Genomic DNA, 57,671 nt, shown 5'->3' with positions numbered 1-57,671 from the left:
CCGGCGACGGCCGCCGGGTGAACGGATCACGTGTGGTCCTTGGCGGTGTGGCTGGCCGACCCCGCAAGGTTCGTGCAGCGCAAGCAGGTCACCGCCGATTCATTTTGGTCTTCACAGGGCGCAGCGTGAAACAAGGAACGGCCCTGTGACTTCACTCTGCCGCCCTGCCGGCCGGCACTTCGCCTTGTGTTCTCTCCGCGCGCCGCTATGAGGCGTGAGACAAACACGGTGCGGAGGGAGTAGACATGCGGGCGCTGATCGCGCTGGTCGTCGCGTGCGCGGCGATCGGGTGTCACCACGACAAGTACGACGTGCGCCGTCCGAAGGTGGAGGAGTACTACGACCCACCGAACGAGCCGCGGTACAACGAGCCCGATAAGGCTACGTACCGGCCACCGCCCGCGCAGAAGAAGGAAGAGAACCTGCGCGACCGCAACAAGGGCGGCCCCGGCGGCGGCCCCGGCGGGTTCTAATACATGTACCCGCAATGGGTATCGCTTTGCTTGACGAGCCGCGACCGCGAGGGAGCGGGGACGTGGCACCGCGAGGGAGCGGTCGCGGCTCGTCAAGCACACACTACCGCCGGGCACGTATGTAAGGACGTTGCCGCCCGTGCCGGTTTGATGGGCGCACGGACGGGGCGGTTGTGGCCCGTGCGCCGGCGGTAGCGGGCCGGTGGCCCGCCTCGCCTTCCCATTTTCACAGAACTCCCACAACACAAACGCTCCGAGACCGATCTCTTACTGATGTCCCCGGGTCGCCGCCGGGGGCGCAGTGGAGTCTCTCGTGTCACGCACCCAGATTGCCCTCGTTGCCTTGGCGGCGTTCTCGCTACCGGCGCTGGCCGGGCCGACCAACCCGTTCTCGCGTAAGCCCCGGCTCGACGAGGCGAAAGCCCACGCGCTGGTTGAAACGCTCAAAAGTGATCGCGACGAGAAGAAGAGAAAAGCCGCGGCCGACGAACTCGGGCGCGCGGACCCGCGGCTCAGTCCCGATGTGGCGCCGGCCCTCGTGCGCGCGCTCCGCAACGACGAATCGGCGTCGGTGCGGGTGGAAGCGGCTGCGTCGCTCCGCGAATTAGGCGAAGTGTACCCGCAAGCGGCGGTCGCACTGAGCGAGGCGGCCGAAGGTGATTCCTCGCCGCTGGTGCGGTTGGCCGCACAGCGGACCCTGTGGGAATACCACCTGAGCGGCTACCGGGCGGCCAAGGGGGGCGACGGGCTGCCGGCGCAAACCGTCGAGCCGCCGATCGCGAGCCCGGCGGGACCGCGCCAGGCGGTCGCTCTGATCCCCGCGCCGCCGGTTCCCGCGGTTCCGGCACGGCTCCCCCCGATCGCCACCACCGCAACGCTCCAATTGCCGGCGGTGGTGTCGCAACCGGTGGGGATGCGGCCGCCCGCGACGCAACCGTTGCCCCCGTCCGGCCCGCGACTGCTCTGGCCGAACGTGTTGCCCGGAGCGCGGGCGGCCGTTCGCTCGATGTTCACCCCCGCCGCGCCGACACCCGCCCCGCCGGCCGCACCAACGGCGGCCCCGCCTTCGGTATCGAACCTGACCAGCGAGCCGCCGGTTGCAAAGAACCCGCCGCGTGTCGCGATAGCCCCTTCTCGGCCCGCACCGGCTCCCGAGCCGCCGCAACAGGTGCCTGTCGCGGTTCCGGATTACGTGCCGACGCTGCCGCCGTTCCGCCCGGACCTGCCCGGAGTGGTGACGCCGCCGTGGGCCACTCCGCTGCCGGTGCCGAAGACCGGCCCGCAACCGAAGTAGCGCGGCTCGGAAGAGCGGCGTGCCATCTGCCGGTATGGACGGGCCGCCCGCTCCGCGCCGCACCGGCGAACCGACGGATTCAAATCTGACGGGGCGTGGGGCGTGGATCAGGTGATCCGCCCCACGCCCCCGCCCATTAAGACACGCTCGGAAACCGTTGGCGAAGGTGTTGCACTGGTGCGCGGTGCTGGCGACTCGGTGTGTTGCGTGCAACTATAGATTGGTTGCGGGGTGGCATCGGTACGGGGCGCCGACTGGACATTCGCTGCCGATGGACTGGTCACGAACGGGCGATTCGCTGGGTCGGAACTACCACCGAATCACACGCTAAAACTCGGTTACAGTCGCTGGGGCGAGCCGAACCTAGTTCCAGATGTGCCCGGATCGCTCGCCGTAACATTCATTCGGCAAGGCACTTGGAGCGGAATCGGTCGAGGCGAACGGTTACACTGCCCCGGCAGAAGATTGGCACCGGTTACGTTATTTGGGGTGGAGTGAGCTTCCGGAACTACCACACGAGCGAAAATGCCCGAAACGCTCGCCACTGAACCAACGACGATTCGGCGAACGGAGAGATCGTTCCCCGCTACAGGCGTTCGGGCGGGTGGGCGTCTTCGGTGCCTTTCTGCTTGTGCGAGCGACCTCGGGCGCGATAATGGCCCGCACCCACCTTCCGGAGGCGCATTCATGTCGCGCACCCTGTCACGTCGCTCGCTGCTCAAAACGTCGGCCGTCGCCGCAACCGCGCTCGCGGCGCCGAACTACATCCGCGCCCGCAACGCCAACGAGAAGCTCAACGTCGCGATCATCGGCGCCGGCGGGCGCGGCGCCGCCAACCTCAACGGCGTGGCGTCCGAGAACATCGTGGCACTCTGCGACGTGAGCACCCCGGCGGTCGAGAAGGCCGCGGAGAAGCACACGTCCGCCCGCAAGTTCACCGACTTCCGCAAGGTGTTCGAGCGCGCGAAAGAGTTCGACGCGGTCGTGGTCAGCACCTGCGAACACACGCACGCGTTCGCCACGCTGCTCGCCCTTCAGCACGGGAAGCACGTGTACTGCGAGAAGCCGCTGACGCACAACATCTGGGAGGCCCGCGTCATCCGTGAGGCGGCGGCGAAGACCAAGCTCGCTACCCAGATGGGGACACAGATCCACGCCGAGGACAACTACCGCCGCGTGGTCGAGCTGGTCCAAACGGGGGCCGTCGGCCCGGTGCGCGAGGTTCACGTGTGGGTCGGCCGCGCGTGGGGGCTGCAATCGGCCGAGGAGGCGAAGGCGAACAAGGACATCCTGTTCGTCACCGAGCGGCCGAAGGACGAGGTGAAGCCCCCCGCGGACCTCGATTGGGAACTGTGGCTCGGGCCGGCGCCGGCCCGTCCGTTCAACCCCGTGTACGTGCCGGGGCCGAAGTGGTACCGGTGGTGGGACTTCGGCAACGGCACGATGTCCGACCTCGGCTCGCACTGGAACGACCTGCCGTTCTGGGCGCTGAAGCTGAAAGCGCCGACCGCGGTCGCGGCGAACGGCCCGAAACCGCACCCCGAACTCGCACCGGCGTCGATGCAGGCCGTGTACGAGTTCCCGGCCCGCGGAGACATGCCCGCGGTCACGATGACGTGGCACCAGGGCAGCTTCAAGCCGCCGCAGTGGACCGAAAAGAAGATCCCGCAGTGGGGCAGCGGGGTGCTGTTCGTCGGCGACAACGGGATGCTGCTGTCGGACTACTCGAAGTACCTGTTGTTGCCCGAAAAGCGGTTCGCCGATTTCGTGCGGCCGAAGCCGTTCATCGAGAAGTCGAAGGGCCATTACGCGGAGTGGATTCACGCGTGCAAGACCGGCGCGCCGACCACCTGCAACTTCGAGTACGCGGGGTGGCTGACGGAATCGAACCACCTGGGCAACGTCGCGTTCCGGGTCGGCAAGCGGTTGGAGTGGGACGCCGAGAAGATGAAGGCGACGAACTGCCCCGACGCGGACCCGTTCATCCGCCGCGAGTACCGCAAGGGCTGGCAGCTCGTGTGACCGCCGGCGCGACGCAGAGATGGAACCCGGCGGGGGACCGGCTTCTAACCCAGTCGCCCGCCACGCGTACACGTGATCCGGCCGCACGCGGCGCGCCGGCACCGTAGTGGGGGCAGTGGCGGCTGGTCGCTACCCCCTTCGCTGGCCGCACGCTGGCACCGGGCTGACGATTCGCGGGTCGGTCGCTACCCGCGAATCGCGCCCAAAAGCCTTGTGGATGGTGGCTGTTGTCTCACTCGCCGCACGCACCGAACCGGGAGCGGGCATGTCACTTCAGCTTCAGGGTGCTGGACGGGAGGCACACCCCGTCCTTGCACGCGTTGATGGACACTCGCACCTCGATCTCGCCGTCGCCCGCCGGGAAGCGGCCCTTGATGGTCGTTGCGCCTTCGTAGATCGCATATGCGCCGACGACCTTGTCCGCAATCTCTTTGCCCTTGGGGTATTCGATCTTCGCGTCCACCTTCTTCCCGCCCACGAACACCGTGACCTCGGTGCGCGATTCGGCGAGCGTGTCCGCCCCGGCCGGGTTCGCGTACAGGTGCCACGGCGCCTCCACCGTCAGGGCCACCGCGAACTCCCGCACGCCGCCCTTCGCCGGCTCCAGCGTGAGCTTGCCCGTCACCACGTCTTCCGACTTCCGCGGCTTCTTCGCTTTCGGCTCTTCCTTGGGCGCGGGCTTGTCCGGCTCGCCCGCCGCGTCCAGCAGTTCGTCCAGCGTGCGCAGCATCAGGGGCATTGAGGTGGGGGCGGTGCGCAGCGCGAACGAGAACGCCTTTACGGTACGGATGCCGCGGTCGCGGTAACCTTCGTCTTTTGTCTTGGTCCCCAGTCGCAAAAGGTTCCGTGCCATCTGTGAGTTACCGGACGGCTGCACGCCGTCGTAGCTGTCCTTCGCGCGGGCGAACAACTTCTCGCCGTCGGCCGCGGTGAAGTAGAACCCGCCGTTCACGGGGTCCGCATAATGTTTCACCGCCAGATCGGTCAGCCCCTTTGCGGCGTCGAGCCACTTCGGTTCGCCCGTCGCGTCGTGCAGGTTCAGCAACCCGTGGATCAGGTAGGCGTAATCGTCGAGGAACGCCGCCCCCTTCGGCGCCGGCTTGCCGCCGGGGGCCGCCGCGTACATGCGGTACAAGCGACCGTCCTTGTCGCGCAGCTTCGTGAGCAAGAAGTCGGCGGCGTCCGCGGCGGCGCGCACGTATGCCGGCTCCTTGAAGACGCCGCCGGCCCTGGCGTAGCCCGCGATCATCTGACCGTTCCAGGCGGTAATGACTTTTGTGTCGAGGAACGGCCGCTCGCGCTTCGCGCGGTGGTCGAACAGCTTCTTTTTGAGCGGTTCCAGTTTCGTCAGCAGCGCGTCCTCGGTGAGTTTCAGTTCTTTCGCGATCTCCGCCAGCGGCTTCGGCAGCCGGAGGATGTGGAACTTGTCCTCGAAGTTGGGCGCGGTCACGCCGTACACGGCCTTCACAATCGCGGTGTCGGCGTCGGTGCCGAGTACCTTCGCGACTTCGTCCGCGGTCCAGACGTAGAACTCGCCTTCTTTGTCGTTGCTGTCGGCGTCGAGTGCGGAATAGAAGCCTTTCTCGGGCGCGGTCATCTCGCGCCGGACGAATTCGAGCGTTTCGGCCACCACCCGCTTGTACTCGGGCCGCGGGGCGAGGGCGTAGGCTTCGCTATACAACTCGACCAGTTGGGCGTTGTCGTAGAGCATCTTCTCGAAGTGCGGGACGGTCCAGGTGCGCTCGGTGCTGTACCGGTGAAACCCGCCGCCGAGGTGGTCGTAAATGCCGCCTTCGAGTATCTTCGCGAGGGTGTTGTGCGTCAGCTTCGCGAGCCGCTCGTTCCCGGGCTTCTTGGTCTGCGTGAGGACGAACCCCCACACCGGCGGGCGCGGGAACTTGGTACCCTTGTAGTCGCGCTTCTTGCTCCCGGTGCCGCCGTGTTCGGGGTCGATGTCGAAGGCGTCCAACCCGTCACTCACCAAGTCGCGTTTGAGCGGGACGAGCGCGATCGCCCTGCTGTTCGCGTCGAGGGCTTCGACGGTCGCTTTGGCCACGCGGTCGGCCTGCTTCTCAAGGTCCGCCCGGTCCTTGTCGAACTCCATGACCTTGTTCAGAACCGTTTTGAACCCGGGAACGGTGTCGTCCCCGATCTTTCGGTCGTCGGGGGGAAAGTAGGTCGCGCCGAAGATCGGTTTGCCGTCCGGGGTGAGGAACATGTTGAGCGGCCAACCGCCCTGCTCGCCGGTGGTGTTGAGGGCGGTCATGTAGATGTCGTCGACGTCCGGGCGCTCCTCGCGGTCCACTTTGATGCACACAAAGTTCGCGTTGAGGATTTTGGCGACATCCGCGCGCGAGAACGACTCGCGCTCCATGACGTGGCACCAGTGGCACGCACTGTACCCGATGCTCAGGAAGATGAGCTTCTTCTCTTTCTTCGCCCGCTCGAACGCCTCCGGCCCCCACGGATACCAGTCCACGGGGTTGTGGGCGTGCTGGAGCAGGTACGGGCTGCTCTCCTTCGCGAGCCGGTTGGGCTTCCCTTTCTCTTTCGGCTTCTCCTGGCCTTTGGGTTGGGCGACCGCGTCCGGGGTGACGGTCGGCAGCGCGCACGCGGTCGACAACAGCAACGCGAGAAGGGTGAGGCGCATGCGCGAACTCCGAGAAGAACAGCCCGACGGGCCAGCAGAGCTTTAAAGCGACCGGCTGATACGGTTCAAGCGGTGGGGAGCGGCCAGCGGTCGCCGGTGTTCGCCCCTTGGGGCACGGGCGTGTTCATGAAGTACGCCCACACGTCGCCGCGGCCGTCGATTTCGATCCGCTCGCGCACGAACGGGCCGGGCACGCCTTCAAAGTCGTCCAGTTCGGCGAGGCAGCAGTCACTGACCGCGAACAGCTCGCCTCGAACCGCGAGCCCCTGGAGTTCGTCGCACACCAACCCGGGGTACGGGCCGAGATCGATCACGCGGTATCGGGGTGCTGTGGTCGCGGGGCCGAGAAACGGCTGGTCCGCGAGTAAGTGGTGGTTGCGCTCGCCGCGCTTGAGGGTGCCGTACACGAAGAGCGTTGCCGCGGCGTCCATATGGGAACCTCGTGTAACAGCGATCCTCGGGGGCGGGGGCGTGCGGGTGACGGCGGGGCAAGGGGCGAGCGCCGCGGTAAGCCCGGCGGTACCTTTCGTATGGCGATCTTACAATCCGGCGCTTTTGTTGTCCCGGGCGCAGGGGTTGCGAAGAATGGTCCGCCCGGAATACATCCGGTACGGAGGCCGATCATGTCCGCGACACGAACGCTTCTCGCTCCGGTCGTCGCGCTGGCCGTTTCCCTCGGCGGTGCCGCGACCGCGAACCCCACAGACAACCCCTGCGCGCCCGCCGCGCCCCACGATACGCCCCTTTCCGGTACGGTCCGGACGCTCCCGGTGCTCTCAGTGTCGCTGGCCGTCGGCAGCACCGGGCGAGAGTCGAAGCGGGCCGTTTACTCGCCCCCGCCCGGGTGGTACGTCCGCAGCCACCGGGTTCAGGTGGCCAGCCGTTACGGCACCGTGACTTACGCGGTGAGCACCGTCCCGGCCGGGTTCGACTGGCGCACCGACGAGCAGTCCGCGTCCGCCGGGAAGTCGAGCACAACCGGGGCCGTCAGCGCTTACAAGATCTCGGGGGGCGGGCAACTCGCCACCGTCCGCGACCTCAACGCCGCCGACCACCAAACGGTTGCGACGAGTCACCACGTTCTGGTGATCGACGTGACCGCGCGAGGGGCGGGCTTCCTTCAGAGTGGCAGCGGGATCGATCTGACGGTGATGGCTGAGATGGTGTACCTGGGGCGGTAATCGAAATGCAAGATTGACAATGGATGGGCACGATTTTCAATCGTGCTTGTGTTGTGTGAAATGGCCGGAAGCTTGTTCGCTCCGGCCGTTGATTTCAAGCGAGCTTAAATAACGCCTGGTGCCAGTGTACTGTTGCTCGGTTGCCCGCGAGTTGGGCCGGACGTTCCCGGGTTGAAAAACACCGGGGTTTGGTTCGACGTGTAGCTCGGCGGCGAGAACGCCCCGGAGTTGAAGAACACCGGGCCGCCCGCTTGGAGCCCCTGAGTGGCACCCGGTGCGATCAACCCCTGTTGGCTCGCAAGACCGGTGCCCGCGAGCCCGGCGCCGGCGAACCCGGCCGTTCCCGCGGTGGGGCGAGCCGCTCCCGTGAACGCACTCGATCCGAGCCATGAGTTGCCGAAGAACCCGAACCCCTGGAACCCGTTCAGACTGTCCAGCGTGGTCAGGCCGTTGGTCAGCGAGAACGCCGAGATCGACGCCGCGGAGTTTTGCCCCACGGACGAGCTTAGCACGTCGAGTATGCCGTCACCGTTGACGTCGGCCAAACCGAGTCGCACGTCGGTCGGGTTACTGAACCCGGTTTGGAACGTGGCCCCCGGGACGAGTGCCGTGCCGCCGAACGAGAACGGGTCCAGAGTGAACGTGCTGAACTGCGACGCCCCGCTGATCGGGGCAACGAACAGTTGCCCGTTGTTCCCGCCGGCGACCGACACGCCGCCCAGGTAGCCCGGGTACGGGAACGACTGCGAAACCGGGTTCACGAGCGTCGCGGGGCCGATCTCGCCGATGCTGAACGCGTTCGAGTACAGCCGGATGTCCGACTGCGTGGTGCCGGCGCCGGACGCGGTCACGAGCATCGGGGAGGTGTTCGGGGCCCGGCTCAGCGTGGTCACCCGGATCTCACCCAGGAACCCGGGGTATGCGAAGAAACTGGTTCGCAGGGCGGGGTTATTGCCCGCGAACGATCCGTTGTTGTTGAAGTCGAACACTTTGACGTGTCCGCTCGCTCCGGCCCCGGCGGACGTGGCCACCTCGGCGAACCCGTCGCCGTTGAAGTCGCCGGCCGCGACGAACACGCCGCCCGCGAACCCCGGCGCCTGGCTGGCGCCGGGGACGTTCGAGTAGGCGTAAAAGTCCGAGATCAGGACGGCCTGGGATGAGAACCGGGCTGCGCGACCGTCGTAGATCCGGATCCGCGAGCCGCTCCCGGCCCCCGGGCCTTCAGCGGTGATGATGTCGGCGACGCCATCGGCGTTCACGTCGCCGCTAGCGGATCGTACTTCGATCGAGAGGTTGTCGAACGGATCGAATACCCCGCCGCCGAACGCGTTAGGTGTAAAAGTCGCCGGCACGCTCCGGTCTTCGAGCGATTCGGCGTTCAGTTTCGAAGGGCGTGGCGTATGGCGAACCGCCGGGCCGTGTGAGGCCCGCGGCCGAGAGGACCAAATCATGGTTGAATCTCACGGGTGTCGAGGGCGAATCGCCCAAGGCAGGGCGGTTAGGGGTTTTGCAAGTGCCGTTCCAAAGATCCGGTCCGCGGACCGCGGGAATCGTTTGCCCGAAGTCCCCTCACGCCGGTACACTGCGCGGCACCCCACCGTCACTTAATCGGTGCCCGCCGATGAACGAATCCGTTAACCGCCGCACCGTCCTCCGTGCCGGTTCCGTGGCCGCTCTTGGCGCCTCGTTGACAGGCCACGCCGGGGCGCAGCAACCCCGGCGGCCGCTGATCGAAGCCTACGCGATGCCCCAGAGCTACGCCGCCGGTGAGGACGTGAAGGTGCGCCTGTCGTGTCAGGGCGATTCGTACTGGTACAAGGTGTTCCGGCTCGGTGCGACGAAGGAAGAGGTCGCGAGCGGCATGGTCGAGAATCCTCGCCCGTACGACATCCCGAAGGACGCGTCCGCGCGCGGGTGCCGCTGGCCGGTGGGGCTCACGATCCACACCACCAATTGGAGCAGCGGCTACTACGCCGTCACGTTCGGTAGCACGAAGGGGCCGAACGTCGATCTCGCGGACGCGTTCTTCGTGCTCCGCCCGCGGCGCCCGGGGCGTGACACGAACATACTCATCCAACTCGCGACCAACACCTATAACGCGTACACGAACTGGGCCGGGTACAGCCTGTACGCGTACCACGGGCGGCACAAGGTTCAGGGGCGCCGCGTCTCCTTCGACCGGCCGCAGTTTTCGCAATTCCCGCGCTGGGAAGAGCCGTTCGTCCGGTGGGCCGAGAAGTCCGGGTACGCGCTCGACTACTGCACAAACCTCGACCTCCAGTTTCACCCCGAGATCCTGAAACACTACAAGCTCGTGCTGAGCGTCGGGCACGACGAGTACTGGTCCGCGCCGATGCGCGACGCCGTGGAGAAGTACATCGAGAACGGCGGGAACGTCGCGTTCTTCAGTGGGAACACCTGCTGTTGGCAGGTGCGCACCGAAGAGGAGGGGCGTGCGCTGGCGTGCTGGAAGCAGTCGTTCGGCGACGACCCCGTGTACAAGAGCAGCGACCACAAAACGCTCACCTCGCTCTGGAGTCATTACCTCGTGAACCGCCCCGAGAACACGCTGACCGGGGTGGGGTTCCTGTGGGGCGGGTACCACCGCAGCCACGAGCAGTTCATGGACGGCAGCGGCGCGTTCACCGCGCACCGACCCGAGCACTGGCTGTTCGCGGGAACGAATCTGAAGCGCGGCGACGCGTTCGGCGCGAAGCTGCCAGGTTACAAGGTGGTGGGGTACGAGTGCGACGGGTGCGAACTCGTCTGGAAGGACGGGGTGCCGTTCCCGACGCACGCCGACGGCACCCCGAAGGGCTTCGAGGTGCTCGCGACCGCCCCGGCCCGCTGGCACCCCGACGATTGCGAGTGGTACGAGCGGTGGCAGAAGGGGCGAACCGGGAACGCGGTGATGGGCACCTACACCCGCGGCGGGACCGTGGTGACCGTGGGCACCACGGACTGGGCGTTCGGCCTGCGCGGGAACGATCCGAACGTCGTTCGCATCACGAAGAACGTTCTGGACAGGCTCGGGAAGTAATTGGCGCGCCAGCGGGTTGTCCGCCTGTTTGTAAGCGCGGACAACCCACTGGCGAACCGACAGACGGCTGGATTCAGGCGTTCTCCGATACCACCAGCTTTACACCCGAAACGTAATCCTTCACCTTCTCGCGGTACTCCACCATGTGCGGGGCGTCCGTGTGCGCGTAGAGCGCTTCGACGCTCTCCCACTTCTCGACCACCGTGACCACGTTGTCGTGCGGGCCGTCCTGCACTTTCATCGTGGTCGGCACGTCGACGGTCGCCTGGTACTCGATGCAGCCGGCTTCCGCGCGGACCAGCGGCGTGACCCAGCGGAACACGTCCAGGAACGGCTTCCGCACGCCGGGCTTCAGGGTGATCGTCGCGATAACGTGAATCATGCGCTCGCTCTCGTTGTGGCCCGGCGAATCACGCGGCGTCGAACAGCGCGGGCTGCGTCCAGGTCGGCTCCGCCGGCTCGGGCACGGCCGCGAGCAGGTCGGGGCCGTCCGCCGTCGTCGCGTTCACCTGATCGCCGACCGCGTACCGCTCCATGCGCTCGACCGGGTACGGTCCGAGTAATGGTAGGAGTTTGGACGGCCGCGATTCGCGCGGATCGAGCCACGCGCCGAAATGCTCCCCGCTCAGGATCGCGGGCATCCGGTCGCGGAACGGCTTCACGAGGTCGTTGGCCGGCACGGTCAGGATCGCGAACGTCTCCACCACCCCGTTCGGCCCTTTCCAGCGGTCCCACACGCCGGCGTACACGAGCGTTCCGCCCCCGGCCTTGCGGAAGTAATAGGGGTGCTTCCGTTTGCGGACCGTTTTCCACTCGAAGAAGCCGTCGGCCGGGACCAGGCACCGGCGCCAGCGGAACGGGTCGTGGAACGCGGGCTTGCCGGGGGCCGTCTCGGCGCGGGCGTTGACGAACCCGGTGTGCTTCGGGTTCGTGTTCCAGAACGGCACGAGGCCCCACCGCAGTTCCGTCACCTCGCACCGGCCGTTGGTCGTGCGGACGACGGGAACGAGGGCCGACGGGCCGACGTTGTACCCGGTCCGTGCCGCCGGGTTCGGCGGGCTCATGTCGTAGGCGAGGCCGAACAGGTCGGCGACTTCCGCTCCGGTTGTAGCGGCTGTAATGCGTGCGCACATATCGAGGGGTCTCACGACGTTGTGGTGGAAAGGAGTATACCATCACGCGCAATGACACCCCGATGTCAGTGGCGAGAGTCAGCCCCTCAGTTCCTTCATCGTGATCGGCTTCTTCTGGTACACCGCCTCGCGCACCAGCAGGCACGCGAGCACCGCGTCGCGGCCGTGCTCGACCGTCGCCACCGGCGCCTTGCGGGTCCGCACGCTGTCGGCGAACGCTTCGAGGCCCAGGCGGGTGTTGTTGATCGCGCCCTTCGCGCTGTGCCCCACCTTGTCCGGCAGGTTCAGCTCCTTGCGGTACGCGATCACCCCGGTGTTGAAGTCGATCCCGGCCTTGACGCCGTTGAGCCGCGTGTACTCGTCGTTGAACTCCTTCGTGAACTTCCCGTTCTGGCCCGGCGCGACCCAGGAGTGCAGGATGTTCACGATCACCCCGTTCTCGTACTCGACTACCGCCGAGTAGTAGTCGTGAACGTCGCGGTCCGGCTGGAACGCCTTGAACAGCCCCGCCCGCCCCATGCCCATCGCCCGCACCGGGAGCCCCCTGCACGCCCAGTTGATGACGTCCCAGTTGTGGCACGCCTGCTCCACCATCCAGTCGCCGCTGCGGGCCTTCTTGCCGAACCAGTCGCCCAGCGGCCCCCACGAGTTCGACCACATCACGCGGCCCTCCACCAGCGCCCCGAGTTCGCCCTCGTGGATCAGCTTCATCGGCTCGATGAACCGCGGGTCGGCGCGGCGCTGGAACCCGATCTGGACGACCTGCTTGCTCGCGCCCGTGGCTTTCACCACCCGGTCGCAGTCCTGCGGGGTGAGGCACATCGGCTTCTCGCCGTACAGGTCCTTCTCCGCCCCGATGGCGTCGAGGTAACAGGCCGCGTGCAGGTCGCACGGGAGCGCCGACACCACCGCCTGCACGTCCTTCATTTCGAGCAGCTTCTTCCAGTCCTCGACCAGCGTCGGCGCCTTCTGGCCGGCGCCGGTGACGAGCGCGGAGGCGCGCTTCGCGTGTTCGTCCTTGAGGTCGCACACCGCGACCACCGTGCCGAGTTTCGCGTCCAGGAAGTTGCGGAGCAGGGCCGTCCCGCGGCTGCCCACTCCGATGAAGCCGACGCGCAAGGCGGCGCCGTCGGCCGCGGAGAGGCGGGCGGCTGTGGCGGTGGTGACGGCGGTCGATGCGAGGAAGGTCCGGCGGTTCGGGTTCGACATGGGGCACCTGGGGAAGAGGGTCGAAGCGCACCCAGAGTAACACCCGGTATCGCACAGGTGTTGCGCTTTCCGGTTGCCTTTGGACCGCAGCAAATCGACAATCCAGAGGAGAACCACGGCCGCTCCCACCGGAGGGCCGTGGCCCGTCCCCCCAATCGGAGCTTCTCCCGCGATGAACGTTCGCACGCTGCTGCTGGTGTCCGCCGGCGCGCTGACCGCGCTGGGCGCGGTCGGTGCCCTTCAGAAGGAGTACAAGAGCGGGGTCGTGTGGCCGGAACCGGCGGTCGTCACGCCCGGTAAGAACCCCGGCGACGCCCCGTCCGACGCCACCGTCCTGTTCGACGGCAAAGACCTGTCGAAATGGCAGGGGGGTGAGAAGTGGGAGATCCGGGACGGTTACGCCATTGTGAAGGGCGGCGAAATTACCACGAAGGACGCGTTCGGCGACTACCAGTTGCACGTCGAGTTCGCCACCCCCGAGGAGGTGAAGGGCAGCGGGCAGGGCCGCGGCAACAGCGGCGTGTTCCTCGCGAACCGGTACGAGGTCCAGGTGCTCGACTCGTTCGACAACAAGACGTACTTCGACGGCCAGTGCGCGAGCCTGTACAAGCAGACCCCGCCGATGGTGAACGTGTGCCGCAAGCCGGGCGAGTGGCAGACCTACGACATCGTCTTCACCGCGCCGCGGTTCGATGAACAGGCGAAAGAGGTGAAGGTGCTGAAGCCCGGTTACGTCACGCTGATCCATAACGGCGTGGTGGTGCAGAACCACTTCGAGCTTCAGGGGAACACCTACTACGACCGCCCCGCGAGCTACCAGAAGCACCCGCTGAAGCAGCCGATCCGCTTGCAGAACCACGGCAACCCGGTGAAGTTCCGCAACATCTGGATTCGCGAGATCAAGCCGCTCGAAGGCAAGAAGCCCGAGGGCAAGTGACCGGGCGGCACCGACGCGGTGAGCCCTCGCCGCGTCGGGCGCACGAAGCGTTCGGCACATCCGGCACTTTCGCACCCTATTTCCCGCATTCGGACTTCCGGAAGTTTTCTCGGCGCCGAGTATCGCACACGGCGCCGGATTTTGTTGGTAACGCGGTGCTGGGTGGGCTAAGATTTCTAGCTGTAAGTGATATCTGGATAAGATATTGCAACTTGTGAACCGGTTGGCGCTGGGACCGGCCCCCGGGATTATGGGGCGCGATTCGGTGGTAGCGGTGCCCCAGCGAATGACCCGTCGGATGGCAGCGAATGTCCAGTCCGTGACCAGTCGAGCGCGATCAGTCGCTAATGTCACCCCCGTTACAGCGGCCCGCCCGAACCGGGACGGCACAGCCGAATCTGACGCCGGCACTTGGCAGAAACGGCCCTTCGCACCGGTCAGCGGGACGGGCCGCGTTCTATTCTCGTGTGTGTGCAACACCTGATTCCTCGACGCCACTGTTGAGTTGTTTTCGCGCCTTTCGGGGCGCCGACTCACGAGGTTCGTTATGTCCTCGCCCGCGCCCCCCCCTACTTCCCGATGGCAGCAGGTGCCGTTTGCGGTCGCACTCGTGGGTGTGGGGTTCGTGATCGTGTGGCAGGGGTTCGGGCTGGCCGGTTTCGGCACGGACCTGCACCCCGCGCGAGTCGGGATTGCTCTGGTTCCGCTGTTCCTGTGTGCGATGCTCGTGGCACAACCGGACTTGGGGGGCGCCGTCCGCCTGATCGCGGCGGTGGTAGGCCTGTGCGCCGCCGGGTACGCGTGGTGGGACGTGCGGCCGTCCGGGTTCAAAAGCGCGATGGCGCTGGGGGAAGCCGTTCGCACACGCGACTGGTACAAGCAGCGGTTCGCGATCGCAACGGCGGAAGAGGCTGAAAAGTCGGAAGGGCTGCGCGGCGTTCGGCCGCTCCTCGAGCAGTACCCGTCGCTCTGCAAGGGGATGACCGCGGAGTACGACCGCTGGGGCGACGCGGTGGCCGACGACATCGTCTCGCGCTACAACGCGCTGCCGCGGGACGACTTCAAAGGCGCGGAGGCTCTGATTAATCCGGCGAAAACGCTGGCGGCGGTGCGCCCCGTCGTCGGGAGCCGGCTCGACGCCGCGCGACTGGCGTGGCGGGCCGACGCGGTGCGCGTGCGGGTGAACGAGTTGTCCGCCGCTCGGCCCGGCGACTGGGAGGCGTTCAACCGCTCGGCGTTCGCCCGGCGCACGCTGGCCGAGGCCGTCCCCGACGCACGCGACGTGCTGCTGCGCGCCGAGACCGAATGGGTCAACTCGTCCGTTGAACTGCTCGTCGCGCGTGCCCTCGTACCGAAGGCCGGCGGGGGCACGACGCGCGAGTTCTTGAAGCGGTCCGACTGGGAGGTGCTCGCGCTCAAGTCACTCGACCCCACCACCGGACGGTTCCTGAAGGCGCGCGGGCGGCTGTTCCGGGCGGCCCACGACAGCGCCACGCGAGAGGCGTTCGCCCACTTCGAGGCCGGGCGCTACGATCGCGCGTTCGGGGTGGCCGTCGCGCACGCGGTCGACTGGACCGGGACCGCGGAACTGCTCGGCGAGCCCGAGCGGAAGGCGGTCCTCGAGTTCCGGGCGACCCACGAGTTCTTTGCCGCGCTCGCGGCGAAAGCCGAACCGCGGCTCGAGGTGGCCCCGCCGCCGCGTTCAAGGGCCAGCACCGAACCGCGGCTCGAAGTGGCCCCGCTGCCACGTCGGCCCGGCGGTGCCGAATCGCGGTTCGAGATCGCGCCGCAACCGCGCCCACGTGCTGGCGCCGAACTGCGGTTCGAGGTCGCTCCGCGACCACGGTCAAGTCGCAGCGCCGAGCCGCGGCTTGAGGTGGCCCCGCCGCCACGTCGGCCCGGCGGTGCCGAACTGCGACTCGAGATTGCGCCGCCGCCACGCCGGCCCGGTGCCGGCGCGGAGCTACGCCTTGAGTCCGCTCCGCCGCCCCGGCCGTCTGGTGCCGCCGAACCGCGACTCGAGGTTGCCCCGCTACCACGGTCCAACGTGAGCGCCGCGCCGCGGCCTGAGACCGCGCCGCCGCCGCGCCCCGGTGTCGAACAACCGCGCCGGCCCGATGCGGACGCCGAACCGCGGTACGAAGTCGCCCCGCCGCCGCGGCCTAAGCCGTGAGGAACTGGCTCATGCGCCGGAGATCGCTGCTTCCGCTCGCCGCGCTCGCGAGCGTTCTGCTGATCAACGCGCCGGGGTGGGCGCCCCCAGCACCGCGCCTGTCGGCGCAACCACCCGCACCGCGTCCGCCGGTTACAACCCCGCGTCCGCCCGTCGCGGCGCCGAATTCGGCCGGTGTGGCTGCGCTGGTCGCGGCGGCCCGGCAACGCAACGCGGCCGAAGCCGCGGCGTTGTTGCGCCAACAAGGCGCCACGGCGCTGAGCCGCGTACACCGGGCCACGTTGCTGAACGTCATCACCCACGACACCCTGCACCAGAAGCAGACTGTCCCTCTCGCGGAGTTGCGCCGGTTGCGCGCGGACTGGGTCGCACTCGGTCCCGGCTCGGGCCTTGATCCGATCGTGGCGATGCAACTCGAGGCCGCAGAGGCCGGCGCCGAGCGGTTGTTCCTCGCGGACGGGCTCGAACTGATCGCCGCCGGGCGGTTCGCCGAGGCTTTCGCCAGATTCGAGCCGCTCGAACTGCCCCGCTACCTGCCCGTATCCGCGGTGCGGGCTCTGCCCGAACTGCGGGAGGCGCTCCGGCGCGTCGCCCCGTTCGCTCAATCGCAGGCGGCCCTGCGCGCCGGGGACGCCGACGCGGCGGTTCGAGCGCTGAGCAAACTGCCGAACGAGCACAAGCCGCTCACCGTTGCCAACGCCGACGAGGCGCGGCTCCCGCTGGTGCTCGCGCGGGCGACATTCGGAGATGGGGGGACCGGGGCCGAACTGAGCTTCGTCCGCCGACTGTTGGCGGACGTGGAAAAGCACCACGGGGCCACGCTGGCGCGTCAGCTTCGCACCGAACTGGCCGCGCGGTTGTTTCTCGCCGGCCGCGCGGCCGATGCGACGGCACTTGTGGGCGACGGGGTCGATCCGGCGCACGCCTCGCAGGTGCTGGCCGACCTGCGCGCCGCGACGCTCGGGCGCGACGAGTTGAAGAACCCGCAAATCGCGGCGGTCATTGCGGCCGATCGCACGCAACCCCCGGCGTATTCCGCCATCATCCTGCCACCGGACCGGCTGGCGCAGTGGCGGCCGGCGGTTCCCAACCCCGGGAACAAAATCGTCGATGTGGCTGAAGCCGCCGCACGGGAGAAGGTCACGACCGCCCTCAATGCGGAAGTCACCGCGGGCACCGCGCGGGTGCGTGCCGCGGCCGAGCGCATCCGCGAAGCACTGGCGACCGAGGCCGCGCCCCGGAAGGCGTTTCTGGACAAGATCGAGGTGGCTCGCGGGAAGCCGTTCGTGACGCCCGCGGAGCGCGAACTCGCCCTCGTTGCCGGAACGAGGGGGCACACAGTGGCCGAGGCCGTTGGTGTGCTCGCGGCGGAACCGGACCGACCGGCCGCGGCGGTCCGGTTGCTCGCCGTGGTTCCGGCGTTCGTTCACGCCGGGGAGTTCGCGGCGGCGGTGGAACGGTCCGGCCGCGCGCCGGCGGCGTTCGCGGCTTACCCCGCTGCGGGAGACAAGTTGCCCCCGGCGTGCGACCGCTCCCGGGTTCGCGAGGCGGTTCACGCCGCCCTGCACGCGCAGGCCGGGCATACCGTGTCGGGGCGCGAGCCCCCGCCGTTCGCCCGTTCGGAGTTCGAGGCCGGGTTGCGCGACCGCCTCAAGCTGCCGCCGGGCGAGACCCCGAGCGCAGCCGAGTGCGTGCAGGGGTTGCTCGACGTGTGCCGCGACGGGGCTGCCGAGTACGCGCAGCTACTGGAGGCGTTCGGCGACCTGAACCAGGCGATTCCGGACATCGAGCGCGGGGTGTACGACCGAGCGAACGCCACACGCAAAGAGCTCGAGACGGCGCTGAAGTTGCGCCGGCTGTCGGTGCTGGCCGACAAGAAGCGGTGCGAGATCGGTTTGGCGGTGGGCTGTCAGTTGCTGAGCGCCTACGGTCCGGACGCCGCTCCGGCGCGTGACTGGCTCCGTGCGCAGAGCGAGGGAACCGGGACGCCGTGGGGCGCGAGCGCCGCAGACGCGCTGGAAAAGATTGGCGCGAAGTAAGTGGTGTTCGTCTGGGACCGCGGACGTCCCGTCCGCTGCTCCGAGAATGGTATCGCTCGGCGGAACCTCCGCATCACGAAACGATGCGCGTGCCAGCGGGTTCCGCTGGTAATTTTAAGTTGGTTCGGCGTGGCCGGGCCGGGGCGCGACGGAGTGGTGTTTGCCTGGGACCGCGGACGTCCCGTCCGCTGCTCCGAGAATGGTATCGCTCGGCGGAACCTCCGCATCACGAAACGATGCGCCTGCCAGCGGACGAGACGTCCGCGGTCCCAGGGAAACAACGCCCACATGCGTCAGCGGGCGGGTGACACGCCGTCTCTGCTTTCTCTGTGACTCGCGTTTTAATCTCTGCTTTCTTTGTGTGTGTCTCTGTGGTGAGTCCTTCTTTCGGAGCGCTTGTTTGGCGCGGCCAACTCCGCCGGGGCCTCGTTCATCCGGCCGTTTATCCGGTGATCGCTTGCGCTACATCTCCTCTCCCGAAATCGTCCGGTAAGTGGCCTTCACCGCCCACCCGACCTCGCCCGCGATGCCCGGGTGAGCCGTGACGTATCCAAGGATCAGACCCTCGAAATCTTCCTCCGTCCACTCATGGGTCTTGAGCCGCAGAACGTAAACCTTCGCCGTGACGCGGTGCAGGATCTCGTTCACCCACTTCATCCGATCGACCTTCTCGGTGTCGCTGATCCGTTCGTCGGACCAGATGCCCCGTACCGCAACGGTCAGGTTGTGGGCCAGTACCTCGTAGTAGTGCAGCCGCTGTTCCTCAGTGAGTTCCCCCATCTGCTTTGCGAACTGCATGGCCAAGCCCTTGTTCACCGGTTTCTTTCAGCCCTCACGCGCCGCGGGTGCCGGTGGGGCGCTCGCCGGTGATGAGCCGCGCCGTGCGGTTGCGGGTCACGTAGTTCCAGAACCACTGGAACAGCACCAGCATCCGGTTCTCGAAGCGAGCCAGGTACATGATGTGGATGAACAGCCACGCCAGCCACGCTAACAGGCCGCTGAACCGGAACCCCATGCTCTCCGCGACCGCCTGCCCGCGGCCGATCGTGGCCATCGTGCCCTTGTCGAAGTAGCGGAACGGTCCCTTCGGGGTTTCGCCCTTGAGGCGCCGCACGATCACCCCCGCGACGTATTCGCCCTGTTGCGTCGCCACGGGCGCCACCCCCGGCAGCGGCTTGCCGTTAGCGCCGGGCAGGCTGGCCATGTCGCCGATCACGAAGATGTCGGGGCGGTTGCCCACCGTGCAGTCGGGGTTCACGGGCACGTGCCCCCCGCGCCCCACCGTGACCCCGCCGATCGCGTCCGCCAGCACCTGGCCCAGCGGGGACGCCTTCACCCCCGCGGCCCACACCACCGTTTCCGTGTCGATGCGGACCGGCGCGGCGGCCTTATCGTCCGGCTGCACGAGGACGTAGTGCGGCTCGATCGCGTTGACGTGCGCGTCCAGCATCACCTCGATGCCCATCCCCTGGAGCGCCTTGAGCGCCTTCGCGCTGAGCCTCTCGTGGAACGCGCCCAGCACCTTCGGCTGCCCCTCGATGAGCACGATGCGGGAGGTCGCCGGGTCCACGCTCCGGAAGTCGGCGCGGAGCGTGTGCTTGGCCAGCTCGCTGATCGCGCCGGCCATCTCCACCCCGGTCGGCCCGCCGCCCACCACCACGAACGTCAGTTGCCGGGCGCGCTCCTTGGGGTCGGTGGCGCGCTCGGCCCGCTCGAACGCGGACAGCACCCGGCGCCGGACCTCGGTCGCGTCCTCAATGGTCTTCAGCCCCGGGGCGCGCTCGGCCCAGTCGGTCTTGCCGAAGTAATGGTGCGTCGAGCCGGTCGCGACGATGAGCGTGTCGAACGGGACGCGGGTGCCGTCCTTCAGCAGCACCGCCTTCGCCGGGACGTCGAAGCCGGTCACCTCGCCGAGCAGCACGTGCGTGTTCTTCTGCCGCTTCAGGATCGACCGCAGCGGGGACGCGATGTTGGCCGGCGACAGCGCCCCGGTCGCCACCTGGTACAGCAGCGGCTGGAACAGGTGGAAGTTGCGGCGGTCGATCAGCGTCACCTCGGTCGGCGTCTTGTTCAGCGCCTGGGCCGCGACCAGCCCCCCGAACCCGCCGCCGATGATCACCACCTTGTGCGCCGTCGTGCCGTCCGACATGTGCCGCCTCCGCGCGTGTCAATGAGGTGACATTCTACGAACGTGCGCCGGCCAGTAGGGCAGAAGGCACAGCGCCAGCGCCGCCGGCGCAACCCACCAGTACGCATGAAGTGCGCCCGGGGTCGCGAACGTCATCACCGTGATAACCGCCTGCCCCGCGACGAACACCACCGCCCCCGTGCGGCGCCCGGTGCGGACGAGGCGGGCCAGCGCCCACGCCACCGGCACCAGCAGCACCGGCAGGTCGAAGATCCACCCGCCGTAGGGCGTGGTGAGCACGGACACCGCGACCACGAGCGGCAGCTCGTGCCCCCAATCCCACGCGGCCCCCTGCCGGAGCCGGCGGGCGAGCAGCGCCGCACACGCGACCGCGCACGGCACGAACTGCACCCAGAAGCTCTCGCGCGCGAGCCACACGCGGAGCCAGTACGCCGGCACGGGGAGCGCGTACCCGGACAGCGGAATCGTTTCCGGCCGCGGGTTCCGAGCCGCCGTGACGAACTGTTCCAGAACGTCCGGGTTCGGCACCAGCGCCACCACCAGCGCCGCGGCCACGGCCCCGGTCCCGGCCGCGAGGGCGCGCCGGCCGCGGCGGGAGAGCGCGTCGGCGATGAGGAGCACGCCGAACGCCGCGAGCAGGTGCGGCTTCAGCGCGGTCAGCGCCGCGCACGCGCCGGCGGCCAGTGGCCGGTCGCGCCGCACGAAGTGCAGGAACCCGGCCAGCCCGAGCAGCATGAACCCGGTGTTCTGCCCGTAGGTCACGACCCACCAGGTGCCCACGAACGGCAGCGCCGCGGCGGGCGCGCGCCACGGCCGCCCGGGGGCGTACTCGCGCCACAACAGCGCGCACGCCCCCATCACCGCGCCGAACTGCGCCACGCACCAGAGGAGCGCGGCCCATTTCGCCGGAACCGCGCCCAATGGCATGTACACCGCCAGCGCCGGCGGCGGGTTCCACATCATCAGCGCGCCGTCGCGGTGCGGTTCGACCGACTGCTGCTCGGCCAGCACCTGGCGCGGGTCGTAGGGGTTCCCGCCGCGCAGGTTCACCCGCCCGGCCGCCCAGTATTCGATGAAGTCGCGCGGGGAGAACAGCCCGGGCGTGGAGACGATGCGGTCGGCGACGGCCGCGACCGCCGCACCGCCCACGAGGACCACGAGTAGCGTGCGGAGCTTCGGCGGCATGGAAGGATCGGTTTTAGTACGCGATTCGGGTGCTCGTGCCTGCTGCTTGTGGCACGGGCATTCCTGTGTGTGCGGCCTTCTTGCGCCGCACACACAGGGATGCCCGTGCCACAAAGACAACAGCCAAAACAGACACTAACAACGGCAATGTGGCACTGAAGCGATGGATGGGCGAAGGCAGTTTTGACAGGATCGACAGGATAAACAGGATGAAGACAGACTAATCTTAAATCCCATTTATCCTGCCAACCTGGTCAAGATCGTCTTCATGTACGAAACCCACATGGCCGAAACGAGGCCACGGCCAACCGCCCATTCCGCCACCGTTACTTAGAACGCGGCGCGGTAGTCGTGTCGCATTTCTTGACGAGCCGCGACCGCTACAGTAGGTTCAAGGGTTTGGATGTGCCGCATGGGAGCTCCTAAGGTCAATGCTATCAGGCACTTGAGCGGAAATTTCCTATGCGACGCAGTTACTCTACGATCACCCCGGCGGTGGTCCATGCGTTGTCCCGGCGAACGTTGGCGCGGGCGCTCGGCGGGACCGATTACAAGCCGTCGGTGACGCGCCCCCCGTTGTTGGACCTGGTGCTGTTGATCGCGGGAACCACCCGCACCCGGTTCGCGGTGGTAGCCCGGTACTTCGGGTTCTCCCACCAGACCGCGCGACAGGCGGTGCACGCGAACCTGGGCTCTCGGGATCAGCGGACGGCCCGGCTGGTGGGTCCGCGCCACGACGTGGCACGGCTTGCCCGCCGGGACCGGCCCCGCGGTGGACGTGTGCCATCGACGTGCATTACATCCACTTTTACGGGGACCGCAGCGCCCCGGGATCATCCGCGGACCCAAGAAGACCGGCACTCACTCACTCACTCACTCACTCATGCGTGTGTCAATGGCGATCTGATTAATATGAGTATAAAATGTTGCCGGGTGCGTGTATGAGTGGGTGTCAGTTGGCCGCCGTCATCCGGCTGCGCCGGAACTGCGGCTTCTCGATCTCGTCCAGCAGAGCCGCCGCGTAGTCCTCCGCCGAGATGCTGCTGTTGCCCGCGTCGTCCACCACCAGTTGGTCCCGGCCCGTTCGGTACCGCCCCGTCCGCTGCCCCGGTTGGATCAGCGCCGCCGGTGCGAAGAACGTCCAGTCCACGTTCGCGGTGCGATAAACCTCATAAGCGTCGATGTGGGCCTGCGCGATCGGCTTCAAGAACGCCGGGAACGTCGGCGTGTCGATCACCCGCACCCCCGGCCCGACCTCCAAGCCGCCGGCCCCGCCCACCACGACCAGCCGCGGCGGCGGCTCGGCCGCCCCGACCGCTCGGACGAGCGTCCGCGCCACGTCCGCCACTTGCCCTTCGTGCCCCTGTGGCGGGGCGAACGCGCTCACCACCACCTCCGCCCCCGTAACCAGCGACTGCACACGCGCCGGGTCCGACAAGTCGCCCCGCACAACACTCAGGTTGGGCGCCTGAGCGGTCACCTTCGACGGGTCCCGGGCCACCACCGTCACCGCGTGACCGCGGTTCAGCGCCTCGGTCAGCACCCGCTGCCCGATCATGCCCGTCGCCCCGAACAGTACGATTTTCATCACCGGCCCTCTGTAACAAGATGAGTTACAGTACCGAACAAAAAAGCACCCCTTACGGAGATTCCGCCCCAAGTCGTCCCACGAGGTCCGCGACACTCGTCCCGGCGAGCGAGCCCAGAAGGGCCGTTTCGGCAGCGCGAAGGGTCGGTTCGAGAGCGGACTGAATGCCCCCGCCGACGGGGCAGAGCGGATTCGGGTCGCGCGGGTGAAGGGCGAACAGCGCGTCCGGCTCGACCGCTTCGTACACCGCCCGCAGGGTGATCTCCGCGGCCGGCTTCGCCAGCCGCCCGCCCCCGCCGGTCCCTTCCTGGGTGGCGACCAGACCGGCCCGCGCCAGCACCGCCAGGATGCGGCGGATGACGACCGGGTTCGTGTTCACGCTCCCGGCGATGTACTCCGAGGTGAGCGCCCCGTCGCTCCGGGCGAGGAGCGTGAGCACGTGGGCGGCCACAACGAACCGACTGCTCCGCGTCATCACTTGCCCTCACACAACGGCCCCGGCGACTGAACCGGCGTCATTTGCATTATTCACACGACGGCCGGCGGTGTCGGATTCTTGTTTCGCAGACCTTACTGTCTATTAATCGCAAGAATAAAGCGCAGACAGGAGAGTCTGTGCCACTAGGCCAAAACCAAGGCAGAAGCTGACAACCGGGTCACCCATCATACATGAACCCGCCGTGGGTGATGCTGTCTGACGAGCCGCGACCGCCAGGGAGCGGTGCCACGTACCCCGCTCCCTGGCGGTCGCGGCTCGTCAAGAAATGCGACACGACCACCGGACCGCGAATCAGGCGGCGCGTGTGCGCAAGTACGCCTTTGCCGAGTCCGCCATCGTGACCAGCGCCGCCCCCATCATGATCGCGTCCTTGATCACCAACCGCCCGCGCCCGCTCAGGTACGGGAACCCGTGCTGCGCGTCCCCGAGCGCCGGCACCCAGCTTTCCGGGGTGGTGACGAGGAACGAGAGCGTCACGAACGACATCACGAAGACCAGGAAGCTGCCGACCGCCGCCGCCTGCGGCAGCCAGGGGTGCAAACAGAGCAGCAGCCCGTAAAGGACGATCACCGCGCCCAGGCCGTAGGCGAACGCGTAGGTCCGGTTCGTTTCGTGCCAGGCCCGGTTTTCGGGCACCAGCTTGCCTTCCGGGTTCATGTGCGCCTGGTAGTGCGCGGGGTCGGTGTAGAAGAAGCTCATCGCGGGGCTGTTGGCCACGAACGGCACGATCCCGTCGGCCTCGTACCGGAACACCTTCAGCCCGCCGATCCACAACAGGACCACGATCAGCCCGACCCGGGTCACCGCCACCCCCGCCCGGTCCGCTCGCGCCGCCAGTTCAAACAGTTTCCGCGGGTTCATTGTCGTGTCTCCGAGTGGAGCCTTCGGTGCCCCCGCCCCCGGTCCTTCCGAGAGCGTCGGCCCCCACGACTGAATGATCCGCACCGCCGACCGTTTGGAGAATGGACGCCCGGCCCGAAGACATGGACAGATTGCTCCCGCCCCGGACCGCCGTCTCGAAGTCGCGGAAGTAGCGCGGGGACACGCCGGTCGCCTTCTTGAACAACCGGCTGAAGTACAACTCGTCGCCGAAGCCCACCTCCTGGGCGATCTCCTTCACCGGTCGGAGCGTGTGCAGGAGCTGCCATTTCGCGTGGGTGAGGACGCGGTTCCGGATCAGGTCCGTGAGGGTGGTGTTGAGGTGCTCGCGGACGAGCCGCCCGAGCACCTTCGCCGTCACATGGAGGGCGTCCGCGTATTGAGCCGGTGCGTGCCAGGTGCGATAGTTCTGCTCAATCAGGAGCGCGAGCCGGGACAGAACCGGGTGCCGGTGGGCCGCCGCGGTTCCACAGCCCGCCCCGCCGCCGGTTTTCAGGCGCGTGGAGAAAATCAGGAGCACCTTCAGGTAAGCCAGCGACGCCTCGACGTGCGCCAACCCGCGCTCGGTTTGCTCCCGGCGGATGCGGGAAAACAGGTCCGAAACTTCGGCCGCCGCCCCGTCTTCGAGAGCGACCAGGGGAACACCATACGGGTCGTTAAAGAGGGCGCCGCTGCACCCCACCTCCGCGTGGAACGTTTCAACGCAAAGGAAGTTGGCGTGGAACTCGATCACCTCACCGCCGACGGGCTGGTCGGCACTGAACCGCATGTACTGGTAGGGGACGAAGAACAACAGCGACGCGGGGCCGAACGGGTGATGAGCGTCGCCGGCGGCAACGGTCCCCGAACCCGAATCGATCCGGTAGATCGCGAAACAGTTCGTGCGGGCCGGCTCGTGCGCGCCGCCTTCGATGCGTACCCCCCGCACGCGCAGGGCCTGCCCGCCGGTTCGCGGGTCGTAGAAGTCGGACCCGGAAGGGTGTGAATCGTCCATGCGGCGGTTCCTGCTGCCGAGCTATCCTATCCAGCGCGGGTGCTGGACAGCCACGGCGAATGCGAGTCCCGTCGTTTCGAGTTGGTGTGGCGTACCCATGCAGTAGGCGTTGAGTGTGGTCCGCTCACTCCGTGAGCGGTCGCTCCGGGTATCGGATGCGCGTAACGCACAACGCCGGAGCCGGTAAGCCCGCGAAGCGAATCTAACGCGCGGAGCGACCGCTCACGGAGTGAGCGGACCACACTCAAAGGCCAGAACCGCACTGCGTGAACGTGAAACTGCTAGAATCCGATTTGGTTCAGTTTGCCAGTGAGGTGTCGCCCAATGCCGATGCGCCCAAAGAACCGTTGCGCTAGCTGCGGCTATCGGTGGTATCCCCGTGGCAAGAACGTGTCACGGCGGTGCCCCGAGTGCGCAAGTACGAATGTCGAGGTCGTCAGATTTTTGCCGTCGTTCAACCGAGGCGGTAGCGCCACCAGTCGGGGTTCTGAAGGCGCTATAGCAGTGGTAATCGTCGGTTCGATTGGGGCAGTAATGCTGCTCTCCTGTGTGCTGGGTGGCACGCTCCGCCCGAAGGAGGGTGCACAAAACCGGGAAGAACCAGAGATCACAAAGGCCCCGGCAATCGATCGTAAACGCCCGGCCGAACCGCCCAGAACGGAACCGGTTTTAGATGACTTTCCGGAGGACGGTCCATTACCGCCGCGACCGGCTAGCAAACCGCCCATCGACATCGCCCCGACCCGGAGAGCAGAGCCCGAGCCGGCGAAGTCAGCGGTAGAGGCGCCCCCCCTACTCGCGAAGGAAATTGCTCCGCTCCCAAGGCTGCTCCCACTCAACCGCCCGCCCGAAGGCTTCGTGTCAAAGTGGGACCGACGCGGCAACATCGAAACGCGTGTCGTCGGAGCAGTAGTGATGCGCCCGATCCTCACGAGGGATCGCGAGAGCGACGAACTCGCCCCCGAGCCGATGCTGATAATTTGGGTGGAAACTCGCTGCCTCCCGGGAGGCCGGGCCTCCGTGTCGCGGTGGCAAGGTACGTTCAATGACGCGGTCGAGCTAACGGCCGCAAACAACGACAAGATTGCATCTGCTGTGGTGCCTGACGGATACCGACTCGGTGGCCAACTGAGAGGGCAACCATCGTTGAAGCCCGGCGGGCCGGGGGTGACGGACACGCTAGCGTTTAAGGTGCCGCCGTCCGCAGCCGGTAATCTGTGGCTAAAGCTTCGCGCCAACCACGTTGGGGAGTCTGGATGGTTCTTCCACCTGATTCCCAGCGATGTTTGGGATCAGAAGCGTAGGTGACGGGAAGGAGTACATGCGAGCCGACGAGTTTGCCCCCGATCTTGCGCGTTTGACGGTCTGTAGTGGCCCCCTTTGTGCCGCAATAAGGCCGCACTGCGGCGGCTTTTCCATCAGCCTTTCAGTGGTTTTGATCGGCTCGGCGACAATCACCGTTTTGCTTGAGCTAGCGAACAAGATCCGTGCAGCGTTATCCACGCCGCATTCTGTAGCCGGCCTCACAGAGACGGGCTACAGAAGAACGTCACTCTTCAATCGCATTCGGTATCACTTGGGCGGCATGGCGCCCGGAACGACCGCGCCCGGCATGATGGTCGGGCCGGCCGGAACCCCGTACGCGCCCGGGTGGCCGTATTGCGAGCCGTGGTAGTAGCCCGGTTGGCCGGGGTAGTAGCTCGGCTGGCCGTAGTGGCCCGGCTGACCGGGGTAGTAGCTGGGAGCCCCGCCACACGGGTCACACGCCGGTGCGGCGTAGGTCACCATGGCCGCAGCTTTTTTCTTGCGCTTGCCACAGGCCGACGCGTCGGCGGTGAGAGAGACAACCGACGCCAGGGTCAGGGCGAACAGTGCGAGAGCGCGCATCAAAAGCACCTCAGAGAGTCGAGCGGCCGACGTGGCCGCGCTGCTCCGGCAATGTGCAACCGTCGCGCCTGTTTCACCCGCCATCGCATATTACCCAAACTCCCCACATCAGCCTCTTCTCTCATTACACTGGTCGTAATCCTGCGTACAAAAAGCCATTCGCACCCGTGAGTTCGCGCGAGCTGGCGGTGTGAAACCGGACGCCGGCCAGCGATTGCGACATCGTACCGCTCGCGTGGCCATCTTGCCCACGGTCCGTCTGCGGCGGTAAGAAGCTCTTCGACCGCAGTTCCGGAGGCTCACCGATGCGCGTTCTCGGCTTCTTGGGGGTTCTGTTGCTCACTCCGGGGCAAGTCCGTGCCGACGAAGGCGCGGAAAAGGAGCTGTTACGGTTCCAGGGCGAGTGGCAAATGGTGGCCGTAACGAAAGACGGGGAGACGGTTCCGGCGGACAAACTGAAAAACCGCGCGTGGACGTTCACTGGTGACAAGCTGATCCCACAATACAACAAAGACGACGCGGCAACACTGAAGCTCGCCCCCGCCCAAAAGCCCGCAGCGCTCGACCTGACGGACAGGAACGGCGACAAGATCGAAGGCATTTACAAGTTCGACGGCGCGGACAAGTTGGTGATTTGTTTTCGCGGCGATAACAAGCGGCCGGCGGAGTTCGCGGCGGGGCCGAAATCGGGGGCGATCCTGTTCGTGTTCGAGCGGGTGAAGCCCCCGCGGTGAGTTTCGGGTGGCGTCCCGTTTGCCTTACACGCACCACTGGCGCGACGACTCGAACACACACCGAGCCTCGACCACGTTCAGCGATTCCAGCTACAGTTTCTTCTGTTGGCTCGTGCTCACCAGCACATCAAGTGCGGGGACGCGCCGATACCAAATCCGAACCTCGGCGATGGCCGCCGGGCTCACTGGTGACATCGGATCACTCATCGACCGGTTGGCCTATCTCGCCGTGCAACGACTCAGGGCATCACCGCCCCGTGCGGCCTCACAGGTGCCTCTTGCCACACGAGCCTCAGAAGGGCTCTACCAATCGGCGATGATTTCTCCTCCTGCCGGCGTTACCGCACCCCAAAAGACCGTGGGATCAATGGATGGTCGAATCAGGCGCCCGCTTCCGTCGCCGAGAGCGACGAGAAGACCATCCGTGAAAAACGATTGGAGCACGCGAAAATTACACTCCGTTGGCAAAGGCCGGATCTGGAACGTCACCCCCGGCGTCGTACCGGTACTGGCAGGCGGTGCCCCCCGGGTCAGCGGCAGGACATCGTTGTAACCATCATCGGCGAAGGTGGCGCGGCGGGTGTGAGGAGGGTCGCAAGGAATCCGTCGGTTGGTGCCATACTCGAAGCACGACGGGCCGAGCAGCGACCAAGAGCACGCGGCCGGGCCGCACTTGGCGTAGTGCTGAGAGAAGGCGATGGTTGAGGACGTGCCGTCCGCGAAGGTCGTATCGAGCGACGCTCCGGCGCGAAACACGACGGCGTTGGAGACATAACTGCAGTCCGCGTGACTCGTTTCGGGAACCGGTGTCGCGAAGGTCGGGTCGTAGCGACTTTGGAGGAACCGCGGGTGGTTGTAGCTCTCGCTCGTGCTCGTCGAAATCTCCAGGTAATTTCCGAGCGAATCGAACAGCGACAAACCGAGCGACGGCTCAACGTAATCGACGTTGGGCAGTTTCCCCTGATGGTCCGCGGCGAAGGCGTGTGCCGCGAGGCCGATTTGGCGGATCTTATTCAACTCCTCGGTTCGGGCGCCAGCAGCCCGAACCCGTTGAATCGCGGGAAGGAGTAACCCGACGAGGACGGCGAGGATCGCCACCGCGACGAGGACTTCGATGAGAGAAAACCCGCTCCGACGGCGATCCATTGTCGACCTCCTCTTCGATCCGGCCCGCGCGTCCACAGACGGTTCACTCGTCCGGCAGAACCTCACATGCTGTGAAGGTCCACAGGACGAGCTAAACAGAAATCACGGAACCGTGCAACCGTTGAACGACACGGGAACACTGGTTGCGTCGAGCGGCCCGGCGGTAGCGACGACTTGTGCAATGTTCGGCGCGTTGTCGAACACGGGTCCTTCGGCGATGGAGAGTGCGGCCCCCCCGATGCAATCCCGTCACGGTTCCAGCTTTGCGTTCCTTGTGGCAGAATTGGGTTCTTTGGTCACCGTCGACACTGGCTGAGACGTTTCGAGTACGCTCAACGCTTTTCAGTGGTGCCTTTTGAGACTTATAGCCCCTTTTACCTTGCCCCCGCGCCGCCCGTCGAGGGTGTTCTCTGGGGGTAAATGAGGCCGGCAAGCGCCAGTTCCCAGGTGGTTTTGCCAGAAGAACGGTAACGCCCCCGCAGAAAATCGGGTTTGCACCCGCACCCGAAACCGCGCCTTGCCCACCCTCGCATAACCGCTACAATACTCTATCCTGCGTAGAAATCAGGTTCCGGGGAGGATAAGGTCATGGCACACAAGAAGGGTCAGGGTTCGGTTCGTAACGGTCGCGACTCGCTGTCGAAGCGCCGCGGGCTGAAGGCCTACGGCGGACAGGCCGTGACGGTGGGGAGCATCATCGTGACGCAGTGCGGCACGAAGTTCCACCCGGGCCGTTTCGTGCGGATCGCGAAGGACTGCAGCATCTTCTCGCTGGTGGAAGGCAAAGTGTACTTCGACCAGGGCGGCCGCCGGATCAACGTGCAGCCGAACGACCCGACCTCGACCGCCATCTGCTGAGTTGGCGAACGGATTCACCCGAAGCCGCGCGGCTCACGGCCGCGCGGCTTCTTTATGTAACGCGTCGAGCAACTTCAGGCAGAGATCGTCCGGGGCACCGATCTGCCGCGTGACGATCCGATCTCACCGCTTCGGCAGTTCCTTGAATCCCTTGGGCGCAGCGCTCCGCGCATCGAGCCGCGCCACCGCCGCTCGCGCCGCCTCGGTCAGTTCCGCACCACGCGCTCCGCCCGACCACACCCGTAGTGCCTCCCGGGCCTCCGCCGTGCCCACGCGCTCCAGCACCTCCACGGCCCGCAGCGCACGCAGCCGATCACCCGTGCGAACCGGACCGCCCAGCGGCGCCAGCAGCTTCGTCAGCCGCTGACGCGACTCGGCGTCCGTCGCCTGCGCCAGCGCCGCCCGGAGCCCGTCCGCCGCACCCTCGCCCAGCGCCACCAGTTCCTTCTCCGACTGCTCGCGCGTCACGAAGTCCTCGCTCCCCAGCTTCCCTACCAGACCCGCGACCACCTTCGGGTCCGCCGGCGGCACGGGGCGCACGCCCTTCGCGAGCGCCACCGCGTCCACCGGACGGGATGCCAGGTAGCGCACCGCCCCGAACCCGACCGCCGCGTCCCGGTCCGACAGCCGTGCCCACGCGTCGGCCGCGTCCTTCGGCTGGTGCTTCGGGTCGATCGGCAGCCCCGCCCCGGTCGCGTCCCACGTCACCGCCGATCTGTCCCCGCTCCCGGACACCAGCAGCGCACCGTCCGGAGAGAACGCCAGTTCCAGCACGGCGCCACGGTGACCCGAGAACCGGAGCCGCTCGCCACCCGTCGCCAACTCCTGCATCCGGACGACTCCGTCCGCACCGCCAACCGCCAGCAACCGACCGTCGGGCGAGAACGCGACCGCGTACACGCTGTTCGCGTTGTGTTCTGATGGAGCGGGGCGAAGGTTCGTGTCGAACTCGCCCACCTGTTTTCCGTTCCTCAGATCAAACACCCGGGCGTGCCCGTCCTTACCACCGGCCGCCAGCAGCCGACCGTCGGGCGAAAGGTCCAGTGTGTAAATGAACCCTCCCCCGGCGTCGAACGTGAGCACCTCTTTATCCGCCGCCCGGTCCCACACGCGCACCTTGGTCTTGTCGCTCCACTGGCGGAACACCACCCACTGGCCGTCCGGCGTGAACCGTACCCAGTTCGCGACCTCGCCCGCAGCGACCACCCGGACCGGCTGACCGGTGGCCGTGTCGAACACCCGGATACCGGGCTCGTTCCCGCCGACGATCAGTTCCTTGCCGTCCGGGGAGAAATCGGTCGAGTGCCCGGTGAGCCCCTTCAGGTCGATGGCTCGCAGTTCGGTGAGCGTGGTTGCGGACCACAGCCGTGCCTTCTGGTCACCGCCGGTGGTGGCGATCAGCGCCCCTGCCCGAGAAACGGACAAGCCGCCAAGCCCGCCGTGTTCCCGGAACACCCCGAGTTTGCGCCCGATGCGCGGGTCCCAGAGCAGCGCCGACCCGGCGCTGGTGAGCAACCGGCCGTCCGCGATAAAAAGCACCTCGTGGAGCGAGGACGTGTGCCCGCCGAAGTCGTGGACCGGCTTCCCGGTTGCCACATCAATAACGTTCACGTCGTCGAGCCGGGCGGTCACGATCCGCTTGCCGTCCGGTGCGAACGCGGCGGCCCAGGCCCCGTGCGCGAGGCCGCCGTAGTCCCGCACCTTCTTGCCGGTGGCCACCTCCCACATCCGCAGCGCACCGTCCGGGTTCGACCCCAGCACCAGTTTGCCGTCAGGGGAGAAGTCCCTCACGTCGACACGATCCCGGAACGGCTCGGCCGGGGCCGGCAGTTGCTTCTTGGTAGCCACATCCCAGAGCTGAAACGTGGCCGCTCCGGGCTGCACCACGGCAAGCGTCTGACCGTCTGGCGATAGTAACGCGTGCCCGAGAAGGTTGCCGCCCCCCTCGACGGGCACTTTCAGTGTCGCGGCCCGTTTCTCCATATCCCACACTTCGTAAGTGCTCTGGAAGTGCATCAGCACCGCTCGGCCGTTGGCCGCCGGGGTCAGTCCGAACAGGGGGCCGTCGCCCACCTCGGCGAACACAACCGGCCGGGGCTCCTTCGCGGTGAGGTCGGCGGCGTACACCGTCTTCTTGGCGGCGTTGTTGTCGGAAGTCGTGTGCGTCCACAACATCCATTTGCCGTTCACCGAAAGTTCCGGTTCGCGGTCCGACGTAACGAGAGGGCGGGTGAGGACGTGCGCAAGGGACGCGGGGACGCGGGCGACCTCCTCTCCGGTCACCACATCGAGCACCCGGGTGAGCGGCTTCTCTCGGTCCGGGACGACCGCGACCACCCGGTCGCCGAACGGCGCGACCGCGGCCTCCCACTGGACCGCCGCGCTCATCCCTCCCATCGATCCGGTGAACCGAGCGTTAGCCGGCATGCCCTTCGGAACCTGCTCGCGTCCGGTGGCCAGCTCCCACACCCGGTAGCCGGTGTGCGAACCGTAGGAGACGGCCCACTTACCGTCCCGTGACACCGTTAGCCGGTGAATGTTCGACCCGTGGTGGAACCGCGACGACCCCATCCGGGCCAGCGCCCCAACCGGGAGCGGGTCCCCGGCTGCGTCGCTCTTCGCGACCGGCTCGCCCTTCTCGGATCGCTCGGTCTGGGTCGCTTTCGATGCGGTTGCAGGCGGTTCGGGCGGCGCGCCGGACGCGTGGAACCCAGCCAGCCCGGCGCCGGCAACCGCCGCCGCAACGAGCACGAACGCGGCGGTCCATTTCGCCCACCCGCCCACAACGCTGGTGGCACCGCGCACCGCCGCCAGCGTGGACTCGCGCAGCCCCGCGCTGACAACCGGCGCCGTCCCACCCACCACGACCAGCACCGCCGGCAGTCCCCACCGCCCGAGCCGCCCCCGTAACTGCTCGCGGCCCCGCTCCAGCCGCCCCCGCAGCGCGCCCGGCGAGCACCCGAGGCGACGGGCCGCGTCCGCGTAGCTGAGGCCCTGCACGTAGCACAACAGCAGCGGCAACCGGTACACCTCCGGGAGCCGGGCCAGCTCCGCGTCGATCCGCTCCCGCAACTCCGCCCACAGCGTGTCATCGGCCGGTGAAGGGGCGGGCCGCTCGCGGTTCGCGCTCTCGCGCTTCTGGCGCCGGGCGGCGCTGCGCCGGATCTTTCCCGCGGACCGCACCGCCACCGTGTGCAGCCACCCGGCCACGGACGCGGCACGGGTCCGCCCGGTGGCGTGCCGGGCGAGTCGGATGAACGTGGACTGGAACGCGTCGTCGGCGTCGGCCGGGTTGTGGAGCACGTTGCGGCACGCGCGCAGCACCAGCGGGCCGTTGCGCCGCACCAGCTCGGCGAACGCGGCCTCGTCGCGCGATTCGGCGTACCGGCGCAGCAGCTCCCCGTCGGGCACCGGCGCGGCCGCACCCGGAAGGCGATGGAGCAGAACCAGCGGAGCAGTCATTGCGGACCTCGTGGCGGGTCAACTTCCCGCCAACATAACCCCACCGACCCTCCCTCCGACGCGCGAAAAAGCGCCGGGCGCTGGCGCCGAGCTGGGCGACACGTCGCGGCCCCGAACCTTGTGCGTGAGGTTCCGGCTGCAACGGGCATTGATGGGGCCGGCCGGGTGCCAGTCGCCGTGGCAGTGCTATAAGAAGTCTTCGACGTTTCCTCCTGCCGAACGCCCCGCCCGGGTGGCGCTCGCGCACCGACTGCTGACCAAAGGTCTCGGCATGGACCTGCCCCCGCCGGACGGCCTCACGACCGCCGAAGCCCGCTCCCGGCTCGACGCGCACGGGCCGAACGAGGTCGCACCGGCCGCCCGGTCGGGCGGCCCGCGGCAGCTCGCGGCGACGGTGCTGAACCCGCTGACGCTGATCCTCCTGGTCGCGGGAACCGTTGCGGCCGCGGCCGGGGATTTCGCGACCGCCGCCGTCATCGCCGTCGTGGTCACCGTGAGTGCGGCGATCCAGTTCGTCCAGACCCTGCGGTCCGATCAAGCGGTCCGCCGGCTCCAGGACCGGGTCGCGGTCACGGCCACGGTGAAGCGGGCCGGGGCGTGGGCGGAGCTCCCGCGCCGGGACGTGGTCCCCGGGGACCTCATCCGCCTCGGGGCCGGGGACCTCGTCCCGGCCGACGCCCGGCTGGTCGAGGCCCGCCACCTCAACCTCCAGCAGGCGGCGCTCACGGGCGAGTCGCTCCCAACGGAGAAGGAGGTGGGGGCCACCGGCGCCGACCCGAGCGGCCCGGCCGCGCTGGACCGGACCGACCTCGTGTTCTTCGGCACCTCGGTCGTGAGCGGGACCGGGACGGCGGTGGTGACCGCGACCGGCCGGGGCGGCGCTGATCACTGTAGGGGGCGCCCGAAAGCGTCCTCGCCTGCTGCGAAAGCTGGGAAGACGGACCCGAAATTCGCCCCCCCGACGCGGTCACCCGGGACCGAATCGAGGAGCACGTCCGCGGCCGGGCCACGGACGGGTACCGCATCCTCGCGGTCGCCACGCGGACCGTCGAACCGAAGGGCCGGCTCTCCGCCGCGGACGAAGCCGGCCTAACGCTGGCCGGGTTCCTCTCGTTCGCCGACCCGATCCGGGAAGACGCGGCCGAGACGGTAGCGCGCCGCCCGGGGTGCGGGCCGAAGCGGCTCACGTCGCTGAACCGCAGCGCGGGGCGCGACCGCCGGCCCCACCACCACGCGACGAACAGCGCGAGCGGCGCCAGCCACAGGAGCTCGGGGTTCTCGAACGACAACTCGCCGGCCATGCCTTCAAAATGCACGAACCGCGCGCGAGGCAACTCGCGCCCGCCAACATCGGGCGCCCGCCGCACGGGGCGCGCGATACCAGCTTTCGATTTCGACGCCATTACTGCCGGCGCCCGGCCGCAGGCGTGATGGTAGCAATCCACGCTGGTAAGCGGGGACGTTGTGTGTTGGTGCTGAAAAGTAGGAGAACGCTCGGTGTCAAAATCCTGATTCACGGTCCGGCTGGTTGTGTCTGTTTCTTGTGGCGCAGGAATTCATGCCTGTGCGATCTTTTATTTGTGGTGCATGTATGAATGTCTTTGCTGCAAAGACAAAAAAAAGACGGAAGCCAACAACCGGTTGGTGTGCGATGCTCAGCAGCACGCGGTGCGAAGCAAATCTACGTTTCCTCAGCGGAACGGATGACTCGCTCTTCGTGTTCGTCGACCGCTTCCCAACTAAGGAATGAGGCGACCTTGATGGCAAGCGACTCGTACCAACTCTCGTCGCCATCTCCGCAGATCAGTTCCACTACGTTCGCGGTCGGTTGGGCAAGCGTGTTAACCGCGTAACAGCCAGTTTCGTCAGCCGTCGCCATGACGAGGACGACCCACGGTGAGGTTGGAGCGTTACGGAACTCCTGCGGTCCGGTTTGCACGAGTTCGAGTGACGAGAGTATGTAGCCAACCAGCGGCTCGGTATGTGTGCTGCGGGAGTATGTGGGGTCCGAGCGTATGGTGAGATACCACGGCATTTCAGAGCGCTTCCCGTGCTCGGAGACCTATTAACCTGCGAGAGCCGGCTGGGCTCTTCAATTCACACCGCCGGCTCGCGCCGGCAGTTCGACCGAACCAGTACTGCGCCCCCGCGGTGCCTACTTACGCAAGCTCTTGCACCACTCGGTCAGCAGTTCGACGCCGGCCCGGTCCACGCGGGCCGAGGACAGCGGCGGCATCTGGCCGGTGTTCGGGCCGCGCTGGGCGATCCGGTGCAGCACCACGCTCCGCTCGGGCGCGCCCGGGGCGACGAGCCGCGCGTCCGCCAGCCCGAACGACTGGTGGACCGGCTTCGCGTCGATCAGCCGCATCTTGTCCCACGCGGTCGCGTAGCCGAGGTCCATCTGCGCGTTCCCGCCGCCCGCCTCCACGTGGCAGCTCGAGCAGTTCACGTGCAGGTACGCCTTCGCCCGCTCCGCCAGCGGCTGCGTCTTGTCGTAGGGGTTGGCCAACCGCTTCAGCCCCGCGGGCGGCGCGGGCAGCATCCCCGTCGGCTTCGGCTCGCGCTGGTCCGGCTGCTGCCGCGCGCTGGGGTCCTTGGCCTCGCCGGCCCACCCCACGTCGAGCAGCCCCAGGTGCTCGAGCACGCGGAGCTGGTTGTCGGTGCGACCGTTCGGGTAGGTGTGGTCCTTGTTCATCTGCACCTCGCACAGCCCCAGCACGTAGTTCGCGGCGCGGCTGTGGCACACCATGCACTCGGCCCGGCTCGGGTAGTGCCACGACTGCTTCGCCGCGCCGGCGGCGGTCCGGACCGTGAACTCGCGGTCCAGCCCGGCCGCGTCCACGAGGGTCGCGTCGGTGCCGGCGTCGTTCCAGACGTAGGAGTAGCCGTACCACTCGCCGCCCTGGCGCGTCATGAACCGCGTCTCGATCCACGTGCGGCTCGCCGGGTCGCCTTCGCGGGTTTCGAGCGCGAAGCTCTTCACCAGCACCGCCCCGTCCGGGAAGTCCCAGCCGCCGGCGCGCTTGTACGAGACCTTCCCCGCGGGCACCGCCAGGAACCGCTCCTTGTGCAGCCCGTCGGACCAGAACGGCGCGTTCACCGAGTACGGCACCACGCCCGGGGCCATCGTGTGGTCCTTGACCGAGGCGAAGAGGCCGCTCTCGCTCAGCTTTTTGGGGAACCCGGTGTCGGCCTTCGCGGTGTTCGGGGTGAGCGTGTAGAACCCGCCCTCGCCCGCGGGGGCGTGGTGGCAGATGACCAGTTCGCCGTCGCGGTCGAGCGCGAAGTTCGTGATCTTCAGCGTGGTGATCGCGATCTTCTTGTGCCACTCGATCTTCTCGCCCGTGTGCTTCACGGCCCAGATGTGGCCGGTGCTGTAGTCGCCGTAGACGTAGGCGCCCTTCAGCCCCGGCAACTTGTCCCCGTGGTACACTACCCCGCCCGTCAGCGAGCGCGCCTCGGAGTGGTGGTGCTCCACCGTGGGCTTGGTGATCGGCGTCGGCCCCGCCTTGCGGTTCGGGTAGAACGGGTGCGAGCCCTCCGTCACGCTCCACCCGTAGTTCTCGCCCTTCTTGACCAGATACGCCTGCTCCCACAGGTCCTGGCCGTTCTGCCCCACCCAGAGCTGGTTCAGCTTGGCGTCGTAGGTGACGCGCCACGGGTTGCGGAGGCCGTAGGCCCACGTCTCGGGCGCGAACTCCTTGCGACCGATGTAGGGGTTGTCCTTCGGCACGCCGTACATCTTCCCGTCGGCCGGGTGGTCCACGTCGATGCGCAGCACCTTCGCGAGCAAGAGGTCGGTGCGCTGCCCCGTCAGGTTCGCGTCGGAGTCCGCGGTGCCGTCGCCGCTCGTGACGTACATCATCCCGTCCGGGCCGAAGCACACCGCGGCGCCGTTGTGCCCGTCGGACTCCCACTCGATGACGGTCCGCTCGCTCTTCGGGTCGAGTTCGTAGGGCGCCTTCGCGGTCATCGTGTAGCGCGAGATGATGCTGGATTTCTTCTTCCGCCCCGTGGGGGAGCCGTTCCAGCCGATGTAGACGTACCGGTTCTCGGCGAACTTCGGGTGAAACGCGATGTCGTAGGCGGTGCCCCCGTTGGGCGTGTCGAGTTGCTTCACCGCGTCCTTGTCGGTGGCGCCGGGGCCGAACGGGACGCGCAGCACCTTCGTCGGGCCGTAGGCGTGCGGCTGCGTGATGACGAGCGCTTCCGACGTGCCCGGGATCGGCTCCACGCGGATCGGGTATTCCGGGCGGTATTTGCCGAGGATGCGGGTCGCGACGAACGGCGGGGGCGGGTCCGGGAACCCGACCACCTTCGACGCCACCGGCTCGCGCGCCTCGATCCCGTATGGCTTGGCGGTGGCCGCCGTGGGGCCGACGAAGGTGAGGGTGGCGTAGTCGTCGCTCTGGTGGAAGAACGGCGGGATCTTCTTCTTCGCGATGGGCGCCACGCACGACAGCTCGGGCTCCGCCCAGTCGGCGCTGTAGTCGAACCGGCACAGGTTGAGCTTCCACTTCTCGCCGGCGACCGGGCGCCCGCCGGTGCGCAGGAAGTCCCCCCACGGGATGCGCCCCTCCACGCTCCAGCCTTTATCGGCGTCGTCGCGCGCGTTGAGCGTGCCGCGCAGCTTCACCTTCGCTTCGAGGCCGAACGTCCCGGCCTTGGCGTGCGCGCCGAGCCGGTCCAGGTCGTACTTCGGGTAGAACGCGTCGAACCGTGCCCCGGCGGCGTTGACCTGGAACTCGTAGTACCCAAGTTTCTCCGCATCCGGGCGCAAGAACAGCTCGAACACGTCGTTCTTCCACAAACCGCCGTCGTGCTCGGTGATGTCGGCGAAGAGGTCCGAGTCCTCCATGTCGGCGTGGAAGTAGATGTACTCGCGATCCCAGAGCAGTTTCGCGGCGGTCGCGGTGCGGGACATCCGGGCTTTGTCGCCCAGCCACGGCACGTGGAATGCAGATATCGGTTGTGCGAGCGCCCACGCGGGTTCGTCCGCGAGCCCGTCGAGAACGATCGGAGTGTCCGCCCACCGGCACTCGAACGAATGGGGTGGGGCTTGTTTGTACGGCTCGGGCACCGGGTGCTCGGGTCGCTTGTCGGCCGGCGACCGGGGCGACCCGACCGCAGCGACGGCGAGCAAAAGGGCGAGCGTAGCGAGGGCAAGGGGTGTGCGAAAGCGAAACATGCTGTGTCAGAACCCAGCGTGTAAGTTTTGAGCTTCGCACATAGTAACCGGATGTGGATGCGGAAGGAATGCCCTGGCTCTGGGGAGAGCCGGGGCGAAGCGGTCACGGAACCACCGGTCTTTGACAAGTCGGGAGCAAAAGGCGCAAACACACGAGCGGAGCGCCGCCGTGCCGGCCGCGAGCGATCAGGGGAGTCGCTCGCGGCCGGTGCGGTGTGCCGCTCCGAGGCCCGGGGCCGTCCCCGGGCAGTTCAGATTGTGGTCACGTGGTCAAGACAGCTCTTCACACGCCCACCGTAACGATCACGAAGTGATTCCCGTGCCCTGCCGCCTCTCTGGGGCCGGATACGGGACGAAGCAAACGCCACACGAACCACACATCTGGCGAGCGAAATACAAAAGAAAGCCGCGCCCACACAACGTCGTGTGAGCGCGGCCGGCAAAAAAAAATCGATTCGTTCGACAACCTTTAGCCGACGAAGACGCCGGTGCTGGTGCCCGGGACCGTGTCGATCCAGCGGACGCCGAGCGGGTTCGGCGGCAACAGGTTGGAGTTGGTGAACACGGCGATGCGGCCGTTGTTCGCGCCGGCGGTGGCCGCGATCAGGTCCATCCGGCCGTCGCCGTTAACGTCGGCCGCCGCGGTACGCAGGCCCGTTGCGCCGTCCCAGGCGATGGTGCTGAGCAGTTCCACCGGCCCCTGGCCGTTCGACAGGCCCCGGCCGCTGAACACCCGCAGGTGTGCGGCGCCGGCGCCGGGCGACGCGGCGATGTCGGCGTAGCCGTCGCCGTCGATGTCGCCCACCGTGATGTTCAGCCCGGCGGTCATGGACGGGGCGAACGCGAAGAAGTCGTTGGCGAGCAGCTTGGGTCCGGCGCCGCCCGCGAGCGCCTTGCCGTCGAACGTCCGGACGTGCGGCCCGGCACCGTACCCGGCCCCGGTCACGAGGTCCGCGAACCCGTCGCGGTTCAGGTCGCCGACGCCCACCCGCACGCCGCCGAGGAACCCGACGGAGTACGCGTAGAAGCTGGCGATCTCGTTCACTCCGCGGCCGTTGAACACCTTCACGTGCGGCACGTTGCCGAGGTCGGTGCCGAGCGCGATGTCCGCCGCCCCGTCGCCGTTGATGTCGCCGGCGGCCACCCACAGCCCGCCCTGGTACCCGGCGAACGGGACGAAGTCCGCGATCATGGCCGCGTTGACCCCGCTCCACACCCGCACCCGGCTCTCGATCCCGGCGCCGCTGACCGTAATCAGGTCGATGACGCCGTCGCCGTTGACGTCGCCCCGCGCGACCCGGACCCCGCCGCGGTACCCGTCGCCGAACGGGGTGACGGACATGGAGAGGGTGCCGTCGGACCGGTACACGTACACCCGCGAGGCCGTAGCCCCGCTGTCCGAGGCCACCGCCCAGCCGCTGCCGGCGGCGCTCCCGCCGGTCACGGCGCCCGCGGCGGGCGTGGTGGAACCGGGCTTGGTGGTGACCGGCGGCGTGGCGGACACTGGCGCCGTCGCCGACCCGTAGGGCGCGTTCACGTCGACCGGCGTGTAGTCGGTGCGGACCGGGTTCTTGTTCCCGTCCACGGTGCTCGTCGCCACCAGCCCGGCGAAGGTGGTCTGCCCGTTGTACGTGGCCGCGACCGGGTACAGGAGCTGGTTGCGGATCGGGTCCGTCTGCGAGTAGATGGTCTGGGTCGACCACGCCCCGCCCGCGAGGGTGGCGAGCCGGATCTGGCCCGCGAACTGGTTCGCGTAGCTGACCGGCAGGTGCTCGGCGGCCTCGTCCGAGAACACGATGTTGGCCTGGCCGCTGGCGTCGAAGTAGAGCTGCGGCGCGAACCCGGTGAACCGGGCGCCGTCGCCCGCGACGTAACCCGCGGGGGTGCTCGCCACCACGCTGTGCGTCCACCCGCCCGCGGTGAGCGTGTGGTACATGAGCTGCGAGGTCTGCGGCGAGCCGGTGTTGTACCGGTCCACGTAGTAGCTCGCGACCGCGATCTGGTCCCCGGGGCCGACCGCGACGCTGGCCCCCAGCCCCGCGTCGGCGGTCCCGTCGCCGGGCGCCATCAGGGTCTGCGAGTTCCACGCGCCGCCGCGGTTCGTCGCGTACATCAGCGTGCTGTTGACCGTCGAGAACGCGCCCGCGATGTAGAACTGCGGGGTGTAGGTCACGTGCGCGTAGTTGAGCGAATCGACCGCGAGCGACAGGAACCGCGGCGCCCACCGGCCGCCGGTGAACCACACGTCCTGGCCCAGGTCCGCCGTGTCCGCGACCTTGGCGAACCCCCACGAACCGCTGGCGTTGGTGGAGTACCACAACTGGCCGGCGCCGAAGTTCCCCACGCCGGTCGCGGCGGCCGTGGTTTCGGTGAAGATCAGGTGGATCGAGTTGTTCGCCCCGGCCTCCGCGACCAGGTTGTTCGGCCCCCACGACGACTGCCAGGTCGGGGTGATCGTCTCGACGTGCTGCCACCCGGCGGACGTGCGCGCGTAGTGCTGGATGAGCGTCTGGTACGAGCTCCCGGCCCACACCTTTTCGAGGAACAGCGCGTGCGGGGTCCCGTCGCTGGTGAACACGAGCTGCGCGGTCTGCGACGCCTTCTGCACCGCGTCGGTGCTGTTGTACTCGCCCGCGGTGAACACCCCGGACGCCGCCACGGTCTCCGTGCTCCACGCACCGGCGACGCGCGACTGGTAGACCAGGTTGCCGCCGTTCCACAGCAACTGGCCCAGCTCGCCCGTCGGGCTGTACTGGGTCCAGTTGAATTCACCGGCGGGAATGACGGAACCGGCCGGGTTGAACCGGTCCTCGAGCTGTTCCACCTGAAGCGCGGGCGAGTGCGCGCGTCGGAGCATCAGGTCACCTGATTTGTGCGAGGTTCGGGACGGGGGAATCCGAACGATCGGGCTCATAGCGTCGCCACGAGCTGCGGTCAAGACCGTTTCGTCTGCACGTGAGCCACCGGGCGTTGGAGCAGTTTAGCGCCGGACTACGGGGGCTGAAAAGATCGTCTTGCACTCTGCGGCGCTTTCACTTCGCTGGCCCTCGGGCGCAACCCGGCGGACCGGGCGCGGCTCACACATCCGGCACGGCTCACCGCCTTTTGCCGGCTCTCACTGATCGGCACGTGCGTGCCTACAATGGGGGCATGGAACCCCCGGCGATCCGCACCGAAGGACTGACCCGCACGTACCGCAAGAGCCGGAAGCGGCGCTGGTGGTGGTCGAAACCCGACCCCGCCGCCGCCGCGCCGGCCGACTTCGTGGCGCTCGACGGGGTGTCACTCGAGGTGCGCCCGGGCGAGCTGTTCGGGCTGCTCGGCCCGAACGGAGCGGGCAAAACCACGCTCATCAAGATCCTCACCACCCTGCTCGCGCCGACCGCCGGGACCGCCCGCGTGGACGGCCTCGACGTGGTCGCCGAGGCCGACGCGCTCCGGCCGCGGATCAACATGGTGTCGGGCGGGGAGTCCAGCGGGTACGGCATCCTCAACGTGCGGGAGAACCTGTGGCTGTTCGCACGCATCTACGGCGTCCCCACGAAGGTCGCCGAGGAGCGCATCGACCGGATGCTCGGCATCGTCGGCATGACCGACAAGGCCGGCAGCCGTATTAGCCACTTATCGACCGGTCAGCGACAAAAGATGAACTTTTGTCGCGGGTTCATCACCGACCCCAAGATCCTGTTCCTCGACGAGCCGACGCTGGGGCTGGACGTGACCAGCGCCCGGGCCATCCGCACGTTCGTCCGCGACTGGATGAAGGAGCGGCCGGAGCGGACCCTGCTGCTCACCACGCACTACATGGCCGAGGCCGACGAGCTGTGCGACCGGCTGGCGATCATCGATAAGGGGAAGGTGCTCGCCTGCGACACCCCCGCGAACCTGAAGCGGCAGGTGCAGAAGTACCCGCTCTACGAAATCTCCCTCGCCCCGGGCGCCGGGAGCTGGGCCGCGGCGGGCGCGCTGCCCGGGGTCCACCAGCTTACCACGACCACGACCCCCACCACGGTGGAGCTGAAGGTGTCGCTGCTCGACGAGCCGGTCATCGGGACCGTGGTGCAGGCGCTGGTGACGGGCGGCGCCCGCGTGCTGACGATGAAGAAGGTGGAGCCGACGCTCGAAGACGTGTTCATCGAGCTGGTCGGCCACGGGCTGAACGACGGCGCGGCCCCGCCGGGCGCGCCGTAGCGCCGCGTTTGGGCACCGCCACCGTACACGAGCACACCGCATGGCCTCGCTCAAGCTGTTTCTGCAAGCCGCGCAGGCCCGGACCTACCCCCGGGTGGCGTGGCTGTTCCGCAACAACTCGTGGATGATCCAGGAGACGATACTGCCGGTGCTGGCGGTGTCCGCGTTCGCCTACGCGTACCGCGCGATGCAGGCGCCGCCGGAGTACACCGGCGTCTTGGTCCTCGGCGCCGCCATGACCACCTTCTGGCTCAACGTGCTGTGGGGGCTCGGGGCGCAACTCTACTGGGAGCGCGACTCCGGGAACCTCGAACTGTACGTCATGTCGCCGGCCCCGATGACTGCGATCCTCACCGGCATGGCGCTCGGCGGGATGATTACCACCACCATACGGGCGGCGGCCATCACCACCGCCGGGGTGCTGCTCTTCGACGTGCCGCTCCAGCCGTCGAGCTGGTGGCTGCTGGCCGCGGGGCTGCTGATAACGCTGGCGGCGCTGTACGGGCTCGGGATGATGTTCGCGTCGCTGTTCCTGCTGTGGGGCCGGGAGGCGTGGCACCTCATCAGCCTGTTGCAGGAGCCGATTTACTTGATGAGCGGGACCAACTTCCCGGTGAACGTGCTGCCCCGCGCGGTCGCGCTGGTCGCGAGCCTGATCCCGCTCACGCTGGGCATGGACGCGATGCGCCAGGTGCTGTTCCACACGCCGGGGCTGTTCGACGTGTGGGCGGAGCTGAGCGTGCTGGCGGTCCTGGCGTGCGTGTTCATCTCCGTGGCCCGGATCGGGCTCCGGTACATCGAGCGCAAGGCCCGCGAGGGGGGCAAGCTCACGGTCCGGTGGCAGTGACGCCGACCCCGGTCGTGTCCGATCTCCGGCCCCACGTGCGGCCCTCACGTTTACGAAGAGTGATTTTGACAGGATCGACAGGATTTACCGGATAAAGACCGATCGATTTGAAATCCTGTTTATCCTGTTGATCCTGTCAAAAATCTTCTTGGCTCGTCCATCGAGCGATGGTGTTACTGCCCCCCCCCCCGGGGCGCGCCGTTACTCATACACGAACCGGCTGTTGGTATCCGTTTTGGTTTTGTCTTTGTGGCACAGACATTCCTGTCTGTGCGGCGCGAGAAGGTCGCACAGACAGGAATGTCTGTGCCACAAAAACAGACACAACCAGCCGGACCGTTACCCAGGGCGGGATTCATTCCGCCCCCGTTCTGACCCCAGGTCCGAACGAGCCGCCGCAAAGCTCGCCCGCGGTGACTTCACTTCTTCGCGGGCAGCTCTTCGATGGCGATGTTCTTGTAATACACCTTCGCTTTCGCGCCGCCGTGGATCTGTAACGCGATCACGCCCGAACGTTCGATCTTCGTGTCCTCCTCGGTGTAATCGACGGTGAGCGTGCCGTTCAGCCACAGCTTGATCCGCGGCCCCTCACAGCGGACGACGTACTCGTTCCAGTCGTCGTGCTTCACCAGCTTTTCGATCACGTCCTTGGCGGGCTTGGCGAGGATCTTGTTGCGGCGGCTCTCGTCGTAGAGGGCGCCCCAGTAGTCCTGCCCCACATCCGCCTGGTAGCCGATGACCTCGTGGTGCTTCGGGATGCGTTTCGTGCGGAACTGCACGCCGGCGTTCGCCTTCGCCTTGTCGCCGGTCAGCTTGAACGTCACCTTGAGCTCGAAGTCCTCGTAGGTCTTGGTGGTGCAAAGGAACTCGTTCCGCGGCACGACGGCGTCGAGCGACCCGGCCGTGATGGCCCCGTCCTCGACCTTCCAGGTCTTCTCGGTGTCGCCCTCCCAGCCGGTGAGATCCTTGCCGTTGAAGAGAGGAACGGGCTTCTCGGCCGCAGTGGCCGCGGTCGAGAGTGCAAGAAGCAGCGCGGAGAGGATGAGCCGCATGTGATCTCCTGCTGGCGAATGGTCCGTGAGCGCCAAGACCAGCACTCTACACCAAGTGCCAAAAGAACCGAAACTGGTAGTGCGATCTTGTCTTCCTTGCTCTCCTAGCGTCGAAGGCTTCGGAGCGTCAGTTGGTGTTCAGGAGGAGCATCCTCAACACGCCGGTACTTGCCGCTCTCGCTTGTGCGGTAGTTCAGGATGATGTATTCACCGCTGGCGTCGAGGGCGTAAACCCAATCATGGCTTCGCTTCCAGCTTGCCAGATCATCCGAAAGATGTTCTTGCGTCTCTCGGCTATACAGGTGCAGCTTCCGGGGATTATCCGGCCCTCCTCCAGTTTTGGCAATCGTCCATGTTCCGTCTCCGAAGCTGTCCACGGTGTCTTTTCCATCCGTGTATTTTTGCGGCTCACCACAACCCAACATGACGGAAGCAATCACGGCTACAGTGAGCAAACGTATCGGTCTCATACAGAACTCCTTCAACGGCATTTGCCATATGCAAAAGAAATGTGCCGGACCAAGGGGTGAATTGTCTGATTACCGGAACAGGTTCCTCTGGAGCGCGCGGGTGCACAGCTTCCCTTGCATCCTACAAGCCCGCCAGTTATGGCCCCCTGACGACCGCAGGACTGGAGAGCGAGATGATGCGAAGGTTCGTCGCTGTTCTCCTCATGCTGCCCCTCCTGACGCTGGCGAGCGGTTGCGGCACGTTTTGCAACACCGTCTGGTGGATACCGAGCGAGGGAGGGCAGCGTGTCTACGGCGGGGTGAGGGCCGAAGCGGGTGAGGTGAAGAGATTGGCGGTCAGCCCTTCGCCCCACGAAACCGCTTGGGACCGCTTCCGAGTTGCCAGCCTCCTTGTTCTTGACCTGCCCTTATCTGCTGTTGGGGATACCCTAACGCTTCCCTACGTCCTCTGGTTGGGGCGGTCCGCAAGCATCCGACCTGCACCAGATCAGCCCACCCCGCCTGACAAGTCGCCCGTCCCTGCCAGCAGCAAGTGAGAGGCGAATTCATCAATTACCAGGACAGGTGTTGGGGGTATATTTCCAACTCTCGGCACTACCCGTTTGAGCGTTACGACTTCCCGAGCACCAAATCCAGCGCCCAGCAGCCAAGTACATGCGGGCCGTCGCCGCGGAGGTGGTTCAGCACGTCGTCGCGGCTGCACCCGGCGTCCTGGAGGGCATCGGCCAGGATCGGCAGGCGGTCGAAGGCACGCTCGGCGTAGATGCCGGTGGCGAGGGCGACGACATCGGACGTGAGCCAACCGGGTTCGGCGGTTACGGGGCGGAAGGGGTTGCCGAAGACGCAGCGGATGAGGAGGGCTTGCGAACCGAGTTCCTTCAGCCATGCCTCGTGTCGTCTGAGGGGCTTCTGTTGCATCCGCACCGCATCCGCCAAATGCTTCGCCCCACTCCTTGCCGCAACTAGAGCATCCGGTTGCAACGCCCAGCCGGTGTGGTCATGGGGTAGCCCGAGACGAACCTGCCACGCCGCCTCTCGTTCGGCCGGCCCCGACACCAAACCATCGGCAACCCGTTCCGCGACTTCCAGCGCGGTTCGACTTCTCTTATCAGGCATCAGATGCAGTAAACGACGGCAACATCCGCAGGCAAAGAGCCTCAACTTCCGGTCGCTCACCTGTCCTCGTAGGAACTCCAGCATCGGCTTCGGATCGGTGCACGCCAGCCATTCGGCTTCGGTCATCGGCCGCCCTCGGGTTGCGTCCAGTATGGCGGGCGGAAGGCGGTGGGTGAAGCGCGACCGGCCGCGCCGGGCGGAGGTGAATTGGGCAATTAGCGAAACCGCTCGTGTTCGGCCAGTCCGGCAAGGGCAATGTGGCACTCAATCGCGGTGAATGGGAAGGCAATTTTTGACAGGATCGACAGGATAAACAGGATTTCAACTCGATCGGTCTTTATCCGGTAAATCCTGTCGATCCTGTCAAAAACTGCCTTCATACACGAAACCCACACGGCCGACCGGCACCGTACCGGAGGCGTCACGCGCGGTATTTGGCCGCGGACTCTTCGTTGAGCGTGAGCCCCAGGCCCGGGACGGCGTGCGGGACCATCTTCCCGGCCTCGAAGCCGGGGCCGCCGGTGAACACGTCGCGGAACCACGACACGCAGTCCACGTGCGGCACCGACGCCAGCCCGCACGCCAGGTGAACGCCCACCTCGGTCATCCGCACCGGCGACACCGCGACGTGGTACGCCTCCGCCACCGCCGCCACCTTCAGCAGCGGGGTGATGCCGCCGAGCCGACACACGTCCGGGCGAACGGTCCGCACGGTGCCCGCGCGGATCACCTGGAAGAACGCCTCGCGGGTGTCGAACGTCGAGCCGACCGCGATGGGCACTTCCGCGATCCGGGCGAGCTTCTCGTAGCCGGGCGCGTCGGCGGTCGGGATGGGGTCCTCGAACACGTCGACGCCCACGTCCTCGAAGAAGTGCGTGAGCGCCAGCGCGGTGCTCAGGTCGAACCGGCACTCGGCGGTCACGGCAACCCAGCCGTTTTCGCCCAGGCCGCCCTGGATCTCGCGCACCCGCTCGGCGTCGGCCTGCACGTCGCCGCCGCCGATCTCGATGCGCACGCCCATCGCGCCGTGCTTCAGGTGCGGCTTGAGCGCCTTCAGCGCCTCGGCCGGGTCGCGCCCGACCGTTGCGGCGTCGGACACCACGAACGCCGCCCCCGGCTTCGCGTTGCCCAGCAGTTTCGCCAGCGGAACGTTGGCGGCCTTGGCCTTCGCGTCCCAGAGGGCGGTGTCGATCGCGGAGTACGCCCGCGCCGCGAGCCCGCCGAACCCGGCGGCCCGGAACCGCGCTTCGGCGCGGGCGAAGAGGCGGTCCGTGTCGCGCGGGTCCTCGTTGAGTACGATCGGCGCCAGTTCGGTGTCGATCAGCGACCGCAGCGCCGCGGCACCCGCGCCGAGCAGGTAGGTGAACCCCAGCCCGCTGACGCCGGCGTCGGTTTCGAGGTGAACGAGGACGAGTTCGACCGCGTCGGGCGCGGCCGGCTTCGGGTCGGTGAGCGAGACCCGGGACGGTTTCCCGAACGGAACGCGCAGGCGGTCAGTGGAGAGGCGGGTGATTTTCATGGGGCTCGTTTTACGAGCCGGACGCGCGAGCGTGAGCGCGCCCGCGATTCGCATAACGCGCTCGCCGTCTGTGCGGGCGCTGAGCAACCAGTACGCCGGGTCGTCGCGGGTGGTACAGGCCAGGCACACGCACACGCCCCGTTGCCGATACGAGGTCTCGGCCTCGAACCGGGATCGGCCCACGGCGGCTACCCGGGGCACCGACGGACCGCCGGTCCAGTGCAGCACGTCGGAGCGCGCACCCACTCAGGTGCGTCTGCTTCGCACCGCGTATGGGGTACATTGGAAACGGCGCATGGCGAACTCCGCTCAATGGGTTGGCAGCACAAACCATTGAGCGGAAACTCGTGCGCCGCCCAACCGCCGTGACAACTCCAGATCCATGCCTGTGCCACGAAGACAACAACCAAAGCAGACACGAATAATCGGACCGTGACCGGTGAGGGGGAAAAGCGCGTCCCCGGGAGGGAGCCCGGGGACGCGAGACGACTTACGGAGAGCAGATTGTGGTGGGCGAGCTTACTTCTTGCGCACCAGTTTCATGCAGCCGCAGTGGTCTTCGGCCGGCTTGCCGTTCACCCAGGCGACGCCGGAGAGCTCCACGTGGTCGGCGTCCACGAAGGTGAGCGTCGCTTCGTGCATGTGCATGTCCTTGGCCGGGTCCAGGTTGCTACCGCCGGCGAACTTGAACTTGATCTGGTTGGTCGGCGACTTCGGGTCGGCCTTCATCCGCGGCTGGTTGCCGAGCACGCAGTAGTGCGTCATCACCAGGTCGCCGCCGTCGAGGTGGTACACGGACACCATCTCCTGCGGTTGACCCGGGAACGTGGTTTCCTGCACCGCGCTGCCGCCGGCAGTCACCTTGATGACCGACACCACCTTGTCCGTCGGCTTGCCGTCCTTGTCGGCCTCGACCCAGGTGCCGGCCAGCGCCTTGAGCTTCTCCAGGCCGGGGTGAGTCGTTGCGGCCTTGGCCGGCGCGTCCGCGCCGCGGGCGCCGGTGCCGAGGGCGATTACCAGCAGACCGCAGGTCAACATCCGTTGCAACATACCGAACTCCGCTGAGGGGGAGGGGCGAACCGCGGCCCCGCGCCGGGCGGGACCGTTTTCCTGCATCACTCCAGTGGTCGATCGGGGGCGCCCCGAATCGACACCGGGTGTTTTTTCACATGCTGTTTCGCAGACTCGACAGGTCAACCACCGGGCGCACTTCAACCGTCCCGAAACGCAGGCCCGGGTGCCGGGCGGCGATGGCCGCGGCATCCGACGCGGATTCGGCCAGCACCAGGTAGTATCCGCCGAGCACCTCGCGCGCTTCGGTGAACGGGCCGTCGGTGACGGTGCGCCGGCCGTCGCGCACCCGCACGCACGTCGCCGTGTCCGACGGGTGGAGCGGCGACGCACTCAGGTACGCGCCCGCGGCACTCAGTTCCCGGCACAGCGCCGCCGCTTCACTCATCGCGGCGGTCATGGCTTCGGGACCGGCCGCGCGCCACGCGGCTTCGTCGTCGTGGCTGAGCAGCATGAACGGCGCGCGTCCCGTTCCGGTCGCCGCCGCGGCCGGTTGTGAGGGCGGGAGCCCGTCGAGCGCGAGCAACGGGCGTATTTCGACCGTGCTGCGGGCGATCCCGGGTAACCGGGACGCGACCGCAATCGCCTCATCCAGGTCGGGAAGATCGAGCACGAAGTAGCCGCCGAGTTGCTCGGTGGTTTCCGCGAACGGGCCGTCGGTGACGAGCACGTCGCCGCCGCGGACCCGCACCGTAACGGCCGTCGCGGCCGGTTGCAGCGGCGCGGCATCAAGATATCGTCCTTGGGCGGCGAGTTCGTCACACAGTACGAGTGACGCTTTGACGCAGGCCGTCCGCTCGGCGTCGGTCCAGGCGTCCTCGGCTCCGTACACGAGCAGCATGTACTTCATTCGCGTTCTCGGTGAGCGAAAGCGGCTCGTCCGCGTTCGTCGTTCGGTAGTCGAGTGGGCCGGGGCCGAATCGACAGTGACGCAGAAATTCCGTTCGGCCCGAGCCCCGGGGCTGTGCGAGCGGTCGTCAGAACCGTTCGAGCTGCGCCAGCCGGCTCATCAGGAACCGGCGCTCGGGTTCCTGACGCACGAGCGCCAGGGCGCGCTCGTAGGCGGCCCGCGCGGCGACTCGGTCGCCGAGCCGGCGGAGCAAGTCTGCGCGGGCGGCATGGGCCAGGTGGTATGTGCCGAGTGCGCCCTGTGCGAGGATGGCATCGATCAGCGCGAGCCCGGCCGCCGGGCCGTCACGCATCGCAACCGCAACGGCCCGGTTCAGTTCCACCACCGGCGACGGGTGGGCCGCACGGAGGGCGTCGTAGAGCCGCGTGATGTGGTTCCAGTCGGTCGCTTCGGGCGTCCGCGCGCGGGCGTGCGCCGCAGCGATCGCGGCCTGAAGCGTGTACGGCCCGGCGCGGCCGCTGTTCAGCGCCCGACCGACCAACTCCAACCCCTCGGCGATGAGGGCAGCGTTCCAGAGTGATCGGTCCTGATCGGCCAGAAGAACGACATCCCCCTCCGGCGTCGCCCGCGCAGGGCGGCGCGACTCCTGAAGGAGCATGAGCGCGAGCAGGCCGACGGCCTCGGGATCGGGGAGCAGTTCGGTGACGAGCCGGCCGAGCCGAACCGCCTCGCCGGACAGGTCCGGGCGGGTGAGCGCGGCGCCGGATGTGGCGGCGTACCCTTCGTTGAACACCAGATACACGACCGCCAACATGGCGCCGAGGCGGTCCGCGAGTTGGTCCGCTTCGGGGACCGTGATGGGGATGCCGGCGTCGCGGATCTTGGCCTTGCCGCGCACCAGCCGCTGCGCCATAGTCGCGGGCGCGGTCAGGAACGCGGCGGCGATCTCCTCGGTGGTCAGCCCGCACACCTCGCGCAGCGTGAGCGGCACTTGAACGCTCCGGTCGAGGGCCGGGTGACAGCAGGCGAACACGAGCCGCAACCGGTCGTCTTCGATGTCCTCGCTGGCTCGAACCGCGTTGGCGGCGGCGACTTCTGCCGCTCGCTGGGTCAACTCGGGGTGAAGGGCGGTGAGGTGCCCGCGCCGGCGCAGCGCGTCGATCACCTTGAACCGGCCGGTCGAAACGAGCCACGCCCGCGGGTTATCGGGCATTCCGTCCGCGCCCCACTTCTCGACGGCCGCCGCGAACGCTTCGTGCAGCGCCTCTTCGGCCAGATCGAAGTCCCGGACCAGTCGGACCAGCGAGGCGAACACGCGCCGGCCCTCGGCGCGGTAAATGGCGTCGATCCGCGTGCGGACGTCGGTCGGTGGGGTTGGTTGGTCCATCACGTCAGGGTTCGGCTGTTCGCTCGGGAGGACAGCGGGACGATACTGCGGCGGGGCGGGCCGCGGCAGGTCAGTAGGCCGCTTCTTTTCGGACGGCCCGGTGATTTGCACCGGCCGTCGCGTGTGCGATAATGCTAATACCTCTCGTCACCCCAGGGCTTCGCTCATGTGCTGCTTCTCCAAGTCGGTCGACGTGGTTGCGGACACCAACATCTTCGCCCGTGCTTCGAAAGACGGGCGCCAGTTCTTGGTGTACAGCATGCAGTTCGGGGCCGAGCACGACCTCGCGATGATTCTCCCCATCCCGACGCCCAAGGGGAGCGCCGAGGACGCGGTGAAGTTCATCAGCCTCAAGAAGTACGAAGCGTTTTTCGACGACCTGCGGAAGGGTTTTCCGATTCAGAAGGGGCGTGGGCCGAAAAAGGAGCCGATGCTCGGGGGCCTCGGCGCGGCCCTTCCCGTTGTGGAAGTGGGAGACTTCATCGCCTCGTTCGTTCCGGCGGTCAAGGACTTCGCCCGCCTTGATGAGAAGTTCCGGCTGCCCGAGGGCGTGTGGGTGAAACTGCCGCAGTACAAGGAGTTCGGGTTCGCCGTGTTCAAACTGAAGAAGCCCGAGAAGGACCTCAGTAAGGTTCACCCGATGGCGTTCGAGTTCCCGCGGGCCGACAAAAAGGTCCTGTTCTTCCCGACGGTCCACATCCACGACGGTACGGTGAGCGAGAAGGCCGACTTCGACCACTCGCTGTTCTGCCAAGTGGAGGGGAACGGGCTGATGGCGTGGGACGAGTCGGCGCAACTGGCCGAGTCGTTTGTGAAGGTCAAAGAGGCGCACGGCATCGTGGACGGTAACGCCCACGTGTACCGCAAGGTCATGAAGGGCGAGTTCGAGAACAAAGACATCCTGGTGTGATGCGGGGGACCGCCGTGGTCAGGAGCCGAGTTCCGTTTGCGGTTGCCGGAACGATTCCCGTGGGCGAACGGATCATCTGATTGAAGATCCGGTCGCGCCCGACACCGTTTCCAGAGACGGCGCCGGGCGCGGCGGACGGTCACTTCTTCTTCGATTGCGGAACCGGCGGGGTGGTGCGGTCCGGGTGCGGGCCCGACTTGTACTTCCCGCACACCACGGACGTTAGCCAGAGCAGTTCATCGTCCTCGTCTTGTTTGCCTCGGAGCGCCTCCATGAACAGCGGCGTTCCGAACGGGCCGGCCTTAATGTCTTTGATCGTGATCGCATCGTCCTCGACCCGCACTCGGAACGAGAACGGCAGGTCGGTTGCAACCGCACTGATGGGCGCCAACGCAAACCTTGACTTATCGGCCTCGGGGCCCGTCACGCCGAAGTCCACTCCCGTGATCACCCCGTACACGGTGCTCTCGCGGTTGACGCAGAAGTCTGCGTCCGCAGAGACCGTCAGCGCGTGCCCTTCACTGCTCCCATCGGCTTGAACGTGCAACCGGTCCTCCGTGAACGTGAGCGTGACGTGCCCGAAGGGCTTCAGCTCGCGTGTGTAGCTCCCGAGCGGCCGGCGCACCACCAGTTCCTTGGCCGGGGCGTTCGTCGCTGCGGCGTTCGACGGCTGCTCGTCCGTCTTCGCAGGGACGCCGCGGTCGGCCCGCTCCGTCTTGTCGGCCGCAAGCGGTTTCTTGGTGTCGCCCGCGTTCGCCTCGGCCGTGCCGACCGTCGAGCGGCCGAGCCCCAGACCGAGCAGCACGGCCGCCAGGAGTCCGATCCCGATGGCCGCTTTGAATTTGGTTCCGATCATCGCTCGCACCACTCCGTTCGTGAGAGGTAGAACCCGTTCCGACACCAGTCCGTTGTCCACCGGCTCGCCGGCGGCGAGTGCCGCCGCGGCCGGCGTGATTCGACCCGCGAGCCGTGCCGCGGCGTGCGGCGTGACGCGCCCCGTGAACACCGCGGCGAGCCCGCCCGCGAGGGTGACGCCCCGCTGGCTGAGCCGAGCGCCGAGCCGCTTCCGCGCCCACGCAAGGCGCGTCAGCAGTGTGCCTTTCGGCCACCCGAGCTGTCGGGCCGCTTCGGCGGTCGGTGTACCGGCCGCGTAGCACGTCAGCACCGCGATGCGGTACACCTCGGGCAGCTTGCCGATCTCGTCCAAAACCGCCGCCAGTGCCAGCCCGTCGGTCCCCGGTTCGTTGGCCGGGGTCGAATCGGGATCGACCCCGGCGTTCCGGCCACTGCGGCGCACGTTGTCGGTGCGGAGCCGGTTGGCGGTGCGCCACGCGACCCGGCACAGCCACGCGCCCAGTGCGGCGCGGTCGCGCACGGCCGCGGCCCGCCGGACGAGCACCAGGAACGTGGCCTGGGCCGCGTCGTCGGCGTCGTTCGGGTCGCTCAGCACCGAGCGGCACACCGCGAGCACCGCCGGTCCGTGCCGCGCGACCAGTTCAGCAAACGCGGCCTGATCGCGGGCGTCGAGAAACCGGCCGAGCAGTTCCGCGTCGGTGTTCTCGTTGAGACGCGGGTGCGCGTCCGCGAGCCGACGGACCGCGGCGTGAATGCTGTGCGGTTTCATGCCGCTCCTGGGCGTTCGTGAGGCAAGTGTCTGAGAAGCTGGAAGTGATTTTCCGATTTTGCGGACGGTAAGTAAACCGAAACCGGCCGTCCGGTTTGCGCGGGAGCTTTCGCTACATGTGTGGTTCGCAGATGTGCCACGCCTTTGCGATGTGTTCGGCGGCACCTGCTACCTGTTCCGACGCGGCCTGAAGGGCGGCGGCGAGTTTCCCGCGCCCGCGGGTGCTGTCCGCGAGCGAATCGGCTTCAAGCTTCGCCGCAAGCTCCTCCAGAAAGGTCGCCAGCGCGTCGTAGCGGAGGTCGCCGAGTTCGGTGGCCAGTTCCGCCAGCGTGCCGGGGTAACGCTCGACGTGGTTCGCGTGCGACATAACAGGCGCTCCGTAGGTCAATCAAGCTGTTGAAGGGCGGGGAACACGAGACGTGGGATCGTGCCGTCGAGTACTAGCGGCGACCAGTCTGGAAAGCGCGGCATGTCGAGGAAGAAGCTCACCGGCTGGCCGCTGGCGGCTTCCGCCGGTGCTTCAGAGGCGAACGCTCGACTGAGGAGCCCGTCCAGTCGAGTCAGCGTCTCGTCTTTCTCACCGGGTGCGACCGCGACAACGAACTCGGATCGCACACGGGGCGGAGCCGGAAATTCGCCGAGGACACGTGTCGGCGCGTACCACTGGATCAACCGCACCAGTTCGCGTGCGGAGAGTACCGGCCAGCGAGTAACGTCACGGAAGGCGGGAACCTGTGAGCCGAGCACACGGAGCGATTCGTCGCGGAAGAGCGCGGGGCCGTTGCTTTGAATGCATTCGGGCGGTCCGTACTCGAACACCGCCCCTTGCGCGCTGGTGCGGGAGGAGCTATCAAGTTCGTTTGCCATCTCGCGGAAGCACGGAACGAGTACGAGGGCGTCACCGAACCGGCGGGGAGACACCCAGCCGCCCGACACGCAACCGACCTGACCGCACTGGCCACACACTTGGACTTGCACAGGGTCGGCGGGTATGACGAGGTCGAGGGCGTTGATCAGGTGGTGCCCGTCAGCGTACAGAGCGGTTGAGGCGTGTGAGCCGAGCCCGGCCGACCGGAAATCCAGCTCGACCGGGCGAAACTCGAGCTGTCGGACCTCCCACATCACTCACGCCCCCTCGTTCTGCTCCAACTCGTCGAGCAGGTGCCCGAGCTTTTCTTTCTTCGTTTGCAAGTACCCGCGGTTGTGCTCGCCGGGCGGGAGCTGGATCGGCACGCGCTCCACGATCCGCAGCCCGTAGCCCTCCAGGCCGATCACCTTCCGCGGGTTGTTCGTCAACAGGCGGATGTCACGGACGCCCAGGTCGTGCAGGATCTGGGCGCCGATGCCGAAGTGCCGCAGGTCCGGGGCGAACCCGAGCCGCGTGTTCGCCTCCACGGTGTCCAGGCCCTCTTCCTGCTGGAGTTTGTAGGCCTTCAACTTGTTCAGCAGCCCGATCCCGCGGCCCTCCTGCCGCATGTACACGATCACCCCGCGCCCGGCCGCGGCGAGCTGCCGCATCGCGTACTGCAACTGCGGCCCGCAGTCACACTTGGTCGAGTGCAGCGCGTCGCCGGTCAGGCACTCGCTGTGCATCCGCACCAGCACGGGCTCCGTTTGCACGGAGATCTGGGGGGGCGCGCCGGGCTCCGCCTCGGTCTGCACCCCGATCCCGCCGAGCGTCAGGGCCAGGTGCGGCTCCTGGTCCACCATCGACGTGTACGCGAACAGGTCGAACACGCCGAACTCGGTGGGCAGCTTCAGCGCGATCGCCCGGCTGATGAGGCGCTCCTTGCGGCGGCGGTACTCGATCAGGTCGGCGATGGTACACATCTTGAGTTCGTGCTTGACGCAGAACTCGCGCAGGTCCGGGAGCCGGGCCATGCTCCCGTCCTCGTTCAGGATCTCGCAGATCACCGCCACCTCGCGCATGCCCGCGAGCCGGCACAGGTCCACGCTCCCCTCCGTGTGCCCGGCGCGGACCAGCACGCCGCCGGGCTTGGCGATAAGGCCGTCCACGTGCCCCTTGTCGCGCACGAGGTCCTGCGGCCCCGAGTTGGGGTCGGCGCACACCTGGACGGTGCGGCACCGGTCGAACGCGGAGATGCCGGTGGTGATGCCGTAGCGGGCGTCGAAGTTGTGCGTGAAGGGGGTGGCGGTGGGGTCGAGGTTCACCCCGGGAAGGAGTTCGAGCCCGACCCGCTCGGCCTGTGGGCGCGAGAAGGACACGCACAGCCGGCCGCAGGCGTGGCGGATCATGAAGTTGATGGCGGCGGGCGTCATCGCCTCGGCCGCCATCACCACGTCGCCCTCGTTCTCGCGGTGCTCGTCGTCCACGAGCACCACCATCCGGCCGGCGCGCAGCTCGTCGAGTGCGACATCAATGGTGCAGAAGCCTTCGGCCGAGCGCGGCATGGGAGCGGTCTCCGTGTGGGGAACTACCGCATATTGTACCCGGCCGGCCCGGTCGTCTGTCGCCGAATCAGTGACCGGGGCCGCCGGGACCACCGGACCGAGCGTCACCGGCGGCCGGGCCGAGCGTCACCGGCACGAGGTCCGACTCGACCCGCACCACCCGCCACCGGACCGACGCCCACCGCTCCAGGTCGGGCGGCGGGTTGAGGCTCGGCTGCTCGCCCGCGACCGCCGCCGCTTTGCGCTGCTTCAACTCCTCAAGGAGCGCCGGGTCCTTGGTGGCCACCACCAGCCGGCCGCGAGCGGTCTCCACCTTGTTGACGTTCGGCAGCGGCAGCTCGACCGGGAGGTAGACCTCGACGGCGGTGTCGGTCACCTTCAGCGTTGGGTCCTTGTCGGCGACGTTCCCACCGGGGTCCTTGAGCCGGCGCCCCGCCTCGAACAGGCCGAGCGCGTTCCAACCGCTGATGAACCGGTCCAGCTTGGTCGATTTCTCGCCCCCGGGGGCGGTGAAGAACCCGTCCGGGAGGCCGCCCGGGTTCGCGTTCGGGTACGCGGCGGCGGTCGGGATCGCGAACGCGATCTGGAGGAACGCGTCACGCGCCACCGTGAGCCACTTCGTGTCCCCGCCCTCTTCGACGAACGCCCGGTACAGGTACTGGCGCCCGGCCGGTCCGGCGCCGACGTGGTCCACGAACGCCTTCGCGAACGCCCCGCCGTTGGCCTCCAGCATCAACAGCATCCAGCCGTAGGTGGTGCGCTCGGCCTTGTCCTGTCGGATGAACCCGCCGCCCTGCGGCCGCACGATCATCCACTGCCGGCCCACGTCGGCGCCGGTCACCCCCTCCACGCCCTTGAGCCCGACCACCACCGGGAACTTCCCCTCCGGGCACGTGACCTCCCCGTTGGAGGTGCAGTCGATGGTGCCGGGCTTGTACGACCACTCGGCCACCTCGCCGGAGGTGAACCGGAACTGGTCGCCGTTGCGCTGGGCGAGCTTCACCAGGTCGGTGCCCTTGAACGCGAGCAGCTCTTCGCCGTACCGGCCGCGCAGGGCGATCTTGTCGTTCTTCGGGACGCCCTGTCGGGCGCCGGGCGGGATGGTCAGGTAGAACGCGTCCTCGGGGTCGCCCTTCTGCACCAGCCCGATCCACCGCTCGACCTCGGTCTTGGCCTCGCGGCGCACTGCGAAGCTGATCGCGAACAGGTAGGCGAAGTACGCCAGCCCGAGCACCAGCGACAGCCACCACGCCGCGTTGGCCAGCGCCTCGCCGGTCCGGGTGCCTTCCGAGTTGCGGATCAGGCGCCGGGCCGCGAAGCTGAGCACCACCCCGATCACCGGGAGCACCAGCAGCTCCTCGATCAGCAGCGGCTTCTTGTTGACGAACGCGCTGATCCCGAGCACCAGGAGGAGCACCGCGAACAGCCCCGCGACCGTGGCCGCAGCAACCGCGCTCCAGGCAATGGGAACGTAGGGTGTGGTGTCCGCGGTGGACGGGAGC

At 67.5% G+C, this 57,671-nt stretch carries 46 protein-coding genes and 1 pseudogene (2 of these 47 running past the window's edge); 17 read left to right on the top strand and 30 right to left on the bottom strand.

The genetic code is table 11. The features are described from left to right. The 4 genes from GobsT_RS32160 to GobsT_RS32145 all read left to right on the top strand — a co-directional run. Positions 1-21 carry the end of a hypothetical protein gene (locus GobsT_RS32160; protein WP_010054029.1) on the top strand. 264 nt of this gene lie to the left of the window's left edge, so the window shows 21 of its 285 coding nt (coding positions 265-285); the start codon falls outside the window, past its left edge; the stop codon is at positions 19-21. Positions 22-245: 224 nt separating this feature from the next. Further along, positions 246-473 (top strand): hypothetical protein, encoded by a 228-nt coding sequence (locus GobsT_RS32155; RefSeq protein ID WP_010054028.1) that lies wholly within the window; start codon positions 246-248, stop codon positions 471-473. A gap of 313 nt (positions 474-786) precedes the next feature. Then, entirely contained in the window at positions 787-1,767 is a 981-nt protein-coding gene (locus GobsT_RS32150) for a HEAT repeat domain-containing protein (RefSeq protein WP_010053083.1), read from the top strand. A gap of 687 nt (positions 1,768-2,454) precedes the next feature. Continuing rightward, entirely contained in the window at positions 2,455-3,789 is a 1,335-nt protein-coding gene (locus tag GobsT_RS32145) for a Gfo/Idh/MocA family protein (RefSeq protein WP_010043849.1), read from the top strand. Positions 3,790-4,057: 268 nt separating this feature from the next. Here GobsT_RS32145 and GobsT_RS32140 read toward each other — a convergent pair whose 3' ends face one another. Both GobsT_RS32140 and GobsT_RS32135 read right to left on the bottom strand, forming a co-directional pair. Further along, entirely contained in the window at positions 4,058-6,439 is a 2,382-nt protein-coding gene (locus GobsT_RS32140; RefSeq protein ID WP_010043855.1) for a DUF255 domain-containing protein, read from the bottom strand. 65 nt (positions 6,440-6,504) lie between these two features. After that, positions 6,505-6,870, bottom strand: a complete 366-nt coding sequence (locus GobsT_RS32135) for a gamma-glutamylcyclotransferase family protein (RefSeq protein ID WP_010043857.1) — start codon at positions 6,868-6,870, stop codon at positions 6,505-6,507. Positions 6,871-7,062: 192 nt separating this feature from the next. Between GobsT_RS32135 and GobsT_RS32130 the strand changes: the two genes are divergently transcribed. Then, positions 7,063-7,620: a hypothetical protein gene (locus GobsT_RS32130; protein ID WP_010043859.1), complete on the top strand. Its 558-nt coding sequence runs from the start codon at positions 7,063-7,065 to the stop codon at positions 7,618-7,620. A gap of 104 nt (positions 7,621-7,724) precedes the next feature. Here the strand turns inward: GobsT_RS32130 and GobsT_RS32125 are convergent, their stop codons facing one another. Continuing rightward, a complete protein-coding gene (locus GobsT_RS32125; protein ID WP_010043861.1) occupies positions 7,725-8,972 on the bottom strand; it encodes an FG-GAP repeat domain-containing protein in 1,248 nt (415 codons plus the stop codon). A 269-nt stretch (positions 8,973-9,241) separates the two neighbouring features. Here GobsT_RS32125 and GobsT_RS32120 point away from each other — a divergent pair, with 269 nt between their 5' ends. Further along, positions 9,242-10,660: a N,N-dimethylformamidase beta subunit family domain-containing protein gene (locus GobsT_RS32120; RefSeq protein ID WP_010043863.1), complete on the top strand. Its 1,419-nt coding sequence runs from the start codon at positions 9,242-9,244 to the stop codon at positions 10,658-10,660. A gap of 73 nt (positions 10,661-10,733) precedes the next feature. Here GobsT_RS32120 and GobsT_RS32115 read toward each other — a convergent pair whose 3' ends face one another. The 3 genes from GobsT_RS32115 to GobsT_RS32105 all read right to left on the bottom strand — a co-directional run bounded on the left by GobsT_RS32115 (position 10,734) and on the right by GobsT_RS32105 (position 13,002). Then, positions 10,734-11,042: a putative quinol monooxygenase gene (locus GobsT_RS32115; protein WP_010043865.1), complete on the bottom strand. Its 309-nt coding sequence runs from the start codon at positions 11,040-11,042 to the stop codon at positions 10,734-10,736. 28 nt (positions 11,043-11,070) lie between these two features. Beyond that, positions 11,071-11,793, bottom strand: coding sequence for an SOS response-associated peptidase (locus GobsT_RS32110; RefSeq protein WP_010043868.1), 723 nt, complete (start codon positions 11,791-11,793; stop codon positions 11,071-11,073). Between the two features lie 78 nt (positions 11,794-11,871). Further along, positions 11,872-13,002: a Gfo/Idh/MocA family protein gene (locus GobsT_RS32105; protein ID WP_010043870.1), complete on the bottom strand. Its 1,131-nt coding sequence runs from the start codon at positions 13,000-13,002 to the stop codon at positions 11,872-11,874. Between the two features lie 172 nt (positions 13,003-13,174). Between GobsT_RS32105 and GobsT_RS32100 the strand changes: the two genes are divergently transcribed. From GobsT_RS32100 to GobsT_RS32090, 3 genes are all read left to right on the top strand, one after another. Then, positions 13,175-13,939, top strand: a complete 765-nt coding sequence (locus GobsT_RS32100; RefSeq protein ID WP_010043875.1) for a 3-keto-disaccharide hydrolase — start codon at positions 13,175-13,177, stop codon at positions 13,937-13,939. Positions 13,940-14,486: 547 nt separating this feature from the next. Next, a complete protein-coding gene (locus tag GobsT_RS32095) occupies positions 14,487-16,112 on the top strand; it encodes a hypothetical protein (RefSeq protein ID WP_148087949.1) in 1,626 nt (541 codons plus the stop codon). Between the two features lie 11 nt (positions 16,113-16,123). After that, positions 16,124-18,151: a hypothetical protein gene (locus GobsT_RS32090; protein ID WP_010043879.1), complete on the top strand. Its 2,028-nt coding sequence runs from the start codon at positions 16,124-16,126 to the stop codon at positions 18,149-18,151. A 462-nt stretch (positions 18,152-18,613) separates the two neighbouring features. Here the strand turns inward: GobsT_RS32090 and GobsT_RS32085 are convergent, their stop codons facing one another. The 8 genes from GobsT_RS32085 to GobsT_RS32045 form a co-directional block, all read right to left on the bottom strand. Continuing rightward, positions 18,614-18,967: a hypothetical protein gene (locus tag GobsT_RS32085; RefSeq protein WP_010043881.1), complete on the bottom strand. Its 354-nt coding sequence runs from the start codon at positions 18,965-18,967 to the stop codon at positions 18,614-18,616. 16 nt (positions 18,968-18,983) lie between these two features. Beyond that, positions 18,984-20,300 carry an NAD(P)/FAD-dependent oxidoreductase gene (locus tag GobsT_RS32080; protein WP_010043884.1) on the bottom strand — a complete coding sequence of 439 codons (1,317 nt, stop codon included), beginning with the start codon at positions 20,298-20,300 and terminating at the stop codon, positions 18,984-18,986. 18 nt (positions 20,301-20,318) lie between these two features. Next, positions 20,319-21,485, bottom strand: coding sequence for a glycosyltransferase family 87 protein (locus GobsT_RS32075; RefSeq protein WP_010043886.1), 1,167 nt, complete (start codon positions 21,483-21,485; stop codon positions 20,319-20,321). 952 nt (positions 21,486-22,437) lie between these two features. Then, positions 22,438-23,073 (bottom strand): NAD(P)-dependent oxidoreductase, encoded by a 636-nt coding sequence (locus GobsT_RS32065; protein ID WP_010052257.1) that lies wholly within the window; start codon positions 23,071-23,073, stop codon positions 22,438-22,440. Between the two features lie 52 nt (positions 23,074-23,125). Further along, positions 23,126-23,548, bottom strand: a complete 423-nt coding sequence (locus tag GobsT_RS32060; RefSeq protein ID WP_010052259.1) for an Rrf2 family transcriptional regulator — start codon at positions 23,546-23,548, stop codon at positions 23,126-23,128. A 315-nt stretch (positions 23,549-23,863) separates the two neighbouring features. Further along, positions 23,864-24,433 carry a DUF417 family protein gene (locus tag GobsT_RS32055; RefSeq protein ID WP_010036865.1) on the bottom strand — a complete coding sequence of 190 codons (570 nt, stop codon included), beginning with the start codon at positions 24,431-24,433 and terminating at the stop codon, positions 23,864-23,866. Continuing rightward, a complete protein-coding gene (locus GobsT_RS32050) occupies positions 24,411-25,445 on the bottom strand; it encodes a helix-turn-helix transcriptional regulator (RefSeq protein WP_010036866.1) in 1,035 nt (344 codons plus the stop codon). Before GobsT_RS32050 ends, GobsT_RS32055 begins: the two co-directional genes overlap by 23 nt. A 1,572-nt stretch (positions 25,446-27,017) precedes the next feature. After that, the gene (locus tag GobsT_RS32045) at positions 27,018-27,332 is read right to left on the bottom strand and encodes a hypothetical protein (RefSeq protein WP_010036869.1); all 315 of its coding nucleotides are present in this window, start codon (positions 27,330-27,332) and stop codon (positions 27,018-27,020) included. Between the two features lie 305 nt (positions 27,333-27,637). On the opposite strand from GobsT_RS32045, the gene GobsT_RS32040 reads away from it, so the two are divergent. Continuing rightward, positions 27,638-28,066 (top strand): TIGR03067 domain-containing protein, encoded by a 429-nt coding sequence (locus GobsT_RS32040; protein WP_010036872.1) that lies wholly within the window; start codon positions 27,638-27,640, stop codon positions 28,064-28,066. A gap of 303 nt (positions 28,067-28,369) precedes the next feature. Here GobsT_RS32040 and GobsT_RS32035 read toward each other — a convergent pair whose 3' ends face one another. Then, entirely contained in the window at positions 28,370-29,212 is an 843-nt protein-coding gene (locus GobsT_RS32035; RefSeq protein WP_010036875.1) for a prepilin-type N-terminal cleavage/methylation domain-containing protein, read from the bottom strand. Positions 29,213-29,800: 588 nt separating this feature from the next. Between GobsT_RS32035 and GobsT_RS32030 the strand changes: the two genes are divergently transcribed. Further along, a complete protein-coding gene (locus tag GobsT_RS32030) occupies positions 29,801-30,070 on the top strand; it encodes a 50S ribosomal protein L27 (protein WP_010036878.1) in 270 nt (89 codons plus the stop codon). Positions 30,071-30,193: 123 nt separating this feature from the next. On the opposite strand, the gene GobsT_RS32025 is transcribed toward GobsT_RS32030, so the two are convergent. Then, a complete protein-coding gene (locus GobsT_RS32025; RefSeq protein WP_010036880.1) occupies positions 30,194-33,532 on the bottom strand; it encodes a sigma-70 family RNA polymerase sigma factor in 3,339 nt (1,112 codons plus the stop codon). Positions 33,533-33,683: 151 nt separating this feature from the next. Here GobsT_RS32025 and GobsT_RS32020 point away from each other — a divergent pair. Then, positions 33,684-34,394 (top strand): annotated as a pseudogene (locus GobsT_RS32020) (P-type ATPase actuator domain-containing protein); the annotation flags it as partial. A gap of 86 nt (positions 34,395-34,480) precedes the next feature. Then, positions 34,481-34,963, top strand: coding sequence for a hypothetical protein (locus tag GobsT_RS41435; RefSeq protein WP_470303914.1), 483 nt, complete (start codon positions 34,481-34,483; stop codon positions 34,961-34,963). A 724-nt stretch (positions 34,964-35,687) separates the two neighbouring features. Here the strand turns inward: GobsT_RS41435 and GobsT_RS32015 are convergent. Both GobsT_RS32015 and GobsT_RS32010 read right to left on the bottom strand, forming a co-directional pair. Beyond that, positions 35,688-38,720 (bottom strand): PQQ-dependent sugar dehydrogenase, encoded by a 3,033-nt coding sequence (locus tag GobsT_RS32015; RefSeq protein ID WP_109570733.1) that lies wholly within the window; start codon positions 38,718-38,720, stop codon positions 35,688-35,690. 469 nt (positions 38,721-39,189) lie between these two features. Beyond that, positions 39,190-41,577, bottom strand: a complete 2,388-nt coding sequence (locus tag GobsT_RS32010; RefSeq protein ID WP_029600753.1) for an FG-GAP repeat domain-containing protein — start codon at positions 41,575-41,577, stop codon at positions 39,190-39,192. A gap of 293 nt (positions 41,578-41,870) precedes the next feature. Here GobsT_RS32010 and GobsT_RS32005 point away from each other — a divergent pair, with 293 nt between their 5' ends. Together GobsT_RS32005 and GobsT_RS32000 are read left to right on the top strand one after the other, a co-directional pair. Beyond that, positions 41,871-42,911: an ABC transporter ATP-binding protein gene (locus GobsT_RS32005; protein WP_010036888.1), complete on the top strand. Its 1,041-nt coding sequence runs from the start codon at positions 41,871-41,873 to the stop codon at positions 42,909-42,911. 40 nt (positions 42,912-42,951) lie between these two features. Continuing rightward, entirely contained in the window at positions 42,952-43,758 is an 807-nt protein-coding gene (locus tag GobsT_RS32000; RefSeq protein ID WP_010036890.1) for an ABC transporter permease, read from the top strand. Between the two features lie 419 nt (positions 43,759-44,177). On the opposite strand, the gene GobsT_RS31995 is transcribed toward GobsT_RS32000, so the two are convergent. Both GobsT_RS31995 and GobsT_RS31990 read right to left on the bottom strand, forming a co-directional pair. Continuing rightward, entirely contained in the window at positions 44,178-44,810 is a 633-nt protein-coding gene (locus tag GobsT_RS31995; protein WP_010036892.1) for a 3-keto-disaccharide hydrolase, read from the bottom strand. A 104-nt stretch (positions 44,811-44,914) separates the two neighbouring features. Continuing rightward, a complete protein-coding gene (locus GobsT_RS31990; protein WP_148087947.1) occupies positions 44,915-45,280 on the bottom strand; it encodes a hypothetical protein in 366 nt (121 codons plus the stop codon). A gap of 173 nt (positions 45,281-45,453) precedes the next feature. Between GobsT_RS31990 and GobsT_RS41295 the strand changes: the two genes are divergently transcribed. Then, positions 45,454-45,816, top strand: a complete 363-nt coding sequence (locus tag GobsT_RS41295) for a YceK/YidQ family lipoprotein (RefSeq protein WP_010036894.1) — start codon at positions 45,454-45,456, stop codon at positions 45,814-45,816. A gap of 73 nt (positions 45,817-45,889) precedes the next feature. Here GobsT_RS41295 and GobsT_RS40125 read toward each other — a convergent pair whose 3' ends face one another. From GobsT_RS40125 to GobsT_RS31960, 5 genes are all read right to left on the bottom strand, one after another. Beyond that, positions 45,890-46,522, bottom strand: coding sequence for a hypothetical protein (locus tag GobsT_RS40125; protein WP_033197997.1), 633 nt, complete (start codon positions 46,520-46,522; stop codon positions 45,890-45,892). 295 nt (positions 46,523-46,817) lie between these two features. Further along, complete coding sequence (locus tag GobsT_RS31975) at positions 46,818-48,161, bottom strand: mandelate racemase/muconate lactonizing enzyme family protein (RefSeq protein WP_010036901.1); 1,344 nt, start codon at positions 48,159-48,161, stop codon at positions 46,818-46,820. A gap of 273 nt (positions 48,162-48,434) precedes the next feature. Further along, a complete protein-coding gene (locus GobsT_RS31970; protein WP_010036903.1) occupies positions 48,435-48,965 on the bottom strand; it encodes a hypothetical protein in 531 nt (176 codons plus the stop codon). Positions 48,966-49,080: 115 nt separating this feature from the next. Beyond that, positions 49,081-49,836 (bottom strand): YciI family protein, encoded by a 756-nt coding sequence (locus GobsT_RS31965; protein ID WP_010036905.1) that lies wholly within the window; start codon positions 49,834-49,836, stop codon positions 49,081-49,083. Positions 49,837-49,963: 127 nt separating this feature from the next. Beyond that, complete coding sequence (locus GobsT_RS31960; protein ID WP_010036907.1) at positions 49,964-51,223, bottom strand: RNA polymerase sigma factor; 1,260 nt, start codon at positions 51,221-51,223, stop codon at positions 49,964-49,966. A 166-nt stretch (positions 51,224-51,389) separates the two neighbouring features. Between GobsT_RS31960 and GobsT_RS31955 the strand changes: the two genes are divergently transcribed. Continuing rightward, entirely contained in the window at positions 51,390-52,133 is a 744-nt protein-coding gene (locus GobsT_RS31955; protein ID WP_010036909.1) for a hypothetical protein, read from the top strand. 139 nt (positions 52,134-52,272) lie between these two features. Here the strand turns inward: GobsT_RS31955 and GobsT_RS31950 are convergent, their stop codons facing one another. The 5 genes from GobsT_RS31950 to GobsT_RS31930 all read right to left on the bottom strand — a co-directional run. Next, the gene (locus GobsT_RS31950; protein WP_010036911.1) at positions 52,273-53,757 is read right to left on the bottom strand and encodes an RNA polymerase sigma factor; all 1,485 of its coding nucleotides are present in this window, start codon (positions 53,755-53,757) and stop codon (positions 52,273-52,275) included. A gap of 112 nt (positions 53,758-53,869) precedes the next feature. Next, complete coding sequence (locus tag GobsT_RS31945) at positions 53,870-54,124, bottom strand: hypothetical protein (protein WP_010036913.1); 255 nt, start codon at positions 54,122-54,124, stop codon at positions 53,870-53,872. Between the two features lie 17 nt (positions 54,125-54,141). Beyond that, positions 54,142-54,576 carry a hypothetical protein gene (locus tag GobsT_RS31940; protein ID WP_148087946.1) on the bottom strand — a complete coding sequence of 145 codons (435 nt, stop codon included), beginning with the start codon at positions 54,574-54,576 and terminating at the stop codon, positions 54,142-54,144. 306 nt (positions 54,577-54,882) lie between these two features. Further along, complete coding sequence (ribA, locus tag GobsT_RS31935; RefSeq protein WP_010036920.1) at positions 54,883-56,169, bottom strand: GTP cyclohydrolase II; 1,287 nt, start codon at positions 56,167-56,169, stop codon at positions 54,883-54,885. A 67-nt stretch (positions 56,170-56,236) separates the two neighbouring features. Then, a protein-coding gene (locus tag GobsT_RS31930) for a hypothetical protein (RefSeq protein WP_010036922.1) crosses the window boundary here: on the bottom strand, positions 56,237-57,671 show its 3' portion. Its footprint extends 26 nt past the window's final position; only the last 1,435 of its 1,461 coding nucleotides appear in the window; its start codon lies off the right edge, out of view; it ends in the stop codon at positions 56,237-56,239.

It is taken from the genome of Gemmata obscuriglobus (assembly GCF_008065095.1).
In the GTDB taxonomy this organism is placed as follows: Bacteria; Planctomycetota; Planctomycetia; order Gemmatales; family Gemmataceae; genus Gemmata; species Gemmata obscuriglobus.
Note: the sequence above shows the minus strand (reverse complement) of the source record. Positions and strands in the feature narration are given on the sequence as shown.

Excerpts from the sequence above, each read along its gene's own strand:
- GobsT_RS32155 (WP_010054028.1), top strand. The coding sequence starts at position 246 with ATGCGGGCGCTGATCGCGCTGGTCGTCGCGTGCGCGGCGATCGGGTGT.
- GobsT_RS32145 (WP_010043849.1), top strand. The coding sequence starts at position 2,455 with ATGTCGCGCACCCTGTCACGTCGCTCGCTGCTCAAAACGTCGGCCGTC.
- GobsT_RS32140 (WP_010043855.1), bottom strand. The coding sequence starts at position 6,439 with ATGCGCCTCACCCTTCTCGCGTTGCTGTTGTCGACCGCGTGCGCGCTG.
- GobsT_RS32135 (WP_010043857.1), bottom strand. The coding sequence starts at position 6,870 with ATGGACGCCGCGGCAACGCTCTTCGTGTACGGCACCCTCAAGCGCGGC.
- GobsT_RS32130 (WP_010043859.1), top strand. The coding sequence starts at position 7,063 with ATGTCCGCGACACGAACGCTTCTCGCTCCGGTCGTCGCGCTGGCCGTT.
- GobsT_RS32120 (WP_010043863.1), top strand. The coding sequence starts at position 9,242 with ATGAACGAATCCGTTAACCGCCGCACCGTCCTCCGTGCCGGTTCCGTG.
- GobsT_RS32115 (WP_010043865.1), bottom strand. The coding sequence starts at position 11,042 with ATGATTCACGTTATCGCGACGATCACCCTGAAGCCCGGCGTGCGGAAG.
- GobsT_RS32110 (WP_010043868.1), bottom strand. The coding sequence starts at position 11,793 with ATGTGCGCACGCATTACAGCCGCTACAACCGGAGCGGAAGTCGCCGAC.
- GobsT_RS32105 (WP_010043870.1), bottom strand. The coding sequence starts at position 13,002 with ATGTCGAACCCGAACCGCCGGACCTTCCTCGCATCGACCGCCGTCACC.
- GobsT_RS32100 (WP_010043875.1), top strand. The coding sequence starts at position 13,175 with ATGAACGTTCGCACGCTGCTGCTGGTGTCCGCCGGCGCGCTGACCGCG.
- GobsT_RS32095 (WP_148087949.1), top strand. The coding sequence starts at position 14,487 with ATGTCCTCGCCCGCGCCCCCCCCTACTTCCCGATGGCAGCAGGTGCCG.
- GobsT_RS32090 (WP_010043879.1), top strand. The coding sequence starts at position 16,124 with ATGCGCCGGAGATCGCTGCTTCCGCTCGCCGCGCTCGCGAGCGTTCTG.
- GobsT_RS32080 (WP_010043884.1), bottom strand. The coding sequence starts at position 20,300 with ATGTCGGACGGCACGACGGCGCACAAGGTGGTGATCATCGGCGGCGGG.
- GobsT_RS32075 (WP_010043886.1), bottom strand. The coding sequence starts at position 21,485 with ATGCCGCCGAAGCTCCGCACGCTACTCGTGGTCCTCGTGGGCGGTGCG.
- GobsT_RS32065 (WP_010052257.1), bottom strand. The coding sequence starts at position 23,073 with ATGAAAATCGTACTGTTCGGGGCGACGGGCATGATCGGGCAGCGGGTG.
- GobsT_RS32060 (WP_010052259.1), bottom strand. The coding sequence starts at position 23,548 with ATGACGCGGAGCAGTCGGTTCGTTGTGGCCGCCCACGTGCTCACGCTC.
- GobsT_RS32055 (WP_010036865.1), bottom strand. The coding sequence starts at position 24,433 with ATGAACCCGCGGAAACTGTTTGAACTGGCGGCGCGAGCGGACCGGGCG.
- GobsT_RS32050 (WP_010036866.1), bottom strand. The coding sequence starts at position 25,445 with ATGGACGATTCACACCCTTCCGGGTCCGACTTCTACGACCCGCGAACC.
- GobsT_RS32045 (WP_010036869.1), bottom strand. The coding sequence starts at position 27,332 with ATGCGCGCTCTCGCACTGTTCGCCCTGACCCTGGCGTCGGTTGTCTCT.
- GobsT_RS32040 (WP_010036872.1), top strand. The coding sequence starts at position 27,638 with ATGCGCGTTCTCGGCTTCTTGGGGGTTCTGTTGCTCACTCCGGGGCAA.
- GobsT_RS32035 (WP_010036875.1), bottom strand. The coding sequence starts at position 29,212 with ATGGATCGCCGTCGGAGCGGGTTTTCTCTCATCGAAGTCCTCGTCGCG.
- GobsT_RS32030 (WP_010036878.1), top strand. The coding sequence starts at position 29,801 with ATGGCACACAAGAAGGGTCAGGGTTCGGTTCGTAACGGTCGCGACTCG.
- GobsT_RS32025 (WP_010036880.1), bottom strand. The coding sequence starts at position 33,532 with ATGACTGCTCCGCTGGTTCTGCTCCATCGCCTTCCGGGTGCGGCCGCG.
- GobsT_RS32015 (WP_109570733.1), bottom strand. The coding sequence starts at position 38,720 with ATGTTTCGCTTTCGCACACCCCTTGCCCTCGCTACGCTCGCCCTTTTG.
- GobsT_RS32010 (WP_029600753.1), bottom strand. The coding sequence starts at position 41,577 with ATGCTCCGACGCGCGCACTCGCCCGCGCTTCAGGTGGAACAGCTCGAG.
- GobsT_RS32005 (WP_010036888.1), top strand. The coding sequence starts at position 41,871 with ATGGAACCCCCGGCGATCCGCACCGAAGGACTGACCCGCACGTACCGC.
- GobsT_RS32000 (WP_010036890.1), top strand. The coding sequence starts at position 42,952 with ATGGCCTCGCTCAAGCTGTTTCTGCAAGCCGCGCAGGCCCGGACCTAC.
- GobsT_RS31995 (WP_010036892.1), bottom strand. The coding sequence starts at position 44,810 with ATGCGGCTCATCCTCTCCGCGCTGCTTCTTGCACTCTCGACCGCGGCC.
- GobsT_RS31990 (WP_148087947.1), bottom strand. The coding sequence starts at position 45,280 with ATGAGACCGATACGTTTGCTCACTGTAGCCGTGATTGCTTCCGTCATG.
- GobsT_RS41295 (WP_010036894.1), top strand. The coding sequence starts at position 45,454 with ATGATGCGAAGGTTCGTCGCTGTTCTCCTCATGCTGCCCCTCCTGACG.
- GobsT_RS40125 (WP_033197997.1), bottom strand. The coding sequence starts at position 46,522 with ATGACCGAAGCCGAATGGCTGGCGTGCACCGATCCGAAGCCGATGCTG.
- GobsT_RS31970 (WP_010036903.1), bottom strand. The coding sequence starts at position 48,965 with ATGTTGCAACGGATGTTGACCTGCGGTCTGCTGGTAATCGCCCTCGGC.
- GobsT_RS31965 (WP_010036905.1), bottom strand. The coding sequence starts at position 49,836 with ATGAAGTACATGCTGCTCGTGTACGGAGCCGAGGACGCCTGGACCGAC.
- GobsT_RS31960 (WP_010036907.1), bottom strand. The coding sequence starts at position 51,223 with ATGGACCAACCAACCCCACCGACCGACGTCCGCACGCGGATCGACGCC.
- GobsT_RS31955 (WP_010036909.1), top strand. The coding sequence starts at position 51,390 with ATGTGCTGCTTCTCCAAGTCGGTCGACGTGGTTGCGGACACCAACATC.
- GobsT_RS31950 (WP_010036911.1), bottom strand. The coding sequence starts at position 53,757 with ATGAAACCGCACAGCATTCACGCCGCGGTCCGTCGGCTCGCGGACGCG.
- GobsT_RS31945 (WP_010036913.1), bottom strand. The coding sequence starts at position 54,124 with ATGTCGCACGCGAACCACGTCGAGCGTTACCCCGGCACGCTGGCGGAA.
- ribA (WP_010036920.1), bottom strand. The coding sequence starts at position 56,169 with ATGCCGCGCTCGGCCGAAGGCTTCTGCACCATTGATGTCGCACTCGAC.